This window comes from Microbacterium sp. NPDC057944 (assembly GCF_042887445.1).
Taxonomy (GTDB): domain Bacteria; phylum Actinomycetota; class Actinomycetes; order Actinomycetales; family Microbacteriaceae; genus Microbacterium; species Microbacterium natoriense.
Map to the genome: position 1 here is coordinate 302,465 of NZ_JBHVPJ010000002.1, position 55,123 is coordinate 357,587.

The following is a 55,123-nucleotide window of genomic DNA, read 5'->3' on the forward strand; positions in this document are numbered from 1 at the left end:
GCCCGAGGCGCTGTGCTCCGACGAGAGGGAGAGGTTCTCGAAACCGACGGAGGACAGCGATGCCAGCCAGTACTTGGTGCCGGCGCCTCCGCCCCAGCCCTGCACGGAGATCACGTTGCCGCGGTCGGCGTGGAAGCCGTACTCGCCGCGGGTGCCGACGCTGGTGAGGGCGGAGTGGTCGGCATAGGCGCCGTCGGTGGCCCAGAAGACGCCGTCGTCGCCGTCGTCGGCGAACGCCCACTCCGCCACGGAGTCGCGCGGGGCCGCGGGGGTGCGGAAGGACCACACGATGTCGGATGCCGGGGCGATGCCGTCCGCCGCTCCGGCCACCGCGGCGCGGGGCAGGGTGACGGTGTATCCGCGTCCGGGCTGGAGCGGAGCGTGCGTCAGCGAGAGCTGGGTGCCGTTCGCGGTCGCGGCGACGTCGGCGACGGGGGAGCCGCCGTCATCGACGACCGATGCCGTCGCGCCCGATGCGAGCGCGATCGGCTTGTTGAACGTCACGGTGAGCACAGCGTCCAGCGGCGCGTCGACGGCGCCGTTCAGCGGGGAGAGCGCGGTCGCGACGGTGGGCCGCTCGACCGGTGTGCCGGTGGATGTGCCGGATACCGAGATGTCGCGGATGCGGCTGGAGCCGGTCGCGCCGACGGTCGATCCGCTCGCGCTGGTGGTGGAGGTCACCACCCAGCGGATCGCGACGTCGGCGCGGTCGGCGGCGGATGCCGGCAGCGGGAGCGACGCGACGGAACCGCCGGTCGCGAAATCGGTGCCCACGGTGACGACGCCACCCGGCACGTCCTGCCAGGTGCTCTGGCCGTCGGTGCTGACCTGCACAGCGAAGTCGCGCGGCCCCGAACCGGACGAGCGCTGCTGTGAGGTGAGAGTGAGGTCGGCATAGCCACGGGTGTCCAGGGTGACCACCCACCCCTTGACGCCCACGCCGTCGTTCCAGCCCTGGTATCGCACCGAGCGCTCGGATTCGTCGTAGGTGTAGGAGAGCAGCGGGTCGGTCGTGACGGGACGCAGGCTCGCCGCGGTGTCCGCGCCGCCCGTCGCGGTGAAGACGTTCGCGGCCGGGCTGGCGTCGACGACGGAGGGCGCCGTCGCGAAACGCCATTCCGCCACCGATTCGGGTCCGGCAGCCTGCGCGGTAGGAGCGATGAGCGCCGAGAGCGTGAGCGCCGCGGTGATCGCGGCCAGGGTGCGCACGACTCCGGAGCGGGAGAGCCGGAGCGGGTGCGTGGTGTCCGAGGAGGTCATCGAGTGTCCTTCGTGGGGCGGTCGACGGCAGCGACCTGTGAGGCGAGGGTGGATTTCGATAGTAAAGATCATTTACGATCTGTTATGGGAATGCTATCCACACACGAAGGCACGGGTCAATGACGAGAGGCCGGACGAGAGGAGAGTTCATCCGCCGGCACGAAAGGCGCATCGGCCGTTCATCGGCCGGTACGGGACTCTACGGAAGCAGAGCGATGACCTCGCCGAGGTCCTGCGGGCCGATGACCAGGCTGGCGGTGGCGCGGACGGCCGGCTTCGCATTGAACGCGAGTCCGAGGCCCGCGGCCGCCATCATCCTCAGGTCGTTGGCGCCGTCGCCGATCGCGATCGTCGCGGACGATGGCACTCCGAGCTCCGCGGCCCATTCCCGCAGCGATGATGCCTTCGCTTCGGCGTCGACGATCTCGCCGTCCACGCGACCCGTCAGCGCTCCGTCGGAGACCTCGAGCCGATTGGCGCGCCAGCGGTCCACACCGAGACCCGGAGCCACGTGGTCCAGGATCTCGTGGAATCCGCCGGACACGACGCCCACGACCCCGCCGCGTTCGTGCACTGCCGCCGTGAGCTCTCGGACTCCGGTCGTGGGCTCGATCCGGGCCAGAACCCGTTCGAACGACGACACCTCGACGCCCTGGAGGGCCGCGACGCGCGAGCGCAGGCTCGTGGCGAAATCGACCTCCCCGCGCATGGCCGCCTCGGTCGCCGCCTGCACCTCCTCGCGCCGTCCTGCTTCGTCGGCGAGCAGCTCGATCACCTCATTGCGGATGAGGGTGGAATCGGCATCGAGGACGACGAGGAAGCGCGCGGAGGTCACGGATTCGAGCCTAGCGACAGCCGCCGGGCTCGAACGCCGCATGACGTCAGCGGTCGACGAAGACGCCCTTGCCGACCACGGTGATCCCCGAGTCCGTGACGGTGAAGCCGCGGGCCAGGTCGCGTTCGCGGTCGACGCCGACCGTCGCGCCGTCGGCCAGAACGACGTTCTTGTCGAGGATCGCCCTGTGCACGCGGGCGCCGGCGCCCACGCGGACGTGATCGAACAGGACAGAGTCGGTGATGGTCGAGCCGCCTCCCGCGAGGGTCCACGGGCCGACCACGCTGCGTTCGACGTGCGTTCCGGAGAGCACGCAGCCGAGGGACACGATCGAGTCGATCGCGTTGCCGATGCGTCCGACCGAGTCGCGCACGAACTTCGCCGGCGGGGAGTTCACCGCCTGCGAGTGGATCGGCCACTCCATGTTGTAGAGGTTGAACACGGGCAGCGTGGAGATCAGGTCCATGTGCGCGTCGAAGAAGGAGTCGATCGTACCCACGTCCCGCCAGTACGAGCGGTCTCGCGGCGAGGAGCCCGGCACGTCGTTCTGCTTCATGTCGTAGTAGCCGGCCTCGCCCCGCTCGACGAAGTAGGGGACGATGTCGCCGCCCATGTCGTGGCCGGAGGTCGGGGACTCGCCGTCTGCCTCGACGGCGGCGATCAGCGCGTCGGCGTCGAAGATGTAGTTGCCCATCGACGCGAGGACCTCGTGCGGCGAGTCGTCGAGCCCCTCGGCATCCGTGGGCTTCTCCAGGAACTGCTTGATGCGTCCGGACTCGATGTCGGCGTCGATGACCCCGAACTGCGACGCGAGGGCCAGGGGCTGTCGGATGCCGGCGACCGTGGCCTTCGCGCCCGACGCGATGTGCGCGTCGAGCATCTGCTGGAAGTCCATGCGGTAGACGTGGTCGGCGCCGATGACGATCACGATGTCGGGCTTCTCGTCGTTGATCAGGTTGAGGCTCTGCAGGATCGCGTCGGCGGAGCCGGAGAACCAGCGCTTGCCGAGCCGCTGCTGGGCGGGCACCGAGGTGACGTACGAGTCGAGGAGGGCGGACATCCGCCAGGTCTGCGAGATGTGACGGTCGAGGCTGTGGGACTTGTACTGGGTGAGGACGACGATCTGTCTCAAGCCTGAATTTATGAGGTTCGAGATGGCGAAATCGATCAATCGGTACTGTCCGCCGAAGGGCACTGCAGGTTTTGCGCGGTCAGCCGTGAGGGGCATGAGACGCTTGCCCTCGCCGCCGGCGAGGATGATGCCGAAGATCTTCTTTGGAGCGGACATGGCTCCACCCTAGAGTGCCAATCCCTGCGTGTACTAGCGTTTCGCACATGCGAGTTGAAATGATCACGAAGGAGTATCCGCCGGAGATCTACGGCGGTGCTGGCGTGCACGTCGCGGAGCTCGTCACGGCTCTGCGAGAGAGCATCGAGGTGCGTGTCCGCGCCTTCGGCGCGCCCCGTGACGAACCGGGGACGTTCGCGTATCGGACCCCCTCGGAGCTCGCCGACGCGAACGCCGCGCTGCAGACGTTGGGCACCGATCTCGAGATCGTCTCGGCGATCGCCGACGCCGACCTCGTGCACAGTCACACCTGGTATGCGAACTTCGCCGGTCACATCGCCTCGCAGCTGCACGGCATCCCGCACGTGCTCACCGCGCACAGCCTCGAACCCCTCCGGCCCTGGAAGGCCGAGCAGCTCGGCGGCGGCTACGCGGTGTCGAGCGGGATCGAGAAGCTCGCGTACGAGAACGCCGCCGCGGTGATCGCGGTGAGCGCCGGCATGCGCAACGACATCCTGCGGAGCTACCCGAACGTCGACCCCGCGAAGGTCCGCGTCATCCACAACGGCATCGACGTCGAGCGCTGGCGTCCGGTCCAGAACCCGGAGTTCCTGGCGTCGATCGGCATGGACCCGTCGAGGCCGTCCGTGGTCTTCGTCGGACGCATCACACGTCAGAAGGGGCTCCCGTACCTGCTGCAGGCCGCAGGGCGGCTGCCCGCCGATGTTCAGCTGATCCTGTGCGCCGGCGCTCCGGACACTCCCGAGATCATGGCGGAGGTGCAGGAGGGCGTGCGCCTGCTGCAGCAGACCAGGGAGGGCGTCATCTGGATCGAGCGGATGCTGCCGCGTGACGAGCTCTCCGCGATCCTCACGGCAGCGACCACGTTCGTCTGCCCCTCGGTCTACGAGCCCCTCGGCATCGTGAACCTCGAGGCGATGGCGTGCGGCGCCGCGGTGGTCGGCACCGCGACCGGCGGCATCCCCGAGGTCGTCGCCGATGGTCGCACCGGACGCCTGGTCCCGATCGAGCAGGTGCAGGACGGCACCGGCACCCCCGTCGATCCGGAGAAGTACGTCGCAGACCTCGCCGCGGTGCTCACCGAGGTGGCGTCGGATCCGGCGAAGGCGAGGGAGTACGGCGAGGCCGGCCGCGCTCGTGCACGCGACGAGTTCAGCTGGGGTGCGATCGCCGACACCACGCGCGCGCTCTACGCGGAGCTGACGGACTGAGCAGATAGGCTGGCAGCATGCCAAGCGCTCTGGAATTCACCGACGTCGTCGTGCGCCGCGAGGGGCGCAACATCATCGATCACGTGACCTGGCAGGTCCAGGACGATCAGCGCTGGGTCGTCCTCGGACCCAACGGGGCGGGCAAGACCACGCTCCTCCAGCTGGCCGACACGCTCATGCACCCGACCTCGGGAACAGTGACGGTGCTGGGGGAGACCCTGGGCCGCACGGACGTCTTCGAGGTGCGCCCGCGCATCGGCTTCGCATCGTCGGCGATGGCCAAGAGGGTGCCGAGGGACGAGACGGTGCTGAACACGGTCCTCACGGCCGCGTACTCGGTTCTCGGTCGCTGGAACGAGCTCTACGAGAGCATCGACGAGCGCCGTGCGCTGCGCGTCCTCGCCGAGTGGAAGCTCGATCACCTCGCCGACCGCACCTTCGGAACGCTGAGCGACGGCGAGCAGAAGCGCGTGCAGATCGCGCGCGCCGTGATGACCGATCCGGAGCTCCTGCTGCTGGACGAGCCGACCGCCTCTCTCGATCTCGGGTCCCGCGAGGAGCTGCTGAGCCTGCTCAGCGGCTACGCCTCGTCGCCCACGACCCCGGCCATGCTCATGGTCACGCATCACGTCGAGGAGATCCCCGTCGGCTTCACCCACGTGATGCTGATCCGCGAGGGCATGGTCGTCGCGGCAGGGCCGATCGCGGAGACCCTCACGGCCGAGTCCCTCACCGAGGCGTTCGGCATGCCGATCGTGCTCACCGAGGACGGCGGACGCTACGCCGCGCGCGCGGCATCCTGACCGCCCATCTGCTAAACTCGATCCTTGGTGCTCACTGCACCGCAGACTTCCCCGACTCTGGCACAATCCAGGGCATCAACTAAGGAATCCCATGAAGACTGACATCCACCCCGACTACAAGGCCGTCGTGTTCCGCGACCTCGGCTCGGGCGAGACCTTCCTCACCCGTTCGACCGTCACGAGCGACAAGACCATCGAGCTGGACGGCGTGGAGTACCCCGTCATCGACGTCGAGATCTCCTCGGCCTCGCACCCGTTCTACACGGGCAAGCAGCGCATCATGGACTCGGCCGGTCGCGTCGAGAAGTTCAACCAGCGCTTCAAGGGCTTCGGCGGCTCCTCCAAGTAAGGATCGCCGCGAAAGGCCCCGCTCTCCTCGGAGGGCGGGGCCTTCGTCATTTGCGCCGGGGATCCGGTCAGATGTCGATGACGATGCGATCGCCGTCGATGGCGTTCGGCGGATCGCCCGGCGATGGTGCGGGTGCCGTCCGTCGGGTCTGGCGGTCGCGCTCCATGCCGGCCTCATAGGCCGAGGGCATCCAGATCGCGTCGAAGGCTCCGCCGAATCCACCGCCGGTGCCTTCGTACTTCTCCTCGACGGTCTTCTTCGACATCGTCCTGACGATCGCGAAGACGATCAGCCCCGGTCCCATGCCGGCGACCATGGCGACGTAGAACCAGCCGACGATGTCCTTCATGCGCCCAGGCTACGCGGGGCGCGCAACGTCGGCATCCGTCGTGCGGGGGATTCTCAGCGGAGGCGGCGGCCCTGCGCGAGGTCGACGAGGTGCGACAGCACGGGGCCCGACCGCAGGCCGTTGTGCTCGTGCTCGCTGGTGACCCAGAGCTGCACGCCCGGCAGCAGCGCGGCCGTCTCGAGCGAGAACTCGAGGGGCACGTAGACGTCGTTCACGTACACCGCGGCCGCCCCGGTGGCGCCGGACGACGCGATCGTGTCGGCGTCGTAGATCGACGGCCACTCGAACTCGGCGAGCTCCAGGACGACCTCACGCCACGGCTGGAACGCGGGGACGGTCTCCGTCCACTCGCGGCGGATGTGCTCGCCGGTGAACAGCGTGACGTCGTCGACGAAGTCGGCGGGTTCGACGCGCTCCGCCGACCACCGTGTCGCCTCACCGCTGGCGTAGCTCGACTCGTGGAACGCGAAGTAGAGCGGGTTGCGGCCGTCGAACGGCATGGCGTGCATCAGGTCGTAGCGGAAGGCGTTCGACGAGGGGTCCCGCTCCAGGAGCGACCAGAGGGTCTGCCAGCCGTCGTTCGTTCCCAGGGCGGAGCCCACGGAGCGCAGACGCGACGCGGAGACGACCTCGCCGTCTGGCAGGGTGATGCCACCCGCGGTCGCGAGATCGACGAGGCGGCGCATCACGTCGCGGTGCTCCGGGAAGCGGCGGTAGTACTTCTCGGATGCGGTCCGCATCTTGTCGTAGCAGAGGGCGTACACCTCGTCGGCGGAGCGCGTGACGGTGCTGAGGCCGCCGGTGATGAAGACGTTCTCGAGGGATGCGGCATCCGTCGTCAGGTATGCGAGGGTCGTGAACCCGCCGAAGGACTGCCCGAGCACGCTCCAGGTCGCAGCGCCCAGGTGCTCGCGCATCGCCTCGCAGTCGCGCACGATGGAGTCCGCACGCAGATGGGTGAGGTGCTCGGCGACGGCCGTCGAGCCGCGCTGCAGATCGGCGTCTCCCACCGGCGTCGACAGGCCCGTTCCGCGTTGGTCGATCATGACGACGCGGTGGTGGGCGAGTGCCTCGTCGAGCCACGCGGGGGCGGTCGACGAGTGGAACGGCCGCGGAGCCTCGTGGCCGGGGCCGCCCTGCAGGAAGACCAGGTAGGGGAGCGCCTCACCGCCCTCGCGCGACACCACACGCGCGAACACGTCGATGGTGCGGGGATCGGACGGATCCGACCACACCAGGGGAACGGTGAGCGTGTGCTCTTCGACGGTCAGATCCAGCAGGCGACGGACAATGGTGCTCACCCGTCGAGCCTATCGTCCGCGATGACGGGAATGCCGTCGAGAGCGACTACATCACGTTGCCGATGTAGGAGTACTTCACGAACACCTCGGAGGCGAGGCCCGATTCGTCGAGCACGCCCTGCACCGCGGTCATCATGTAGTTGCTGTCCCAGCCCATGTAGAGGAAGTGCGATTCGTCGAGCTGGTCCCAATGGCCCTTCCACGCCATCTCCGCGTAGATCGGCCCGCCGTGCGTCGCGCAGTAGGACAGGGCGGCCTCGCGCGTGTCGGTCCAGGCGCGTCGCATGACCCGGTTGAAGAGGTACTTGACGTCGGGCACCTCCCAGCGCTCTCCGCGGTACTCGACGTAGTCGAACTCCCGCTCCCAGCCGGCCGGCCAGCCACGTCGCCGCACGGCGTCGAGGATCGGGGTGAGGCCGTCGTCGTCGATCTCCGGCAGCGCAGGACGCGCCCAGATCCGCAGCAGATCGGAGGTGAGGAGGATCGTGCGCCGAGTGATGGCCGCGGTGCTCCATGCCTCGGTGTGCTCGAGGTCGCGGGTCGCCGGCACGGAGCTGCGAGCGTAGGCCTCGGCCCGCTTCACCGGATAGGCCGCGCCGAAGACGCGCTCGGCGAGACGCGGCTCCAGGAGGGTGAGGTTGCCGAGCGTCGGGGCGAGCGCGCGGAGGCTGTTCTGCTCGTCGTCGCTGTAGTCGTCCCAGCCGCGGACGCCGTCTCCGGACCAGGTGTCGTGGGGGACGGCGGGCACGATCCGTTCGACGTCGTAGTCCTGGGGATTCTCGACGCCCTCCAGCCTGCCCAGCACGTACGCGGCATGGGGGAGCTCGCTGTACTTGAGGACCGCGCTCACGCGCTCGTCCGACGGGGTGATGCGGGCGAACGCCCGGGCCAGCGCGTCGCGACCCTCCGCACGCGCGCGGCAGAGTCGGGCGACCAGACGCTCGTTCGGCAGGTTGACCAGGGTGCGGCGCAGATAGAGGGTCTGGATCCACTCCAGCGTCTCGATGAGCTCGTCGCGGTCGATGAGCCCTCGGGAGTGATCGCTGTAGACGCTCAGGACGAGCGGATACGCGGCGCGCCCGAACGTGTTCACGTATCCGAGCTGCCGGGAGATCTCCGCATCGGGCTCCCGAGAGGGATCGAGCAGGATGCCGTAGATCTCCGCGTAGTGGCGCCAGACCTCGGCATCCGACTGGAGATGCTCGACGTCCACCCGGGGGAAGGACTGGCGGAACGCGCTGTACACGCCGTGCTCGCCGTTGGCCGCCACCTCGCGCCCCGTCGTCATCACGAGGTAGTGGCGCCAGAACGCGCCGATCGTCTCGCCGGTGTGCTGCTCGATCGGCAGCCAGAAGCGCGCCTCGACGTCGAGCTGCTCTGCGTGCGTGAGTCCCATCAGGATGTAGTTGTGGATGAGCTCGTGGTCGCGCAGCGGCTCCCCGGTGGAGTTCAGGCTCTCGAAGATCTGTTGCGCGTTCGCGTCGGCGCCGAGCGTGATCGAGACGTGCTCGAGGCGCTGCAGCCCGCGCCAGATGCGGGGCGCTTCGTCGACGTGCACCTGGCTGCGGAAGAAGGCGTAGTTGTCGTCGAACCGCGACTCCCGGTCGACGTCGTCGCGACGGTCGAGCACCACCGACTCGTACAGGTCGGCCCAGGCCTCGTGCGGGCGGAGCCGCGTGCGGGAGGAGTCGTCGTCGCGGACGAGGACCGCGCTGAGCTCGGCGGCCAGCGCAGGGTCGGTGTCTCCGACCGCGTGGTGCAGTGCGGCGACGAGCAGCATCAGCGTGGTGAGACGCTGCTGACCGTCGATGAGGATGAGATCGCCGTCGGCAGCCGTGTCGTGCGCCGAGAGGATGGACCCGATGAAGTGCCGGTGGCCGTGCTCCTGATCGGCGACCGCGCGGATGTCGCTGAGGAGGCGTTCGCATCCGCCGATGTCCCAGCGGTACTGGCGCTGGTACACCGGAACGACGATCGTGGTGGATCCGGCGGAGAGCCACTCGATCGTGTTGACAGCTGTCGCCTCGACGTTGGTGGCAGAGCTCATGGGAAAAAGTCTATTCGGTTATGCACGGCGACCCTCCGGTGCACGATCAGGACGCCCTGTTAGGCTTGCCTTATCAGGGCCTGTTAAAACGTGCTGGCCCCCGATGAAAGGATCTGGTTCAGATCATGGGATACATCAAGTCCGCAGCACTCGAGGACAAGGGCTTCGTCGTCCTCGACAGCTACAACCAGGAGCTCGACCCCCAGGAGTGGCTCGACATCGAGTACAACGACTGGAAGTCCTCGGGCGACACCCGTTTCGCGCCTCTTGCGAGCGCCAAGGGCGAGATCGAGTGCAACGGCTTCTGGAATCACAAGCCGCCGCGCACCGACAAGGACGGCGTGTGGATCGACTCGCAGACCGCCAAGGCTCCGAACCTCACGCGCCGCGCGCAGGAGCCGGGAGCCAACGTCGGCCGCTGCCGCGTGATCGAGCTGCAGCCGACCCCGTACGGCGAATGCCTCTACAACCTCCACCAGGACGACAACAACCGTCTGAACCCCGACGGCACCGGCTGGGTCGTGCGCGGCTTCTTCAACCTCACCGATGACAAGGACAGCTTCTTCGTCCTCCGTGAGAACCGGACCGACCCGAGCATCGAGTACCGCATCGCCCTTCCGGCCGGCGCGCAGCTGATCGTCGACACCCAGCGCCTGTGGCACGCCGCCACGCACGTGGGCACCGACCCCCGCTACTGCCTGATCACCTCGTGGACCTCCGGTCCTGAGCTCGACGCCTACATCGAGAAGTACAACGGCACGCAGGATGTCCCGAACGTCGAGGTCCCGCAGGACGTGCTCGAGGCGGGCTACGCCGAGCAGGCCCAGCGTGACGCCGCTCGCGCCGCCTACTACGCGGCCAAGGGCCAGCAGGTCAAGATGGCGATGAGCGAGGCCTGAGCCTCCGTCTCATCGAAAGGGCCCCGGTCGACATCGACCGGGGCCCTTTCTCTCTGTGAATCACATGCTTGTGATTTCTTCTGATCTGGGCGACAATAGGCGCACAACCGCATATTCTCGCCAGTTCTCGTGGTTCAGGTCGTTGGGGAAGACGCACCTGATGAAACGGAGAGATCATGGCGACGGCTTACGCACGCGGAGTGGTGTTCATCCACTCTGCGCCTCGCGCGCTCTGCCCGCACCTCGAGTGGGCAGTAGGACGCGCTATCGGGCGTGCGGTGAACTTCGACTGGACCGAGCAGCCGGTGCTCGACGGCGCCCGTCGCGCCGAGTTCTACTGGGATGGTCCGGTCGGAACGGGTGCAGCTCTGGCGACCGCGATCCGCGGGTGGGAGCACCTCCGTTTCGAGGTGAGCGAGGATCCGACTCCTCGCAGTGACGGCGGCCGGTGGATGCACACGCCCGATCTCGGCATCCACTATGCGCAGACGGATGCCGCGGGCAACGTGGTGATCGGCGAGGACCGCATCCGCTACGCGATGGAGATCGCGGCGGGAAACGTGGCCGAGCTGCAGCGCGAACTCGACATCGCGCTCGGCTCGGCCTGGGACGAGGAGCTGGAGCCCTTCCGGCACGCGAGCGATGACGCCCGCGTGGTCTGGCTCCACAAGGTGGGCTAGCCCATGCTCCGGAGACCTGGGATGGGAAGGCGTGAGTATCGGATGCCGGTGATTCGCCCCGGACGCTGAGAAGACGTATCCCCATCCTGAATGACGAGGACCCCGCCCCATCAAGGGACGGGGTCCTCGTCTGTCACACCACGGCCTCGTGCCGCAGCTCGCCGCGCTGAGGCGAGCCGCGTCGCACCTCGTCCCAGGCGAGGCGCAGCCGGTTCATCGCCTCCGCCGTGCGCTCGGGCGGGAGGGTGATGGGGATCCTCAGACGCCTCTCGAGGACGCCCCCGGTCGTGAAGCGAGGGCCGGGCGGCAGGACGAGTCCATGGGAGCGCGCCGCCAGGGACAGCGACGTCGAGATCGGCGCGCCGAGGTCGACCCAGGCGGAGAGGCCGCCGGGAGTGGGCGGCATCGTGATGCCCTCGAGCCCGATCAATCCCTCGGCCACCGCCGCGCGTCCGGCGCGCAGCCGGGTACGGACGTGATCGGTGAGCGAAGGCACATCGGAGAGCAACTCGACCGCGATGCACTGCTCGAGCAGCGCGGTGCCCAGCTCGAACGAAGGACGGGTGGCGAGAAGCCTCGTGATCACCGCCCGATCGGCGCGGATCCACCCGACGCGCATGCCGCCCCAGGCGATCTTCGACATCGAGCCGACCGTGATCACCTCGGGGCTGAACGCCGCCATCGGGAGCGGGGACGAGCCGCGGTCGATGTCGAGCTCGGTCGTGGTCTCATCGACGATGAGACGCGTGCCGGAGCTGCGCGCCGTGGTCGCGATGCGCGACCGCTCCGGTTCCGGCAGCGTCGCACCGGTGGGGTTGTGGAAATCGGGGATCAGGTACGCGACGTGCGGACGGGTGCGCAGCAGCGTGTCCGTGAAGTGCCGGTGGTCCCAGCCGTCGGTATCGACCGGGGTCGGTACCAGCCGGTAGCCGTGCCGGTGCAGCGCCTCCAGGGCGTGCGGGAAGGTGGGCTGCTCGACGAGCGCCCGCTCTCCGCGTCGGCCCATCGCCGCGAGGATGAGGTTCACGGCGTTCAGTGCGCCGGAGGTGATGATGATCTCGTCGGCATCGGTGTCGACGCCGCGTCGGGTGAACCGCTGCGCGACGGCGTCCCTGAGCTCGGGGAGGCCCTGCAGCGAATACCCGCTGGTGCCGCGCATGGCTGCGAGACGGGGGAGCGAGCGGACGGTCGCGTCGTACAGTCCGGGAGTCGAGTCCATCGACGCGATGGAGAGGTCGATGGCCGACTCGTCGTCGCCGCTCCTCGCCGACGGGGCGACGTTCGGAAGAGCCACCCTCGTGCTTCCGCCGTGCAGGCGCGTCACGAAGCCGTCGGTCTCCAGCAGCCCGTACACGCGGGTGGTTGTGGAACGCGAACGCCGCAGCTCGAGGGCGAGGGCGCGTTCGCTGGGCAGGCGTTCGCCGACGGTCAGACGCCCGTCGAGGATGAGGGCGCGGATCCGCTCGGCGAGGGCCGCGGCGGTGGAGCCGGCGACGTGCTGCGCGCCGAGCTGATCGACCAGACGAGATCCCATGCACCCAGCATGCCGCAAAGTGGCCTCGTGTCGTCAGGCCACTTCTCGTCGAGTGGCCTCTCTTTCGGCCCTCACGGGCAGGCCACCATGGAGGGATGCTCCTCCGATCCGTCTTCCTCCCGATCACCGCCACGAGCCGGCGCGACCTTGTCGAGCGCATCGTGCAGCTCGTCCTCGGCCTCTTCCTCTACGGTGTGGCGCTGGGACTGATGGTGCGCGGCGGCATCGGCGTCTCGCCCTGGGATGTGCTCGCGCTCGGAGTCTCTGGCCGCACCGGGATCGGATACGGCGTCGTCACGAACCTCGTCGCGCTCGTCGTGCTGCTCCTGTGGATCCCGCTGCGACAGCGAGTCGGACTGGGGACGCTCCTCAACGCCCTGCTGATCGGCCCCAGCGCCGACCTGACCCTCGCGCTCGTGCCCGCGCCGTCGTCGATCTGGGTGGGAGCGCCGATGTTCGTCGCCGGGCTCCTCCTGCTCGCGTTCGCCACAGGGCTGTACATCTCAGCCGACTTCGGCCCCGGACCGCGCGACGGCCTGATGACCGGTCTGGTGCGCAGGACCGGGTGGCGCGTGTGGATCGTCCGCACGCTCATCGAGGGCACCGTGCTCGTCGTCGGGTTCCTGCTCGGCGGACCGGTCGGAGTCGGCACCGTCCTCTTCGCCTTCGGCGTGGGGCCGCTCATCGGCTGGTTCCTGCCCTGGATGACGAGGGTGCGCACGGCGCGTTCTCGCCGGCTGTCCCCGGCTTCGAGCCGATAGCCGCGGCGCCCACGACGAAAGCCCCCGGGAGATTCCCGAGGGCCTTCGTCGTGCGTCCTGTCGTCAGTCGGCGCTGGCGAACACGGCGACGGCGTTGTGGCCGCCGAAGCCGAACGAGTTGCTGATGGCGATCTGAGGACCGTCGCCCAGCGGCTGCGGCTCGCCGGACAGCCGGAAGGGCACGGCCGGGTCGGGCTCGGTCATGTTGATCGTCGGAGGAGCGATGCGGTCGCGGAGCGCGAGCAGGGAGAAGATCGCCTCCAGCGCGCCGGTGCCGCCGAGCAGGTGCCCGGTCGAGGCCTTGGTCGCGGACACCGGGATCTCGTCGATCCGGTCGCCGAAGACCTTCTTGAGGGCCACGTACTCGTTGGGGTCGCCCACGGGGGTGGACGTGGCGTGCGCGTTGATGTGCGTCACCTGGTCGGCGGTGATGCCCGCCTCGCCGAGGGCGTGGGTGACTGCGCGGGCGGCGCCGTTGCCCTCGGGGTCGTTTCCGGTGATGTGGTACGCATCAGCCGTCACGCCACCTCCGAGGACGTAGCCGTAGATCTTGGCGCCGCGGGCCTTCGCGTGCTCCTCGGTCTCGAGGATGAGCACAGCAGCGCCCTCTCCCATGACGAAGCCGTCACGGTCGATGGCGCCAGGGCGCGATGCGGTCGCGGGGTCGTCGTTGCGACGCGAGAGCGCCTGCGCGGACGCGAACGACGCCATCGTGATCGGGTGGATGGCCGACTCGGCGCCGCCGGCGATCACGACGTCGGCGAGCCCCTCCTGCAGGTGATGGAAGGCGTGGATGATCGACTCGGTGCTGGAGGCGCAGGCGCTGACGACGGTCTGCGCGTAGGCGCGCGCCGAGAACTGCAGAGACAGGTTGCCCGCGGCCGCGTTCGGCATGAGCATCGGGACCGTGAGCGGCATGACGCGACGGGGCCCCTTCTCCCGCAGCGTGTCCCACGCGTCGAGGAGGGTCCAGAGGCCGCCGATGCCGGTGGCGAAGTCGACGCCGAGGCGCTCGGGGGCGACCTCGGGCGATCCGGCATCCTCCCACGCCTCGCGTGCGGCGATCAGGGCGAACTGGGAGGAGGGGTCGAGACGCTTCGCCTCGTGGCGGGGGAGCACTTCCTCCGGGCGGACGATCGCCTCTGCGGCGAAGGTCACGGGCAGCTCGTACTGCGCGACCCAGTCGTGCTCGAGGGTCCGGGTGCCGGAGACGCCTGCGAGGAGGTTGCTCCAGTTCTCCGGGGCGGTCCCGCCGATGGCGGAAGTGGCGCCGATGCCGGTGACGACGATGCGCTTGGTCATGGTGTGGTTCCTTGTCGTACGGGTTGCGTGCGAGGTGAGGGCAGGGGTGAGGATGCCACGCCCCGCGGGTGGCGGGGGTGGCATCCGTGCCCCGGGATTACTCCTGGCCTGCGACGATGAAGCTGACGGCGTCGCCGACGGTCTTCAGGTTCTTGACCTCGTCGTCGGGGATGGTGACGCCGAACTTCTCCTCGGCGTTGACGACGATCGTCATCATCGAGATCGAGTCGATGTCGAGGTCGTCGGTGAACGACTTCTCGAGGGCGACCTCGGAAGCGTTGATGCCGGTCTCGTCGGTGATCAGCTCTGCGAGGCCGGCGAGGACCTCATCGTTGGTGAAAGCCATGTGGTCTTCCTCTTTCTTGCGGGTTGTATTCGGAACCGTGGAACAGTCTAGGGAAGGTCGGGACGTTCTCAGGGGAGGACGACGACCTGCGCGGCGAAGACGAGGCCCGCGCCGAAGCCGATCTGCAGGGCGAGACCGCCGGACAGCTCGGGGTGCTCGGTCATCAGCCGGTGGCTGGCGAGCGGGATGGATGCCGCGGACGTGTTGCCCGTGGTCTCGATGTCGCGGGCGATCACCGTGGTCTCCGGCAGCTTGAGCTGCTTGGCGAACTCGTCGATGATGCGCATGTTCGCCTGGTGAGGGATGAACGCGGCGATGTCGGACGGCTCGACGCCCGCCTTGTCCAGCGCCTCGCGGGCGACCTTGGCCATCTCCCATACGGCCCAGCGGAACACCGTCTGGCCCTCCTGGCGCAGCGTGGGCCAGGGGGACTCTCCGTCGCGGAACTCGGTCAGGGTGAAGTTCATGCCGACGGCATCCGCCTTCGAGCCGTCGGAGCCCCACACGGCCGGGGCGATCCCCGGGGTGTCGCTCGGGCCGATGAGCGCGGCGCCGGCGCCGTCGCCGAGGAGGAAGGAGATGCTCCGGTCGGTCGGGTCGACGATGTCGGAGAGCTTCTCGGTGCCGATCACCAGCGCGTAGCGTGCGGCGCCGGCGCGGATCAGCGCGTCGGCCTGTGCCACGGCGTAGGCGTAACCTGCGCACGCGGCGTTGATGTCGTACGCGGCAGCGGGGTTGGCCCCGACGCGGTCGGCGACGATGGCCGACACCGACGGCGTCTGCTTCGGGTTGCTGATGGTCGCGACGATCACGAGGTCGACCTGATCAGCGGGGACGCCGGCTTTCTCGATCGCCTCGATGCCCGCAGCCGTCGCCAGATCGATCGCATCGGTGCCCTTGTCGGCGCGCACGCGCGTGACGATGCCCGTGCGCTGGCGGATCCACTCGTCGCTGGAGTCGATCGGCCCGACCAGGTCGTCGTTGGGCACGGCGTTCTCGCCGCGCGCCGCTCCGTAGGAGTAAATGCGGGTGTAGGCCGGCCCGGTGAGCTGGTTCAGGGTGACGCTCATGCGGCTTCTCCGTTCAGCAGCGCGACGGCTGCATCGAGGTCTTCGGGGGTCTTCACGGCGACGGTCGGCACGCCGCGCAGTCCGCGCTTGGCGAGGCCGGTGAGCGCTCCGGCGGGCGTGAGCTCGATGAGACCGGTGATCCCCGCGTCGGCGAAGGACGCCATGCACAGGTCCCAGCGCACGGGGGAGGACACCTGGTCGACGAGGTAGTCCAGCGCGGTCGCACCGTCGGTGACGACGGATCCGTCGCGGTTGGTCCACAGCGTGATGTTCGGGTCGACGGCGTCGACGCCCCGGACGGCGTCGCGCAGCGCGGCCACAGCCGAGGCCATGTAGCTCGTGTGGAACGCGCCGGCGACCTGCAGGGCGATGACGCGGGTGCCGCGCAGAGGCTCCGCCGCGAGCGCGGCGAGGCTGTCGAGCGCACCCGCGGCGACGATCTGCCCTCCGCCGTTGTAGTTGGCCGGGGTGAGGTCGAGCTCCGCGAGACGGGCCAGGACGGCATCCTCGTCACCGCCGAGCACGGCGCTCATGCCGGTGGCCTCTTGGGCCGCGGAATCCGCCATCGCCCGGCCGCGGATGCCGACGAGCCGCATCGCATCCGCAGCGGAGATCACGCCGGAGCCGACGAGTGCGGCGAGCTCTCCGACCGAGTGGCCGGCGATGCCGTCTGGCTGACGTCCGGAGCGCTCGAGCAGGGCGCGACCCGCGACGAGGGAGGCCGCGACGATCAGCGGCTGCGCGATGCGCGTGTCGCGGATGGTGTCTGCATCCGATTCCGTGCCGTGGGCGATGAGGTCGACCTGCGCCGCCTCGGAATAGGCGGCGAGCTGCTCGGCGACGCCGTCGAGCTCAAGCCAGGGGGAGAGGAAGCCGGGAGTCTGAGAACCCTGTCCAGGGCAGGCGTAGACGATCACCTCCCCAGTCTGCCAACGATCACGCCGGAACGGTGGATGATCCATCACAAGATTCCGAAGATCCCTTGTGTGTGGCGTACAGCCTGGGCGGTGGGGTCAGCGGGTCGGCCGACGCAGCGGCGCGCGACGGCGCACCTGCTCGGCCGCGCCGATCGAGCCGAGGATCAGCGCCGTCTGCAGGATCAGCGCCTCGCGCGGACCCGTCGCGTCCCAGCCGATGACCTCGCTGACCCGCTTGAGCCGGTAGCGCACGGTGTTCGGGTGCACGAAGAGCTCACGCGCCGTGGCCTCGAGAGAGCGACCGTTGTCGAGGTAGCTCCACAGGGTCGTGACGAGATCGGTCGAGTGCGACTGCAGTGGTCGGTAGATTCGCTCGATCAGCGTCTGCTTCGCGAGCGGGTCGCCGGCGAGGGCGCGCTCCGGCAGCAGGTCGTCCGCCTCGACCGGGCGAGGGGCGTTGCGCCATGCCCGCGCGACGGCGAAGCCGGCGAGAGCGGCGCGAGCGCTCTGGCTGGCGTCGACGAGAGCAGCGACGGCCGGACCGAGCACGACGTATCCGGGGCCGAACGACGGCTCCAGCCTGGTGGCGATCTCCTGGAAACCGAGCTCCTCGTCCTCGCCCTCCTGACCCGCGATGCGGGCACGGCCGAGTACCAGCACGAGGCGGGAGCCCTGCACGCCGATGAGCACGTCGACCGCGAGCTTGCGGGCGGTGCGCCGGACGAGATCGACGTCGAACTGCGGGGGAGTCGTGCCGACCAGGACGGCGACCTCGCCGTGACCGTGCCACCCGAGAGCCGCGATGCGGCTCGGGAGCTCCTCGTCGGCCTCGCCGGTGAGGATCGAGTCGACGACGAGCGCCTCCAGACGCGCGTCCCACAGGCCGCGCGCCTCCGCGGCGCGCGCGTAGACGTCGGCGGCGGCGAACGCGACGTCGCGCGAGTACAGCAGGATCGCCTCGCGCAGCAGGTCGCCCTTGCCCGCGACACGCTCCTCGGTGACCTCGACGGTGACGCGGATCAGCTGCAGGGTCTGCTGCAGGCTGACGCTGCGCAGCAGCTCACGAGGAGCCGCGGCGAAGATGTCGGCCGCGATCCACGGCGTCGAGGTCGGATCGTCGTACCACTGGATGAACGAGGTGATGCCAGCCTGAGCCACCAGCCCGACCGCAGAGCGGCGGGCCGGTGGCATGTCGGCGTACCAGGGGAGGGTGTCCTCCAGGCGCTTGATCGTCACCGAGGCGATGTCGCCGGAGATCCGGCGCAGCCAGGTGAGCGTCGCGGCCTTGTCCATGCCGGTGGGAGACGAGTCTGTCACCGAAGGCTCAGCTTTCGCCGCCCGCGTTGCCGCTGGTTCCGGCGTTCACGTTGTGCAGGTCGTACTTCTGGATCGCCTGCGCTGCGAGCGACCGGTCGACCTTGCCCTCCTCGGCCAGCGACTGCAGCGTGCGGACCACGATCGACGGACCGTCGATCTTGAAGTACCGGCGTGCGGCGGCGCGGGTGTCGGAGAAGCCGAAGTCGTCGGCGCCGAGCGTGGCGTAGCGGTTCGGGACCCACGGACGGATCTGGTCCTGCACGGCGTGCATGAAGTCGCTCACCGCGACGACCGGACCCTCGGCGCCCTGCAGCTTCTGGGTGAGGTAGGCCGTGCGGGGCTCCTCCTCCGGGTGCAGGAAGTTGTGCTCGTCGGCGGCGAGGCCGTCGCGGCGCAGCTCGGTCCAGGAGGTGACCGACCACACGTCGGCGATCACGCCCCAGTCGTTCTTGAGCAGCTCCTGCGCCTCCAGCGCCCACGGCAGGCCGACGCCCGAGGCGAACAGCTGCGCGCGGGGGCCTTCGCCCTCGCCGGCGGACACGCGGTGGATGCCGCGCACGATGCCGTCGACGTCCACGTTCTCCGGCTCGGCCGGCTGCACGTAGGGCTCGTTGTACAGCGTGATGTAGTACATGACGTTCGGGTCGGGGTGCTTCCCGCCGTACATGCGCTCCAGGCCGTCGCGCACGATGTGGGCGATCTCGTATCCGTATGCGGGGTCGTAGGACACCGTCGCCGGGTTGGTCGAGGCGAGCAGGTGCGAGTGGCCGTCCGCGTGCTGCAGGCCCTCGCCGGTCAGCGTGGTGCGGCCGGCCGTTGCGCCCATGATGAACCCGCGGGCCATCTGGTCGCCGGCTGCCCACTGGGCGTCGCCGGTGCGCTGGAAGCCGAACATCGAGTAGAAGATGTAGATCGGGATCAGCGGTTCGCCGTGCGTCGCGTAGGACGTGCCGACGCCGGTGAACGCGGCCAGCGCTCCGGCCTCGTTGATGCCGACGTGCACGATCTGCCCCTGCGGGCTCTCCTTGTAGGCAAGGAGGAGCTCACGGTCGACCGAGGTGTAGTGCTGGCCGTTCGGGTTGTAGATCTTCGCGGTAGGGAAGTACGCGTCCATGCCGAAGGTGCGCGCCTCGTCGGGGATGATCGGCACGATGCGGTTGCCGAAGTCCTTCGAGCGGAGCAGATCCTTCAGCAGGCGGACGAACGCCATGGTGGTGGCGATCTCCTGCGTGCCGGAGCCCTTCTTGGGCAGGGCGTACGCGGTGTCGTCGGGCAGGGACAGACCGACGTGCGTCGAACGGCGCTCCGGGAGGAAGCCGCCGAGGTTGCGACGGCGCTCCAGCATGTACTGGATCGTCTCGTCCTGCGCCCCGGGGTTGTAGTACGGGGGAAGGTACGGGTTCTCCTCGAGCTGCGCGTCCGTGATCGGGATGTGCATCGTGTCGCGGAACGTCTTGAGGTTGTCCAGCGTCATCTTCTTCATCTGGTGGGTCGCGTTGCGGCCCTCGAAGTGGGGGCCGAGGCCGTAGCCCTTGACCGTCTTCGCCAGGATGACCGTGGGCTGGCCCTTGTGCTCGGCCGCCGCCTTGAAGGCCGCGTAGACCTTGCGGTAGTCGTGACCGCCGCGCTTGAGGTGCCAGATCTGGTCGTCGGTGTAGTCCGAGACCAGGGCGGCCGCACGCTCGTCCTTGCCGAAGAAGTGCTCGCGGATGTACGCGCCGGACTCGGCCTTGTACGTCTGGTAGTCGCCGTCGGGCGTGGCGTTCATGATGTTCAGCAGGGCGCCCTCGGTGTCGCGGGCGAGCAGGTCGTCCCACTCGCGGCCCCAGACGACCTTGATGACGTTCCAGCCGGCGCCGCGGAAGTACGACTCCAGCTCCTGGATGATCTTGCCGTTGCCGCGGACGGGTCCGTCGAGGCGCTGCAGGTTGCAGTTGATCACGAAGTTGAGGTTGTCCAGGCCCTCGTTGGCTGCGACCTGGAGCTGACCGCGGCTCTCGATCTCGTCCATCTCGCCGTCGCCGAGGAACGCCCACACCTGCGAGGACGAGGTGTCCTTGATGCCGCGGTTCTCCAGGTAGCGGTTCGACATGGCCTGGTAGATCGCGTTGATCGGGCCCAGACCCATCGACACCGTCGGGAACTGCCAGTAGTCCTGCATCTGACGGGGGTGCGGGTACGAGGGGATGCCGAACGGCGCGCGCGACTGCTCCTGGCGGAACCCGTCGAGGTGCTCCTCGGTGAGGCGGCCTTCGAGGAAGGAACGCGCGTAGATGCCGGGGGAGGCGTGACCCTGGATGAAGATCTGGTCGGCGCCGCCGGGGTTGTCCGCACCGCGGAAGAAGTGGTTGAAGCCGACCTCGTACAGGGCGGCGGACGACGCATAGGTCGAGATGTGACCGCCGACGCCGATGCCGGGGCGCTGCGCGCGGTGCACGGTCACGGCGGCGTTCCAGCGGATCCATGCGCGGTAGCGGCGCTCGATCTCCTCGTCGCCGGGGAACTCGGGCTCATTCTCCGAGGCGATGGTGTTGATGTAGTCCGTCGTCGGGACCATCGGCACGCCCAGGTGCAGCTCCTTGGAGCGCTTGAGCAGGCTGAGCATGATCTCGCGGCCGCGGCCGTGGCCCTTCGCGTCGACGAGCTCGTCGAGCGACTGCTGCCACTCGCCGGTCTCCTCCGGATCGCTGTCGAGGGGGCCCTGGGAGTACGGATCCTGGTCGTGCACGGTCACGGGGGAGCCTTTCGTCAAGCTGGCAGGTCATGCCAATGAAACGGGAAGCGACGCGGGCAGCCTTGTCGGCTGTGCACAACGCGCGCCTTCCTCACCTTATCCCTCTTCCACGACACGGGCGCGCACCCGCCACCGGATAGACTGGCAGCACCAGGGCCTTTAGCTCAGCTGGTAGAGCGCCACGTTTACACCGTGGATGTCGTCGGTTCGATCCCGGCAGGGCCCACCGTTCTCCTCGGCTCTTCGGGTTCGGCATTCCCGCGGAGCCCGCCGTGGGCCGGCATCCTCAGGCGAAGGCGGCATCGACCGCGTCCTGCACGGAGCGGACGATGCGCGCCGGGATGCCGTGGCGGCCGCGCACGACCATGCGCAGTGGCGGCGGTCCGGGGAGGCCTGGGACCGGGCGGAGCCCCTCCAGGCCTCTGTCCACGACGGGGAGCAGGATCGCTCCGAGGCCGGAGCGTGCTGCGGACAGTCCGCCGGCGAGGTCGCCGACCTCGACGGCGGTGCGGAATGCCCTGCCGTTCGCCGCCATGAGGTCGAGGACCGCGGGGCGCATCACGCAGGGGGGATCGAACTGGATGAGCGGCACGGGCTCGTTCGGCGGTGCTGTCCACTCCGGGGCGGCGAACCACCCGAGTCGGAGCCGTCTCTGCGCCGGGCTGGGCTCTCCGATCTCGAGCACCACCGCGACATCGAGGCGACCGGCCTCGAGAGCCTCGCTGACGCGTGCGGTGCGGTCCAGGCGGATCCTCACCTCCGTGTCGGGCGCGTCGCGTTTGAGCGTCGAGATGATCTCGGGGAGCATCTGCTCGGCCCCATGCTCGGTGGAGCCGAGCACGAGCGTGCCGGTCTCATCGGGAACCCGCACGGTTCGGAGCACCTCGTCGTGGAGGTCGACGATCCGGCGCGCCTCGGCGAGCAGGGACTCTCCGCGAGGGGTGAAGGCCATGAGGCGGCCGCTGCGTTCGACGAGCGGCGCTCCGACGACCTGCTCCAGGCGCCGCACATGCTGGCTCACGGCCGACTGGCTGAGGTGAAGGGCTGCCGCCGCTCTGTGGAATCCGCCGCACGATGCGATCGCCAGGAAGGAGCGCAGCGGGATGACGTCGAGGGTCTCCATGGTCACACCCTAGTCCGATTGACAAAGCTTATCGATCGCGATCAGTAATCATTGTTGGACGGGCGGGCCTCGCTGTGGGGAGCATCGGAATCATGAAGCTCCGAGCGACCCACATCATCCTCATCGTCGTGCTGTACGGACTCGGCTACCCCCTCGGCGCGATGGCGCTCGGCGAGCTGTCGGCGCCGTGGGTGCTGTCGATCCGATTCGTGCTGGCCGCCGCTCTCCTCGCTGGGGCGGCCGCATTCGGGCGTCGCCGGTGGCCACGTGGTCGGCAGTGGGGGCATGCGATCGTGGTTGGGCTGCTCACACAGGCCGTGCAGTTCGGATGCGCGTACGAGGGGATGCACGAGGGGGTCTCGCCGACGTTGACGGCGCTCGTCATCGCGATGAACCCGCTGGTGACGGCGGTGCTCGCAGCGTCGTGGCTCGGGGAACGGCCGACCAGGCGGGGCGTCGTCGGGCTCGCTCTCGGACTCGTCGCCATCGGGGTCGCGTTCGCGGGGCGGGTCACGGCCACAGGCGTGGACGCGGCGCTGGTCCTGACGCTTCTGGCGCTCCTCGGCATGTCTGCGGGAGGGGTCTACCAGCAGCGTTTCCTCGCGGCCACCGATCCGCTGCCTGCGAGCGCCGTCGGCCAGTTCGTCTCCGCCCTGCCGATGCTGATCTGGGCGGCGATGACGCCGCCCGATCTGGGCGACGCCGGGCTCGCGTTGGCGAGCATGGGCGCGATGATCGTGCTCAGCGCCGCCGTGGGCACCACGGTCTACATGGCGGCGGTGCGGCGGAGCGGCGCCGCCCGGGTGTCGCTGCTCTTCGCGGTGATTCCGTCGGTCGCTGCGCTCTTCGGCTGGCTCCTCCTCGGTCAGGTACCGGGCCAGGGAGTGATCCTGGGTCTCGCGATCGGCGCGATCGCCTGCGCGGTGGGCGGGTCGGGCGACTCACGACGACGGCGGACCGCGACGGAGCAATCTCTCTCCGCGGAGTCGCGGGCGCAGTGACATCCGGCGTCCCTCGCGATTCTCCCGGTCCGATCCGCTGGAGTCCACGGCCCCGGCACTGCGAGACTGACCGCATGGCAATCATCGAGAACTCGAAGCTCACGGTCGTCGGCGCGGGCAGCGTCGGTTCGAGCGTCGCGTACGCGGCCCTGATCCGCGGTTCCGCGCGCCACGTCGCTCTGTACGACATCGCGACCGAGAAGGTCGAGGCCGAGGTGCTCGATCTCGCGCACGGTACGCAGTTCACCGGGTCGAGCGACATCGTCGGCGGCAGCGACATCTCGGTGGCCGCCGGATCGCACGTCGTGGTGATCACGGCGGGGGCCAAGCAGAAGCCGGGGCAGACGCGGATGGAGCTCGCCGACGTGAACGCCGGCATCATCCGCGACATGCTTCCGAAGCTCATCGAGGTGGCGCCGAACGCCGTCTACGTCATCGTGACGAACCCCTGCGACGTGCTGACCGTGATCGCCCAGGAGGCGACAGGGCTTCCGCCGGAGCGGATCTTCTCGTCCGGCACCGTGCTCGACACCTCGCGTCTGCGGTGGAAGCTCGCCGAGCGCGCCGGCGTCTCCACCGGCAGCGTCCACGCGTACATCGTGGGCGAGCACGGCGACACGGAGTTCCCGCTCTGGTCTCACGCGACGATCGGCACGGTGCCCATCCTCGACTGGGAGACTCCGGAGCACCCGCGGCTCACTCTCGACGAGCTGCGCGGGATCGCGGTCGACGTCAGGGATGCCGCGTACAAGGTGATCCAGGGCAAGGGCGCCACGAACTACGCGATCGGGCTCTCCAGCGCGCGGATCGTCGAGGCGATCCTCCGCGACGAGCACGCCGTGATGCCGGTGAGCACGGTGCTCCACGACTTCCAGGGGATCGACGGTGTCGCTCTCTCCGTGCCGTCCATCGTGAGCGCGGCCGGAGCGGTTCCCGTCCGCAACACGACGTTCTCCCCGGAGGAGCTGGAGCTGCTGAGGCTCTCGGCTGGTGCTCTGGCCTCGGCCGTGGACGACCTCCGCGGTTAGGCGTCGCGAGCAGGGCGGATGCGGCGGGGTACGATCGGCGCGGGGCCGCGTCGTCCGACAAGAGATCGTCGTCCCGCCCGTGGCCCGCAGCGAGCATCGGAGGATCATGGCCCGTCGCATCGTCATCAGCGGAGCATCCGGCCTGATCGGATCGGCGCTGGCAGCGTCGCTGCGCGCGGACGGGATCGAGGTGACGACCCTCGTGCGTCGTCCGCCGCGCGCCTCGCACGAGGTGCAGTGGAGCCCGGGAGAGGCGCCCCTCGACCCCGACGTGCTCTCCGGAGCGGAGGCCGTGGTGGCGCTCGGCGGAGCCAGCGTCGGCAGGTTGCCCTGGACACCGCGATACCGCCGCGAGCTCCTTTCGTCGCGCCAGCGCCCGACGGAGACGATCACCGCAGCGCTCCGTGCGCAGGGACCGGACGCTCCCGCCCTCTTGTCGGCCTCCGCGGTGGGGTACTACGGCTCGGCCCCGGGCGCGGTGCTCGACGAGTCCTCACGAGCGGGGAGCACCTTCCTCGCGGAACTGTGCGTGGCGTGGGAGGACGCCGCCCGTCGCGCAGGGGAGGGCTCGCGAGTGGCGCTGCTCCGCACCGCACCGGTGATCCACCCGCGGGGCGTGCTCAAGCCGCTCATCGCGCTCACGAGACTCGGCGTCTCCGGGCCGCTGGGCACGGGCACGCAGATCTGGCCCTGGATCTCCCTCGACGACGAGGTGCGGGCCATCCGGCACACCATCGACGAGGGGCTCGCGGGGCCGGTGAACCTGACCGGACCGACCCCGGCCTCCGCGAACGACATCGGACGCGCGCTCGCCCGCAGGATGCACCGCCCGTTCTGGCTGCCCGCTCCCGCCTGGGCGCTTCGCCTCGCGCTGGGCCCCGCGGCCGATTCCCTCCTCCTCGGCGATGCGGACGTGCGTCCGCTCGCACTCGAGCGCTCGGGCTTCTCGTTCTCCCACGCGACGGCGGAGGATGCCGTGGAGCACGCGGTCTGAGCGTCAGTTCCCGTGCGGGTCGAGGCTGTTGAGGGTCGCGACCACCTGGTCGTAGTCACCCCGCGCCTCGCCGTAGCGAAGGAACTTCACGTTCTCGACCTGGATCTCGGTCGCGTCCGGCTGCGTCTCGATGAGCCCGACGACCTCGGAGACGAAGTCGTCGAGAGGCATCGCGAAGGCGCTGCTCTCCTGGCCGGGCATCAGCGCCGTGCGCACGGACGGCGGCTCGAGCTCGACGATCCGCACTCCGGTGCCGGCGAGCTGCAGGCGCACCGACTCGCTGAGCATGTGGATCGCCGCCTTCGTCGCGTTGTACGTCGGAGTGACGCGCAGGGGCGCGAACGCGAGTCCCGACGACACCGTCATGATCGTGGCGTCCGGCACCGCCCGCAGCTGTTCGATGAATGCGGCGATGAGGCGGATCGGGCCGAGCAGGTTCGTCGTGACGGTCGCCTCGGCGGTTTCGAGGAAGCCCTCCGGCGACGTCCAGTCCTCGACCCGCATGATGCCGGCCATCGTGACGAGCACGTTGAGGTCGGGGTGTGCGGCGATGACCTCCTGGGCGGCGGAGCGGATGCTGTCGGCATCCGTCGTGTCGATCTCGACCGTGTGCAATTCGGGGGTCTCGGCGGCGATCGTCCGGAGCAGGTCGGCCCTGCGACCGCCGATGATCACGGTGTTGCCGCGCTCGCTGAGCGCCCTGGCGAGGGCGAGGCCGATCCCGCTGGTCGCCCCGGGGATAAAGATGGTGTTTCCGCTGATGTTCATGTCCCCAGCCTGCGGTGGTTCCCGCGGGCGAGGCAGAGAGCACTCATCCATGGATCGGCGCTCCCTGGATGCGCACGGCGCAGACGGGGGATACTTCGGGAATGGATCGTGATGCCCTCGCCGACTTCCTGCTGCGACGCAGACAGGAGCTCAAGCCGTCCGACGTCGGCCTGAGCGAGGGGCCCCGACGCCGCACCAGCGGACTGCGCCGCGAGGAGGTCGCGATGCTCGCCGCGATGTCCGCCGACTACTACGCGCGGCTCGAACAGCGCCGCGGCCCTCAGCCCAGCGTGCAGATGCTGTCCTCCCTCTCGCGGGCGCTCCGGCTCACGCCCGACGAACGCGACTACCTCTACCGGGTCAGCGGGCACAGTGCGCCGGATCGCGCCGTGTTCAGCGACTACGTCGCCCCGAGTCTGTTGCGCGTCATCGACCGCCTGAGCGACACCCCCGCCTTCGTCGTGTCCGTCCTCGACGAGGTGCTCGTGCAGAACGACGCCGCGCGTGCCCTGTTCGGCGACGTAAGTGCGCGGAGGGGCATGGAGCGCAGCGGGATCTACCGCTGGTTCGCCACGCCCGAAGAAGAGCGCCGCATTTATCCGGTGCGGGATCACGAGCGTCACGGCCGCACTCTCGCGGCGTCGCTGCGCGCGGCGCACGGCACCTGGGGGCCGACGTCGCGCGCGGGGGAGATCGAACAGGCTCTGCGTGCCGTGAGCCCGGAGTTCGTCGACTACTGGGAGGACCACGAGGTCCGCCGGAGGTTCGAGGATCGGAAGACCGTCGTGCACCGGGATCTCGGCGAGATCGAGGTCGACTGCCAGGCCCTCCTCACGCCCGACGAGTCTCAGGCGCTCATCGTGCTGACCGCGGCGCCGGGCAGCGAGGCGGCGAGCAGACTCGATCTGCTCAGGGTGCTGGGGACGCAGACGATCCGCTCGTCGTGACGGCTGCGCGGCGGCTCTTCGGCAGACGTGGGATCCAGCAGGACACGGCGCTACGGTACTCGTCGAACTCGGCGCCGAAGCGCGCGGAGAGGTCGGCCTCCTCCTGCGGTCTGACGAGGGTGTTCCAGATCAGTGAGCCGCACAGGGCGTAGGCGACGACCATCCAGGAACCGAGGGCGAGGCCGACGGCGACGCCCTGGGCGATGCCCGCCACCGCCATCGGATTGCGCACGTAGCGGTAAGGGCCGGAGATCACGAGATGCCGGGCCATATGCGCGGGCAGCGGTGTGCCCTCGCCCTTGACGAGCATCGAGACCGCCGACCAGATGCCGAGCGCTCCGGTCGCGACGAACAGCACGCCGCCGCCGATCCGCACGGCGACGGAGACGTCGACGGCGAGCATCCACCGGGACTCCAGAGCGGAGATGCCCAGGGGCAGCACGCCGAGGAAGAGCACCCAGAACAGCAGCATCTGACGGAAGATCCGCACGGCGAGTCTGGTGCGGCCCTCATCGTCGGCCGTGCGGAAGGCGAACGGCCCGCTGACGATCCATTCGACGGGAGCTCGGCCGCAGACGATGATGATGCCCGCCGCGATGGACCCCATCGCGGCGAGGGCCATGAGCAGTGCGCCCCATCCCGCCAGCGTCGTCGCCGTCGAGTAGATAGCCATGCCCGCGGCCACCAACGCGGTCCAGGGGACGACGATCCACACCGCCCAGCGGACGCCGCATGCGACGAGCGCCGAGGCGAGGACGAAGAGGGGGATGTCGGCGACGGCGATCACGGCAGCGGGGAGGTCGCCGAGCGTCGCGTGTCGCAGGGAGTCCGTCGTGAAGACCCCTACCCACCAGAGCGCTCCCAGGACCGCCTGAAGACCGAAGTACGCTCGCGCGCTCCCCGGGGCGACGCCGATGCCGGCGATCGTGATGCTGCTGATCTCAGGACTCCTCGTGCGTCCGAGGGTCGGCGCCGAACAGCCGGCCGTCCTGGCGTCCGAGTGCCGTGATCGCCTCGACCTCCGCCGCATCGAGCACCACGGCGCCCGCTGCGAGGTTCGCCGTCTGATGCTCGAGAGACGTCGCCTTGGGGATGGCCACGGTCTCGCGGGCGACATGCCAGGCGAGCACGGTCTGTGCGGCGCTGATGCCGTGGGCCGCGGCGACCTCGACCACGACCGGCTCCGAGAGCAGGGCCGATCCCTTGCCCAACGGGCTCCAGGCCTCGGTGAGGATGCCGTGTTCACGGTGATAGGCGAGCTGCTCGGTCTGCGGGAAGCACGGGTGCACCTCGATCTGGTTCACCACGGGGCGCACACCGGTCTCGCGCTCGATGCGCTCCAGATGCTCGGGGAGGAAGTTCGACACGCCGATCTGCCGCACCACGCCGCGCTGCTGCGCGTCGACCAGGGCCTGCCACGCCTCGACGTACTCGTCCTGGCTCGGGTTGGGCCAGTGGATCAGATGGAGGTCAGTGGTCTCCAGTCCGAGGCGGGAACGGCTCTCCTCGATGCTCGTCCGCGCCTTCGCCGCGGCATGATGACGACCAGGCAGCTTGGTCGTCACGATCACCTCGGAGCGATCGGCGCCGGACGCCGCCGCTCCGCGCCCGACCGCGCCCTCGTTCTCGTAGTTGAACGCGGAGTCGATGAGGCGGTATCCGGCGCCGATCGCCGCGGCGACGGCATCCGATCCGGCATCTCCTCGCAGACCGTAGGTTCCGAGTCCGATGGCCGGCAGCTGGAATCCGTTGTGAGCGGTGAAGCGGTTCATGCCTTCAGCGTACGCTGGGGCCATGGAGGACCAGAGATGCCCGTGCGGATCGGGGGATGTGCTCGGCGGATGCTGCGGCCCCCTGATCGCCGGCTCTCCCGCTCCGACGGCCGAACGACTGATGCGGTCGCGCTACACGGCGTTCTCGCTCGGCGACACCGCGTATCTCCGCGCGTCCTGGCACGGCTCGACGCGACCCCCCGTCGTGGATCTGGAGCCAGGACTGCGCTGGCGACGGCTCCTGATCATCGACCGTGTCGCCGGCGGCCCCTTCGATCGCGAGGGCGTCGTCGAGTTCGAGGCGTTCTGGCAGCAGGGCGATGAGCGCGGATCGCTCCGCGAACGCAGCCGTTTCGTGAGGGAGGGGCGGCGATGGCTGTACCTCGACGGAGAAGTGCAGTGAGAGACGTCGCACGCACCGACTAGATTTGAAGACGTGAACGCCAGCCCGGAACACCAGCGCATCCTGCTCGACGTCGCCGATCTCGATCGGCGCATCTCCCAGGCGGATCGTGCGCGCACGAAGCCGGTGCAGGGGCCGCGCATCACCGAGCTCGTCGCCATCCGTCAGGAGCAGCTGCGGGAGCTGACCACGCTCACCGGAACCCGCGACGATGTGCGCGTCGAGCTGACTCGTCTCGAGTCCGACGTGAAGCTGGTCGAGCAGAGGCGCGCCCGCGACGCCGAGCGTCTCGCCGCCGCGACGAACTCCAAGGAGGCGCAGGCACTCGAGCACGAGCTCGACAGCCTCGCCAGGCGCCAGAGCAACCTCGAAGACGCCGAGCTCGATGTGATGGGTCGTGTCGAGGAGGCGGATGCCGCGGTCGCCGCCCAGCAGGCGCTGCTGGACGCCACGACGGCGGAGGGCTCGGCGCTCACCGCGCAGGCGAAGGCCGACGTGGCGGCGGCCACCGAACTCGGCGAGCAGTTGGCGCGCGATCGTGCCGCGATCACCGAGCAGATCCCCGCGGCCCTGCTGGCTGACTATGCGCGGCGCGCGGCGAACAGCGCGGGCGCCGCCCTTCTCACCCGCGGCACCTGCGAAGGATGCCGCATCCTGCTGCCCGGCACCGACCTCAACGACATCCGCCGTGCCTCGGAGGACGCCGTCGTGTCCTGCCCGGAGTGCGGATGCATCCTGGTGCGCACCGAGGAATCCGGGCTGTGATCTCCGCGCCACGAGCGCGACGGCGGTGACCTCGCGGCGTCCCGTCGAGCGCAGGATCGCCCTGGTGGCGACGGGCTCCGGCCGATACGTCGCGGTCGAGCTCGGCGACGATGACGTCGAGATCAGCAGGCACGAGCTCTCCGCGAGCGAGTTGCCCGGCTGGGTGGCCGCGCGCGAGGACGAGGCGACGCCGAGATGGATCCTCCGCCATGCCAGGGAGATCTATCCGATGCTCCTCGACGCCGGGGTGTTCCTCACCCGCACGCATGACCTGCTGCTGTGCCACGCGATCCTCCGTGACACGGACACGGTGGCGCGTCCGCTGGCGCCGTCTGCGTCCTGGGTGCGCCGCGAACCCTCGGACGACGCTCCTGCGCTGTTCGACGTGATGGAGCAGCACCCCGCAGAGGACCCGGTCGCCGACGCGCTGGACCAGTACCGGGCGCAGCGTCGGGTCATCGCCGACGGCCGCGACGGGCGCCTCCTGCTGCTCTGCGCGGCGGAGTCGGCCGGCGGGCTCATCGCCGAGGAGATGCGCGCGGCAGGACTCCCGTGGAACGAGGACGTCCATCGGGGGATCCTCGCGGACACGCTGGGGACGCGACCCGTCGGGGGTGGTGTCCCGTCGCGCATGCTCGAGCTGGCCGACCGCGTCCGCGCGATCCTCGGCGACACGACGCTGAACCTCGACAGCCAGCCGAAGCTCCTGCGCGCCCTGCACCGCGTGGGGGTGCAGGTCGAGTCGACGAACCGCTGGGAGCTCGCGCAGCACAGCCACGCCGTCGTCGAGCCTCTCCTCGCGTACAAGAAGCTCGCGCGTCTGCTCAGCGCCAACGGGTGGGCGTGGCTCTCCGAGTGGGTCCACGACGGGCGCTTCCGACCGATCTACATCCCCGGCGGCGTCGTCACGGGAAGGTGGGCGTCGGCCGGAGGGGGAGCGCTGCAGCTGCCGCGCATGCTCCGCACGGCGGTGCGCGCCGACGACGGGTGGATGCTCGTCGTCGCGGACGTCGCTCAGCTGGAGCCGCGGATGCTGGCCGCCATGGCCGGCGATCGGGCGATGGCGCGGGCGGCGCAGGGGAGCGACCTCTACGCGGGTGTCGTCGACTCCGGCGCCGTGGGGACGCGCGAGGAGGCGAAGTACGCCGTGCTCGGTGCGATGTACGGCGCGACGACGGGGGACAGCGGGCGACTGGTGCCGAGGCTCCGCAAGGTGTACCCGCGGGCGATGGCGCACGTCGACAAGGCGGCGAGGAAGGGCGAGGACGGCGGGGTCGTCTCGACCTGGCTCGGTCGCTCGTCGCCGCGCCCGTCGGATGAGTGGTCGCGCATGCAGGCCAGAGCGACCGACGCCGACGTCGATCAGACGGAGGTCGCCCTCGCCCGCCGGCGCGCCCGCGACTGGGGCCGTTTCACCCGCAACTTCGTGGTTCAGGGCACGGCTGCCGAGTGGTCGCTGATCTGGCTCGCGGAGATCAGGCATCGGCTGAGGGACTTTCCGGATTCGGATGCGCAGGCGATCGCCTCGGGTCCCTTCGCGCGGCATCCGCATCTGGCGTTCTTCCTGCACGACGAAGTGATCCTGCACGTGCCCGCCGAGCAGGCGGAGGCCGCAGCCGAGGCCGTGCACGAGGCTGCAGCGGTGGCGACCACGCGACTCTTCGGCGGCTTCCCCATCGACGTGCCGCTCGATCTGCGGATCGCCGAATCCGCGGAGAAGTAGTCCCGGTAGACTGGACGGGCGAATGGGTCGACTGGACGGTCGCGTGGCGGGCAACCGCACCGAGGAACGTCCGGGCTCCTCAGGGCAGGACGGTGGGTAACGCCCACCCGGAGCAATCCGCGAGACAGTGCCACAGAGAGCAGACCGCCCCGCAAGGGGTAAGGGTGAAAGGGTGGTGTAAGAGACCACCGGGGGCCGTGGTGACACGGCCCGCCAGGTAAACCTCGTCCGGAGCAAGGTCAGACAGAGGATGTTGACGCGGCTCGCCGAGTCCTCGGGTAGACCGCTAGAGTGCCACGGCAACGTGTCGCCGAGAGAGATGGCCGTCGAAGGGGCGAAGAACCCCGGAACAGAACCCGGCGTACAGGTCGGCCCATTCGCATTTCACCAGCGCTGTCGATACGGGACGCGAGAGGTCAGAGCGGCTCTCCGCAGCTCCTGCAGACGGTGTCGCCGTCCTCGTACATGATGCCGCAGCAGTAGTCGGGATAGTCTTCGGCGCACTCCTCGCACCGGCGACCCTCGTCGAGATCGGCTTCGTCGTACGTCTCCCCGCACTCGATGCAAGTCGATACGTACGCGTCGCCGCTGTCGCCGCTGTCGCCGCTGTCGCCGCTGTCGCCCGCGAACGCTCCGACGATGGTCATCACCGGTTTGGCCAGCGCCGCCACGGTCGCGACCGTCACCACCGCGGGCAAGATCCATCGCTTCCACCCGGTCCGCTGGACCCCGACATCCGCATCATCTCTCTCCTGCTGTGCGAGCATCTCGATGATCTGATCAAGTGGGGAGCGCTCCGTCATGGGACCGATGATAACGGCGGGCCCAGCCCAGCGCTCGACCCTAGGTGATCGGAGATTGGCTGATCGGGTGAGCAACAGTGTCGACGGAAAGGAACTGCCAACGACGAAGGCCCCACTGGATCCAGCGGGGCCTTCGTGTGTCGTGTGGGTCGCGGACTCAGTCGCCGGCGAGGGATGCCGCGCCGATGATGCCGGAGTTGTTGCGGTGGATCGCCGGGACGATCGGCGTCTTCAGCTCGAGCAGCGGGAGGAAGTCGCCGGCGTTCTTGGAGACGCCGCCGCCGACCACGAACAGGTCGGGGCTGAACAGGAACTCGATGTGCGAGTAGAAGGCCTGCAGCCGCTCCGCCCACTCGGACCAGCTCAGTCCTTCGCGCTCGCGTGCGGAGGTGGCGGCCCACTTCTCGACGGAGTCGTAGGTGCCGAAGTTCAGGTGTCCGAGTTCGGAGTTGGGGACGAGCACGCCGTCGTACAGGAACGCCGACCCGATGCCCGTGCCGAGGGTCGTGAGGAGCGTGAGGCCCTGGACGTCTCTGGCGGCGCCGTGGCGCGCTTCAGCGACGCCCGCGGCATCCGCGTCGTTCACGAACACGATGTTGCGACCGAGTCCGTCGCGGAAGAAGCGCTCGGCGTCGAAGTCGAGCCACTCCTTGGAGACGTTCGCCGCCGAGAGTGTCTTTCCGCGCTTGACGATGGCGGGGAAGGCCACGCCGAGCGGAAGGGTCGACTCGTGCACGTCGAGCGTCTTCAGGACCGTCTGCACGGCGACGAGGACGTCCTGCGGGGATGCGCCCTCGGGCGTGGGCACACGCACCCGGTCGGAAGCCATGGTTCCGTGTGAGAGGTCGACGAGTCCTGCCTTGATACCCGTGCCGCCGATATCGACGCCGATCGCTTTAGCCATGGTCGATAGCTTAGCGACCGGTGCCGTCGCCAGTAGGATCGATGACACCACGTGAAGAAGGGGATCGGCCATGACCAACGGCGATGAGAAGTACTGGTACAACCTGGAGACCGGTCAGGTCGAGTTCGGCATGATCTCGCCGTCCGCCGACCGCGTCGGACCGTTCGACACCGAGGCCGAGGCTGCGAACGCACCGGAGAAGCTCAAGGAGCGCTCGCGCGCCTGGGCCGAAGAGGAAGCCGCCGAGAACGGCTGGGACGCCGGCTCCGGCAAGGTCGCAGAGTAGCGATGGACAAGCAGCGGGATTTCGTCCTCCGGACGATCGAGGAACGCGGCGTCAAGTTCGTCAGGCTGTGGTTCACCGACGTGATCGGCACCCTGAAGTCCGTCGCGATCGCCCCGGCCGAGGTCGAGGGCGCCTTCGCCGAGGGAATCGGCTTCGACGGCTCGGCGATCGAGGGCCTCACCCGCAGCTATGAGTCGGATCTGCTCGCGCAGCCCGACCCGACGACCTTCCAGACCCTGCCGTGGCGCGGAGAGATCGACCCGACCGCGCGCATGTTCTGCGACATCACCACGCCGGACGGACGCCCCGCTGTGTCCGACCCCCGGCACGTGCTCAAGCGCACCCTCGCGAAGGCGGCGGACGCCGGATTCACGTTCTACACGCATCCGGAGATCGAGTTCTACCTTCTGAAGTCCTCGTCCTTCGGCCCGGATGGACCCGTTCCCGTCGACTCCGCCGGATACTTCGACAACGTGCCGGGCGGCACCGCGCACGACTTCCGTCGCCGTTCGGTGCGGATGCTGGAGGACCTCGGCATCTCGGTCGAGTTCAGCCACCACGAGGGCGGCCCCGGCCAGAACGAGATCGATCTGCGATACGCGGATGCGCTGACGATGGCCGACAACGTGATGACCTTCCGCACAGTCATCAAGGAGGTGGCCATCGAGCAGGGCGTCTACGCGACGTTCATGCCGAAGCCCCTCAGCGGCCAGCCCGGCAGCGGCATGCACACGCACATGTCGCTCTTCGAGGGCGAGCGCAACGCGTTCTACGAGGAGGGCGCGAAGTACCAGCTCTCCAAGACGGGACGCCACTTCATCGCCGGACTCCTCAAGCACGCCAACGAGATCGCTGCCGTCACGAACCAGTTCGTCAACTCGTACAAGCGGCTGTGGGGCGGAGACGAGGCTCCGAGCTTCGTGACCTGGGGCCACAACAACCGCTCCGCGCTCGTGCGCGTGCCGATGTACAAGCCGAACAAGGGCGGTTCCACCCGTGTGGAGTACCGCGCCCTCGACTCGGCGGCCAACCCGTACCTGGCGTACGCGCTCATGCTCGCCGCGGGCCTCAAGGGCATCGAGGAGGGCTACGAGCTGCCGCCAGAGGCCGAGGACAACGTGTGGTCCCTCAGCGACGCCGAGCGCCGTGCACTGGGCTACTCGGCCCTTCCCGCGAGCCTCGACCACGCTCTGGAGCACATGGAGAACTCCGAGCTCGTCGCCGAGACCCTGGGGGAGTCCGTCTTCAATTACGTGCTGCTGAACAAGCGCAAGGAGTGGGAGTCCTACCGCGGCCAGGTCACTCCGCTGGAGCTGAAGAACAACCTCGAGCTCCTCTGAGTCGCGCATGGCCCGTTCGGACGATTCCGTCTCGCTCTCCGCGCTGGCCAGGCTGGGCTTCGCCGAGCTCAGTGAGGCCGCGGCATCCCTCGCCGAGCTGTCGACCCTTCTCGGCATCGAGAGGGCGGAGCTGCTCGACGGAGCGGATGCCGCTGATCCCGACGCCGCCGTGCAGGGGATGCTCCATGTGGCCTGGCGCGACACCGTCGAACTGCGGGCGCTGCTGGGCGCACCGGAGACGCGACGCCGTGCGTGGCAGGTGTTCGGGGCGTCTCAGGGCTTCGCCGACTTCTTCCGACGACACCCCGAGCAGCTCGACGTGCTGCGGACGCCGGTGCACGCGCTGCCCTCGGCGTCCGACCTCCGTGGGCTGCTTCTCGACGCCGTCGGCGCCGAGGACGGGTTCGCGGCATCCGGAGACGACGCCGCGCTCGGGACTCTGCGCGTCGCGTACCGCCGCCACCTCGTTGCGATCGCGGCCTACGACCTCGGCCACCCCCGTCCCGTCGAGATCGTCGGAGACGTGGCAGCGGCTCTTGCCGACATCGCGGGGGCCGCTCTCGAGGCGTCACTCGCCATCGCGCGCACCCGGCTCGGAGCGACGTTGCGCACCGAGGACGTGGCGGCGACGCGACTGGCGATCATCGGCATGGGCAAGGCCGGAGCTCGCGAGCTGAACTACGTCAGCGACGTGGATGTGATCTTCGTCGGCGGCACGAAGGACGAGGATCTCGTCCCGGAGGCCAGGGCGATCGACATCGCGACGCGTCTCGCGCGCGAGACCATGCGAGGCCTCAGCGGGATCGAGGTCGAGCCCCCGCTCTGGGAGGTCGACGCGGCGCTCCGTCCCGAGGGCAAGCAGGGCGCGCTCGTGCGCTCCCTCGCCTCGCACCTGGCGTACTACGACCGATGGGCCAAGAGCTGGGAGTTCCAGGCACTGCTGAAGGCGCGTCCCCTTGCCGGCGACGCCGAGTTGGGCGCCGCGTACATCGAGGCCGTGCAGCCCAAGATCTGGTCGAGCGCGGCGCGGGAGAACTTCGTCGACAGTGTTCAGCGCATGCGCGAGCGCGTGATGGAGCACATCGATCCGGAGGATGCGCCGTATCAGCTCAAGCTCGGAGCCGGAGGCCTCCGAGACATCGAGTTCACCGTGCAGCTGCTGCAGCTGGTGCACGGGCTCACCGATCCACGCATCCGCACGCGCGGCACGCTGGAGAGCATCGACGCACTGGTCGAGGGCGGCTACATCGGTCGAGCGGAGGCCGCGACGTTCGCCGATGACTACCGCGTGCTGCGGCTGATGGAGCACCGCCTGCAGCTGAGGGAGCTCAGCCGGACCCATCTGATGCCCCGCACTCCCGCGGGGCTGCGCGTGCTCGCCCGCAGCACCGGCCTCGCGGAGTCCGGAGACGGCGTGTGGGCGCGATGGGAGAGCGTTCGTCGCGAGGTGCGCGAGATCCACATCCGCCTCTTCTACCGCCCTCTGCTCTCCGCCGTCGCCGCCCTGCCGGAGGAGGAGCGCACGCTCTCGACGGCGCAGGCGCACGACCGCCTCGCCGCCATCGGCTTCCGCGACCCCGCCGGCGCGCTCCGCCACATCGGCGCGCTCACGACCGGCCTCAGCCGCAAGGCGACGATCCAGCGGCACCTCATGCCGATCATGGTGCGGTGGTTCGCCGACGGCAGCGACCCCGACTACGCCCTGATCGCCTTCCGCCGGATCAGCGAGCGGCTCGGCGACACCCCCTGGTTCCTGCGGATGCTGCGCGACTCGTCCGGCGCTGCCGAGAGCCTCACGCGTCTGCTCTCCTCGTCGCGGTACGTGGGCGAGCTCATGGAGTGGATCCCCGAGTCCGTCGCCTGGCTGGACAGCACGGAGCTGCTGCGACCGCGCAGCGGGGCCGCGCTCGACGAGGAGGCCAGGGCGATCCAGACCCGTCACGAGAGCGTCGTCGATGCGCTGCGCGCCGTGCGGGCTCTGCGCCGCAGAGAACTGCTCCGAACAGCGATGGGGGCCGTGCTCGACGTCCTCACGATCGAGGAGGTCGCGACCTCCCTCACGGAGATCACCGACGCCGCCATCCAGGCTGCCCTCAGGGCGGTGCAGCGCGAGATCGTCCCCGAGGAGGACGCGGCGCTCGACTTCGCCGTGATCGGCATGGGGCGTTTCGGCGGCGCGGAGCTCGGCTTCGGATCGGATGCCGACATCCTCTACGTGTACGACGCGAACGGCATCGACTCCGAACGCGCGCAGAAACTCTCCACGCAGATCGTCGCCGGTCTCCGTGAGCACCTGACGGATCACCGGGTGCCGCTGGACCTCGACGCGGACCTTCGCCCTGAGGGGCGCAACGGCCCTGTGGTGCGCTCGATCGAGGCCTACGCCGAGTACTACCGGCGATGGTCGCTCTCGTGGGAGGCCCAGGCCCTGCTCCGGGCGCGCGGCGTCGCGGGGAGCGCCAAGCTGATCGCGAAGTTCACGAACCTCGCCGACAGCATCCGGTACCCGGAGGCGATCGACCTGCAGGGCACGCGTGAGATCAAGCGCATCAAGGCGCGGGTGGAGGGGGAGCGGCTGCCGCAGGGCGTCGACCCGCGGCGCCACCTCAAGCTCGGTCCTGGGACGCTCAGCGACGTCGAGTGGCTCGTGCAGCTGCTGCAGCTGCAGCATGCGCACGCCGTGCCCGCTCTGCGCACCACGTCGACCATCGCCGCGCTGGATGCGGCGGTGGATGCGGAGCTCGTGCCCGCGGCGTCAGCCGACCTGCTGCGCGCCGCGTGGCGCCTGTCCAGTCGGCTGCGTTCGGCGATCACCCTGTACACCGGGCAGACGAGCGACGTGCTGCCCGTCGAGCCGCGTCAGCTGGACGCACTGGGGATCCTGCTCGGCTATCCGGAGAGATCGGCCTCCGTGCTCGAAGACGACTATCTCGGCGTCACCCGACGGGCGAGGAAGGCCTTCGAGGCGCTCTTCTACGGGTGAGTCCGGTTTGCTATCCGGGCTCCACTCGCGCAGGCTGGCCCCATGACGATCTCGAAGCTCGGTGTGATCTGGAATCCCTCGAAGATCGATGAGGAGCGGCTGCGCGCCGCGGTCTCGGAGACCATCACTGCGGAGGTTGTGTGGTGGGAGACGAGCGAGGACGACCCGGGGCGCGGTATGGCGTCCTCCGCGATCGACGAGGGCTGCGACGTCGTCGTCGCGGTCGGCGGCGACGGTACGGTCCGAGCGGTCGCAGAGGTGCTCGCAGGCACCGAGGTGGCGCTGGGCATCGTCCCGCAGGGCACGGGGAATCTGCTCGCGCGGAACCTCGGTGTGCCGCTCGACGACATCTCCGCGGCGCTCGAGCGCGTGCAGGACGGCGAGCCCCGCAGCATCGACATCGGCTGGGTCGAGTTCGAGGGGGAGAAGCGCGCCTTCACCGTCATGGTCGGCTTCGGCGTCGATGCGCAGATGCTCGTGGAGACGAACGACGATCTGAAGGACCGTGCGGGCTGGCTCGCCTACGTCGAGGCCATGGGGCGGGCGCTGGCGGGCACGGAGATGACGGACATCACCCTCACGCTGGACGAGGGCGACGCCCAGGAGGTCCGTGGGCACACCATGATCATCGGCAACTGCGGCATGCTGCAGGGCGGCATCCGTCTGCTCCCGGATGCCGTGCTCGACGACGGTCAGCTGGATCTGCTGCTCGTGAGCGCCGACGGGGCGCTGCAGTGGCTCGACACCGTGAGGTCGGTCGTGTGGGACAACGGCATCCGGCGTCTCTTCGGCGGGGGCACAGAGGCGGTCAGCACGGAGTCGACTCGCCACGTGGCTGCGCAGACGATCTCGGTGACCCTGGATTCCCCTCAGCAGTTCGAGGTGGACGGCGAGGAGGTCGGCGAGGTCGCGTCCTTCGTCGCGACCGTGCAGCCGGGCGCTCTCATCGTGCGCTGACGGCTGGCGGCGTGGTCTTCCCGTCCTGAGCGGGGAAGAGCACCTTCTGGACGATGATGATGATGCTCGCCGCGACCGGGATCGCCACGAGGGCGCCGGCGATCCCGCCGAGGGCGCCGCCGGCGACCGCGGCGATCACGACCAGCGAGCCGGGGACGGCGACCGCCTTGCTCATGATGCGCGGGGAGAGGACATATGCCTCGATCTGCATGTAGATGAGGTAGTAGATGAAGGCGATGAGGGCCGTGACCGGGCTCACGACGAGGCAGATCAGCGAGTTGACGATGGACGCCGACAGTGTTCCGACGAGCGGGATCATCGATCCGATGAACGCGATCAGGGCCAGCAGGGCCGGCACCGGGGCGCCGATGATCGAGAGCACGATGAGGCTGAGGACGCCGTTCACCAGGGCGAGGCTCACCTGGCCGATGACGTAGCGGCCGACGGCGCCGGAGACGTCCTCGACGAGGCTGCTGAAGGTGTCGCGCTGGTAGGCGGGCACGAAGCGGGCGGCGACCTTCTTCATGCTGCGCAGGGAGGCCATGAAGTAAAGGGTCAGGATCAGCACGATCGTGACGCCGGTGAAGCCGCCGGCGATGCCGGTGCCCACGGCGAGCACGCCGCCGCCGATGTTGAGGAGGTTGCTGGGGTCCTTCACGAACTTGAGGACGGCGTCGGTCGCGTCCTGGAAGTTCGCTCCGAACTGGGCGGTGAGGTCCTTGTACCAGCCGGCGTGCTGGATGTCGCTCACCATCTTCGGACCGTTCTCGATCAGGTTGCTGATCTGGTCGACGAGGATCGGGACGATCGCCAGGATGATCCCCGCGAAGAGCAGCAACACGATCGCGACGACGATCGCGACGGCGCCTGGGCGCGGAATGGAGAACCGTTTCTCGAGGAAGGTCACGATCGGATCGAGGCCGAGCGCGAGGAACACGGCGAACCCGATGTAGACGAGCACCGTTCCGAGCTGGGTGACGATGCCGCCCAGGGTCAGCGCGACGAGAACGCCGAGGGCCCCGAACAGGCCGAACACGAACGGGTTGATGCGCGAGATCGCGGCGGCGGCCGTCGTCGGCTGCGGCTGAGGGCGGGTGCCCTGGTACGGCTGCGCCGTGTTCGTCGTCTCAGGCGTGGTGATCGGTCGACGGCGTCGCATCGTGCCCCCAGTTGTCGGTTCGGAACTGTCAGTTGAGCAGGCGCGCGCTCCGGAGTCAAGCCGGTTGCGCGGCGTCCGCCGCGAAGTGTCCGAGCCGCGTGGGAGAGTCTGAGCATGACCGCACTGCTGCTTCGTCCCTGGTCCGCGGAAGACCTCCCCCTCCTGACGCAGGCGAACACTCCGACGATGACGGCCCACCTCAACGGACCGGAGAGCGAGCAGGAGCTCATCGACCGGCACGCCCGCTACCTGCGGCTGGGGGAGTCGGGAGAGGCGCGGATGTTCGTCATCGAGGACGACGGAGTGCCGCTCGGGTCGATCGGCTGGTGGAACGTCGACTGGCGGGGCTCAGCGGCCCTGGAGACGGGATGGTTCGTCCTCCCCGAGGCGCAGGGACGCGGGGCGGCATCGGAGGCTCTCGCGCTGCTCGTGGTCGATGCGCGCGAGCACCGCGCCGGGCGTCGGTTCCTCACCGCGTTCCCCGGCGCCGAGAACGCCGCGTCGAACGGCGTCTGCCGGCGCAACGGCTTCGCCCTCGTGGGGACCATCACCGAGACCTTCCGGGGCGGCGAGCTCGTCATGAACGAATGGATGCTGGACCTGGGCGCCGTCGACGACTAGCCGTTGATCATTCGACGAGCTCGAGAGGCCGTCATCACAGCTCGTTCAACCGCTGCCGTGATGCGGACAGTACCTCCGCTGCGCTCACGACGTCGGACGTCGCCGTATCCAGGAGCGCCTGAGCGGCCGAGGCATCCGCCGTCGCCCTGATGAGTCGATCGCGCATCCGTGCGAGCTCCGTCTCGAGCTCCTCGATCTGCGCGGGCAGCCGAGCGGTCAGAGCCTCGGCGTCCCTCACCGACCTCTGCGCTGCGTGCTGCTGCTGTTCGGCGTGAGCAAGAGCCTTCTCCGCGTCGTTGACCGCACGTTCCGCATCCCTCCGCATCCGTCGCGCTCGCACCTCGTCGAGAGGAGGGACGGGTGCGGGCGCGGTATCCGACACTCCGCCCGCGACGACCGACTCCAGATCCACCGGGGCGGAGGGTTCGAGTTCTCGGATCAGCCGACCGGAGGCGACGGCCGCCGCCGCATCCGGATCGAAGAACGCCGCGGTGAGCGTCTGCCGCACCGCTTCGGAGGTGGCCGGCGTGATGCGTTCGCCCCGCGCCGACGCCAGTGAGGTCGCCTCCGCAGCCAGGCGCTGAGTGAGTGCGCGGCGTTCACGGCCGAGAGTCGCCAGCGTCGCCGCGTCGAGGTCGGCCTGGGCGTCGCGGAGCTCCTGCGCCAACTGCAGAGCCTCACCGAGCTGGGAGGGGCGCTCGCGGGCGAACAGGTTCACGACCCACGCCGACACCGACGGCTTCTTGAGCGCGCGGATCCGATCGCCCGCGTCGCGATCGGCGGCCGCTGCCGCGAGCGCGTTCCGCGTCGCGACGAACGCGGCGGGTGGACCGGAGTACAGCGCGGCCGCCATCTCTGCGAAGTCGCGTGACGTCATCGGACGACGGGCGCGACGATCGGCGCGGTGTGGAGGGCATGGGCGGACATCGATCGAGAGTACCGAGGAAACATGGGCGCCGTCAGCCCTGTTCTTCGGGACCCGGGCACAGACGGAAGAGCCCGCCCCGACGCAGGTCGGGACGGGCTCATCGTGAACGTCGGACGATCAGACGCCGTAGTACAGCTCGAACTCGAACGGGTGCGGGCGCTGGGCCATCGGCAGGATCTCGTTCTCGTACTTGTAGGAGATCCAGGTCTCGATGAGCTCCTCGGTGAACACGCCGCCCTCGAGAAGGAAGGCGTGGTCCTCACGCAGGGCCTCCAGCGAGTCCAGCAGCGAGTTCGGCACCTGCGGGATGTTCTTGGCCTCCTCGGGCGGCAGCTCGTAGAGATCCTTGTCCACGGGCTCGTGCGGCTCGATGCGGTTCTTGATGCCGTCGAGGCCGGCCATGAGCTGCGCGGCGAAGGCGAGGTACGGGTTGCCGGAGGCGTCGGGTGCGCGGAACTCGATGCGCTTCGCCTTCGGGTTGGAGCCCGTGATCGGGATGCGGATCGCGGCCGAGCGGTTTCCGGCCGAGTAGACCAGGTTGACCGGAGCCTCGAAGCCCTTGACCAGACGGTGGTAGCTGTTCAGGGTCGGGTTGGTGAAGGCGAGCAGCGCCGGAGCGTGCGCCAGGATGCCGCCGATGTACCAGCGCGCGATGTCGCTGAGCTGGCCGTAGCCGGCCTCGTCGTAGAAGAGCGGCTTGCCGTCGCTCCACAGCGACTGGTGGGTGTGCATGCCCGAGCCGTTGTCGCCGAAGAGCGGCTTCGGCATGAACGTCGCGGTCTTGCCCCACTGGTCGGCGGTGTTCTTGACGATGTACTTGAACTTCAGGATGTCGTCGGCCGCGTGCACCATGGTGTCGAAGCGGTAGTTGATCTCCTGCTGACCGGCGGTGCCCACCTCGTGGTGCGAGCGCTCGAGGATGAACCCGGCCTCGATGAGCTTGAGGGTGATGTCGTCGCGGAGGTCGGCCGTCTTGTCGACGGGGGAGACGGGGAAGTAGCCGCCCTTGTACGGCGTCTTGTTGCCGAGGTTGCCGCCCTCTTCCTCACGACCGGTGTTCCATGCGGCCTCTTCGGAGTCGACCTTGTAGAAGCTCTCGCCCGCTGTGACGGAGTAGCGGACCTCGTCGAAGATGTAGAACTCGGCCTCGGGCGCGAAGAACGCGGTGTCGGCGATGCCGGTCGATGCGAGGTACTTCTCGGCGTTCTTGGCGACCTGACGCGGATCCTTCGAGTAGATCTCGCCGGTGCGGGGGTTGTAGATGTCGAAGACCATGACGAGCGTGCTCGCCTCGCGGAACGGGTCGACATAGGCGGTCGTGACGTCAGGGATGAGCTGCATGTCGGACTCGTGGATGCTCGCGAAGCCGCGGATCGAGGAACCGTCGAACAGCTGGCCGTTGACGAAGAAGTCCTCGTCCACCGTGGATGCCGGGATGTTGAAGTGCTGCTGCACACCGGGGAGATCGGTGAAACGGATGTCAAGGAACTTGACGTCGTTCTCCGTGATGTAGCTCAGTACCTCGGACGAATCTTTGAACATGTACGACTCCTGTAATGCGGATCGATGGCTTCACGGCCATTCTGCACAGTACGGCTGGAGGATTTCTCCGGGGTGTCCGCTTTGTTTCGAGCTTGTTACGGCAGAGGCATCCGCGGACGCTGGGTAGGCTGGACAAGTGACGGATGCTGTGAACTCGTACCCCGGTGAACGACTCGGTCTTCCGGAGCAAGGTCCCGGGAGCATCGCGCGCCCCGGCAGGCGGATCGGCGCGCTGCTGATCGACTACGCGGCGGCGAGCATCATCGCGACGGCGTTCTTCGGATTCAACCAGTTCGCGCTGCCCTCGGAGGCCGGTCTCAGCCAGTTCGCGCCCATGGCCGTGTTCGCGGTGATGCAGATCCTCTTCATCCCCACCGCCGGCGGCAGCCCGGGGCACCGCATTCTCGGCATGCGCGTGGTTCCCTTCGCCGGCCCCGGCTGGGTCGGCCTGTGGCGCCCCGTCGTCCGCACGCTTCTGCTGGTCATCATCATCCCCGCGGTGGTGTGGGACGCCGATCAGCGAGGACTCCACGACAAGGCGTCGGGGCTGATGCTCATCCGCGCCTGACGCGACTCACTCCTTGCCGCGGTTGCGGCGGCGCGCCTCTCGAGGAGCGCGTCCGCCCACGAAGGAGCGGGCGGGATCGACGACGTACCCCTGACGCAGCGCCTCGCGGCCGATGAGCATCCGGAACCCCATCTCGTCGCGGTTGCTCAGCGTGACCTCGGCGAGTACCTCGCGGTCGTGCAGACGGATGAGCAGCTCGACGACGAAACGCTCCTGCGCGTGGCCAGAGGAGCTGCGGACGGCCCGCCGATCGTGCACGGGGCACTCCACTTCGACGGTGTCCTCCTGGCTGTCCTGCCAGGGCTTGACGCGGAATCGCACCCACTCCTCGCCGTCGCGCTCGAACTCGCGGATCTCGAACGCGTGCAGCGATGAGGTGCGCGCGCCCGTGTCGATCTTCGCTTTCAACCAGTCGACGCCGAGATCGGGCAGGCTCACCCATTCTCGCCACCCGATAAGAGTGTTTGAATGGGATGTCTTACTCACCCGATACATCCTGGCAGGAAAACTCCGTGAAGATCGCTGTGCTCTCCCGTGCGCCGCAGGCGTACTCAACCCAACGACTCCGTGCAGCAGCACTGCAGCGCGGGCACAACGTCAAGGTGTTGAACACGCTGCGCTTCGCGATAGACCTCACGGCCGATGAACCGGACCTGCACTATCGGGGGCGCCAGCTCAGCGACTACGACGCGATCCTGCCGCGCATCGGCAATTCGATCACGTACTTCGGCACCGCCGTGGTGCGCCAGTTCGAGCAGATGGACGTCTACACGCCGAACACGGCGAACGGCATCTCCAGTGCGCGCGACAAGCTCCGCGCGAACCAGATCCTGTCGCGCCACAACATCGCGATGCCGCCAACCGCTTTCGTCCGCAACCGCGCCGACGTGCGCCCGGCGATCGAACGCGTGGGAGGCGCCCCCGTCGTGATCAAGCTCCTCGAGGGCACCCAGGGCATCGGGGTCATCCTCGCTCCGCAGGTCAAGGTCGCCGAGGCGATCATCGAGACCCTGCACTCGACGAAGCAGAACGTGCTGATCCAGAAGTTCATCTCGGAGAGCCGGGGCAAGGACATCCGCGCCCTCGTCGTGGGCGACCGCGTCGTGGCGGCCATGCGACGGTCGGCGGCCGGCGATGAGTTCCGGTCGAACGTGCACCGGGGCGGCTCAGTGGAGGCCATCGAGCTCGACCCCGTGTACGAGCGCGCCGCGGTGCGCTCGGCGCAGATCATGGGCCTGCGCGTCGCCGGAGTCGACATGCTGGAGGGCGAGGACGGCCCGCTCGTCATGGAGGTGAACTCCTCTCCGGGGCTCCAGGGCATCGAGACCGCCACGAAGCTCGACGTCGCCGGTGCGATCATCGACTACATCGCCGGCCAGGTCGCCTTCCCCGAGATCGACGTGCGGCAGCGGCTCACCGTCTCGACGGGGTACGGAGTGGCGGAGCTCATGGTCCACGGAGCCGTCGATCTCGTCGGGAAGACGCTCGGCGAAGCGGGGCTGTGGGAGCGCGACATCACCGTGCTCACGCTGCACCGGGGCGTCAGCGTCATCCCCAACCCGCGCAAGCACGTGATCCTCGAGGCCGACGATCGGCTCTTCTGCTTCGGCAAGCTCGACGAGATGCGCTCCATGATCCCCGAGCGACGTCGGCGTCGTGCGAAGGTGCGTCGTCTGCCCCGTCAGCCGCTCTCCGAGTGAACGACGAAGCGCGGCCGCCCTCCTGAGGAGGTGCGGCCGCGCTTCGTCGTGTGCGGGGCGTTCGATCAGCGCGGACGCTGCGAACGGACCTTGGTGGGGTCGATGCCCTTCGGGATCGGCAGCGAGGAGAGCGACTGGGAGACCGAGTCGATGCGGCGGATGACCGCGCCCATCGTCGCCTTGTCGATGGCCTTCGGAAGCTTCTTGATGGTCTTCGCCAGGTCGGCGATCGTGACGTCGTCGTCGCCATGGCCGACGTAGAGCACCGTGACGGGAACACCGTGCGCGACGCGCTCCGCCTTGCTGCGCTCATCGTTGACCAGGCGGGTGAGGCGTCCGCGAGAGCCCTCGCCGACGACCACGACGCCGCCGCGTCCGACCGTGCGGTACACGGCATCCTGCGTCTTCGGGTTGATGCCCACCGGCGTCTCGGATGCCTGCCAGTTGCGGCCGAGGCTCGTGCTCAGCACATGACCCGTCGCGCCGGGCATGCCGTCGATCTTCTGGTACATGGCGGACGTCGACAGGCGCGTCATGAGGAACATCGCACCGAGGATACCGAGCATGAGACCGGAGATGCCCCACAGGACCAGCGTCCAGATCTGGAACGGCGGGATGACGTATCCGGCGATCAGTCCGACGAGGACGCCTGCGACGAGGATGGCGATCTGCGCCCACGGAAGCCAGGGATAGATCTCACGGGTGAACTTGAAGAGGGACCTGATCTGGGAGAAGAACCCAGGACGCTTCTCAGGTGCGGACGCGCGGTTTGCCATGGGTATCAGCCTACCGATTCCCCGGTGCGTCCGATGTCCCGTTCGCGCCGGGCGGATTCCACTCTTCGTCCACAGTGGTCGATTCGCGACGGATCCATCCACATCACCCGCTTTCGCCACCATGGCGCAGGCGGATGCGCTGTCATGGTCGCATGGTGAGGGAGATGAACGCGATGACCGGGCTGGTGCCCGGCGCGCACCGCGCGATCAGGGTGCTCGATGCGGACGAGGGGCCGTTCCGGGGCACGCTGGTCGCAGACGGCGAAGGGGTCGCCGTCTGCGCGGATGCTGCCGCGTTCAGCGGGTGGACGGGGTGGATGCTCGCGGGGAGCGATCATGTGGCCGGTCCGCTCGACCTCGTGCGCCGTGCCGACGGGCACGACGTGCTGCTGCCGTGGTGCACGGAGCGGATCTCGGCGTTTCTGGGGCGCCGAGCCGCTGCGGGATCCACGCTCGCCCCTGGGGAGGTGAGCACCCTCGTGGCGAGTCTGTTGCGGGGTGTGGCGGAGTGCGGGGAGAGGAGTGCCGAGGGGAGCGGCACCTGGTGGATTACGGACGGAGGTCGGCCGATGTTCGTGATCGGGGAGGGCGAGGACGTGCGGATCGCGACCGCGCGGATCGTCGAGCTGGTGCAGCGGGAATGCACCGACCGGGCGCTGGGCCGGCTGCTCTCCTCCGTGCAGGGTGGGCTCACGGAGGGGAGGAGCAGGCCGCGGATGCTGCCTCAGCACCTTACGCGATGGGAGGCGGAGCTGTTCGAGCTCGCGGCGCCGAAGGCGCTCGACCGGGAAGTCCTGGCGCCAGAGAGGGTTCGCGACATCGAGATGCTCCGCGACGAGGACCCCCGCGCGCAGGTGTGGAGTCGGCGGGAACTGCGACGCGCCTCTGACGAGGGCGATGCGTCCAGGGGAGTAGGACGTGCCGTCCGCTCAGCTCTGGTGGGATGGGGGCGGGCTGCTTCCGGGACGATGGCCGACCTGCTTCTCCGTCTGCGACCTGACTCCGGCCGGGGTGCTGCGCGGGTGGCAGGCGCTGGCTCGCGGAGCCGCTTCGGTCGCGGGCGGCGTGACGACGGACCGAGTGACAAACGTCGGGAGGGCGACGGCGGACGGGTGCCGAGGCCCCAGCGGCGCCGAGCGCAGGTGATCGCCGGTGTCGCCGCCGTGGCAGTCCTGGCCGTGGGGTTGTTGTGGCCCGCCGATGGCGCAGAGACGGTCGGTGCCGTGACACCGGAGACGGGGGTGTCCACTCCGCCGGACTCCCCGGCTGCGACACCTGGTGCACGTCCGCACAGCGCGCCGGAGTCGCCGGGTCCTGATGAGGATCCGCTGGTGTCGGGTCCCGTGCTTCTCGACGCGATCTCGCAGTGCCTCGCTGAGGCCGATGCCGCGTGCACGGAGGCGGTGGCCGAAGGCTCAGCCGGTGTCGTCGATGCGCTGAAGGACGTGCTGCGGGGGGATGAGCGACCGGAACTTGCGCTGGTCGACGAGTACGGCGACGTCGCAGTGGTGCGGATGTCAGCGGTCGCAGGGGAGGACGGCGGTTCTCCCTCCGAGGGTGAGCGGATGCTCGTGCTCGTACGCCTTAACGAGCACTGGCTGGTCCGCGACGTCTACGACGTCGCGGACCAGCCTGGGTGATCCGGTGATCAGGCTCCGAGGTCTGCCGCGAAGTTCGCCGCCTCGAGGCGGGCCTTGACCGCACCGAGGAAGCGGGCTGCGTCGGCGCCGTCGATGATCCGGTGGTCGTACGAGAGCGCGAGGTACACGTACGAACGGACGGCGATCGCATCGGCGCCGCCCACCTTCACGAGACCGGGGCGCTTGACGACGGTTCCGGTCCCGAGGATCGCGGACTGCGGCAGGAAGACCACCGGAGTGTCGAACAGCGCGCCGCGCGAACCGGTGTTGGTCAGCGTGAACGTGCCGCCGGCGAGCTCGTCGGGCTTCAGCTTGTTGTCGCGGGTGCGAGCAGCGAGGTCGGCGATCTCATGAGCGATCTGAGCGATGTTCTTCGACGCCGCGTCACGCAGGACGGGAGTCAGCAGGCCGCGCTCGGTGTCGACCGCGATCGACAGGTTCTCGGTCGCCGGGTAGACGATCTGGTCGCCGTCGACCGTGGAGTTCACGATCGGGAAGGCGCGCAGAGCCTCGGCGGCGGCCAGTGCGAAGAACGGCAGGAAGGACAGCTTGTCGCCGGTCTTCTGCAGGAACGATCCCTTGACGCTGTCCCGATAGTCGGCGAGGGCCGTGACATCGACCTCGACAACCGTCGTCAGCTGGGCCGTCTGCTGCATCGAAGCGACAGCGCGCTCCGCGAGCACCTTGCGCAGACGCGACATCGGCTGCGTCGTACCGCGCAGCGGCGACACCTCGAGAGGAGCGGGTGCCGGAGCAGCGGGTGCGGCCGCGGCGGGCGCGGTGGCAGCAGCCTCGGCGGCCTTGAGCACGTCCTCCTTGCGGATGCGTCCGCCGACACCGGTGCCGGCGACGGTCGCGAGGTCGACACCCTGCTGCGAAGCGAGGCGGCGCACGAGCGGCGTCACGTAGACGTTGTCGTTCTCCGCAGCGACCGGGGCCGGTGCGGCGGCGGGTGCCGGTGCGGCTGCAGGCGCCGGGGCAGCTGCGGGAGCGGGAGCGGGAGCCGGAGCAGCAGCGGGTGCCGGAGCGGCTGCGGGTGCCGGAGCGGCTGCGGGTGCCGGAGCAGCAGCCGGAGCCGCTGCAGCAGGCGCCGCGGCGGCGGGTGCTGCACCGGAGCCGACACGCGCGAGCACGGCGCCGACGGCGACGGTCTCGTCTTCGCCGGCGACGATCTCCTGCAGGACGCCGGCGACCGGCGACGGGATCTCGGTGTCGACCTTGTCGGTCGAGATCTCGAGCAGGGCCTCATCGACCGCGACGGTGTCGCCGACCTGCTTCAGCCAGCGGGTGACGGTGCCCTCGGTGACGCTCTCGCCCAGTTCGGGGAGGACGATGTCGGTGGCGTCGCCAGCCGGTGCGGCAGGGGCCGCTGGTGCGGACGCAGCGGGTGCAGCCTCGGCCTGTGCGCCGACGCTGGGGTCGGCCGGCTCGGGGGTCGCCTCTGCAGCAGGGGCCGCGGCTGCCGGAGCATCCGCAGTCGGTGCTGCGCCGCTGCCGTCGCCGATGCGCGCGAGAAGCGCGCCGACCTCGACGGTCTCGTCTTCGGCGACGAGGATCTCCTCGATCACACCGGTGACGGGGGAGGGGATCTCGGTGTCGACCTTGTCGGTCGAGATCTCGAGCAGGCCCTCATCCGCCTGCACCGTGTCACCGACCTGCTTCAGCCAGCGGGTGACCGTACCCTCTGTGACGCTCTCACCGAGAGCGGGGAGGATCACGGATGTGCTCATGACGGAGTCTCCTTCAGGAAGTTGTATGACGCTTGTCTAGCTTAGTGAACTGCGCACCGGTTGGTGCTCAGAGAGCGTGGAGCGGCTTTCCGGCCAGCACCAGGAAGGCTTCGCCCAGTGCCTCGCTCTGTGTGGGGTGGGCGTGGATCAGGGGGGCGATGTCCTCGGGGTGCGCCTCCCACGCGACGGCCAGCTGGCCCTCGGTGATGAGCTCGCCGACCCGGTCGCCGAGGAGGTGGACACCGAGGACAGGGCCGTCCTTGAGACGGACGACCTTGACGAGACCCCCGGTGCCGATGATCTCGCTCTTGCCGTTGCCCGCGAGGTTGTACTCGTAGGCGGCGATGGCATCAGCTCCGTGGGCGGCGATCGCCGCCTCCTCGGTGATGCCCACCGAGGCGACCTCGGGGCTCGAATACGTGACCTTCGGGATCTGGACGTCCGGGACGTTCGCGGGCGACAGGCCCGCGATGCGCTCGGCGACCGCGATGCCCTGCTGGAAACCGCGGTGTGCGAGCTGCAGACCCGGGACGATGTCGCCGACGGCCCACACTCCGGGGACGCCGGTGCGGAGGTCCTGGTCGACCGTGACGAATCCGCGGTCGAGGACGACGCCCGCCTCCTCGAACCCGAGGTCGGCGGTCACAGGACCGCGGCCGACCGCGACGAGGAGGTAGTCGGCGGTGAACTCCTTGCCGTCTTCGAGCGTGACGGTCACAGAGGTGTCGTCCTGCACGGCGGTCTGGAAGCGGATGCCGAGGGAGTACTGGATCCCGCGGCGGCGGAATGCGCGCTCCAGGCCCTTGCTGAGCGCGATGTCCTCGTTGGGGACGAGGTGCGGGAGCGCCTCGATGATCGTGACCTCGGCGCCGAACGAGCGCCACACGCTGGCGAACTCGACGCCGATCACGCCGCCGCCGAGGATCAGCACCTTCTCGGGGATGACGTCGAGGGAGAGCGCCTGCTCGCTCGTCAGGACGCGTCCGCCGATCTCGAGACCGGGGAGGGTCCTGCTGTACGAGCCGGTCGCGAGGATCACGTCCGTGCCGACGTACACGTCGTCGCCGACGCTCACCGAGCGATCGGCGTTGAGGCGCCCGGTGCCGGCCACCGTCGTGATGCCGCGGGCCTTGACGAGGCCCTCGAGGCCCTTGTACTTCTTCGCGACGATGCCTTCGCGGTATGCGCGGACTCCCGCCGGGTCGATGCCGTCGAGCGACGCCGAGATGCCGACGTGCGCGGCCCCCCGTACGTGCTCCGCCACCTCGGCGGCGTGCAGCAGCGCCTTGGTGGGGATGCACCCGCGGTGCAGGCAGGTGCCGCCGACCTTGTCCTTCTCGATCAGGGCGACGGACTTGCCGAGCTCGCTGGCGCGCAGGGCAGCGGCGTACCCGCCGCTGCCGCCACCGAGGACGACGATGTCGAAGGTGTGGGTTGTCATGATCTTGCCTCCGGGTGGGATGCGTCGGCGAAGGCGATGATCGATCGGACCATCGCCCCCGTTGGGCCCTTCTCAGTGAAGCCGTAAGGTGCGCCGTTGTGCTCGCTGGAGCCGGCGATGTCGAGGTGGACCCACGGAATGCGCGGGGCGTCCTCGGCGTCGGACACGCGTCCGATGAAGCGCTGCAGGAAGAGCCCGGCGAAGGAGGCTCCGCCCATGCGATCGCTCATGTTCGCGTTCTGCAGGTCGGCGATGGGGGAGTCGAGCGAGTCCTCCATGTAGGCGGGGAGGGGCATGTGCCACGCCGGCTCGTCCACGGCATCCGCTGCGGCCAGGAACTCCGCGACGGTGTCGTCGTCTCCGAACACGCCGGTGTGTCGATGGCCGAGCGCGGCGATGATGGCGCCGGTGAGGGTCGCGACGTCGATGATGACATCGGGGTGCTCGCGGCTCGCGGCGACCAGACCGTCTGCCAGCACGAGGCGGCCCTCCGCATCGGTGTTGTTCACCTCGACCGTCGTGCCGTCGAGGATCCGCAGGATGTCGCCGGGGCGGATCGCTCGCCCTGAGGGCATGTTGTCGGTGATGCACAGCCAGGCGGTCACACGAACGGGAAGGCCGAGCTTCGCGATGGCCCGCAGCGCGGCGAGGCTGGTCGCGGCTCCCGCCATGTCGAACTTCATCCCGACCATGGAGGCGGCGGGCTTGAGGGAGAGGCCTCCGGTGTCGAAGGTGATGCCCTTGCCGACGAGGGCGATGTGACGCCCCGCGTCGGCGGGGGAGTAGTCGAGGCGCACGAGGCGCGGCGGCCGGTCCGATCCCTGGCCCACGCCGAGGATGCCGCCGAAGCCCTGCTCGGCCAGCGCCTTCTCGTCGAGGATCTCCACGGAGACCTCGAGCCCGTCGACGCTGTCGGCGGCGCTCTGGGCGAGCTGCGCAGGGCTCTGCCACTCGGCGGGCACCAGCACGAGGTCCTTGACGAGCGCGACGGCCTCGCCGACGGCTGCGGCGCGCGCCACGGCGGCATCGTCGAGCTCCGCGTGAAGCAGAACGGTGCTCGCCCGCGGCTTCGGGGGATCGGCCTTGTACCCGTCGAACCGGTGGCCTCCGAGCACGGCGCCCTCTGCCGCGGCATCCGCGAACTCCTCGAGCCCCGGCGCCAGTGCGACCGAGACGGTCGCGAACCCCGTGAGCGTGCGCAGTGCGGCGCCGACGGCGTTGCGCACGGCGAGCGCGTTCGGGGTCTTCCCGGCGCCCACCACCGCGAACGGCACCGTCGTCACCTGGGGCGCGTGCACACGTGTGAAGGCGGAGGCGCCACCCGTGAAGCCGATGCCCTGCAGCGAGTCCGCGAGGCCGGGGAAGCCGGCGAGCGACTCTGCGGAGTCGGAGATGTCGGGCACGACGAGCACTGCGGCATCTGCAGCGCTTCCGGGGAACTGATCTGGGGTGCGCGAGAGCGCGGGAAGCGTCATGTCTCCATCCTAGAGAGCGCGGAGGCCGAGGGCGTGTGGTGGCGCCGCCGCGTGTTCGCTCTGAGCAATACCCGTGCCGCCCCCTCGTCCGACGCGGCTCGTAGCATGGAGATATGCCCTTCTCCGGAGACATCCTCGAACGCGTCGCCAACGCGCCGGCAGTGCCGCGCGGCCTTCCTCTGGTGATGCTCCTGACCGGATTCACCGACGCGGGCAGCGCCGTCTCCGGACTCATCGATCACCTCCGCGAGACGGCCGATCTCCAGCCCGTCGTCGTGTTCGACAACGACGCACTCCTCGACTACCGGGCGCGTCGCCCCGTGATCTCCTTCGATCAGGACCACCTGACCGAGTTCCGGCCCGCTCGGCTCGAGCTCTCTCTCGCCACGGATGCGCTCGGGCAGAAGTTCCTGCTCCTCTCCGGCTACGAGCCCGACTTCGCCTGGAACGAGTTCGCGCGCACCGTCCTCGAGCTCGCGACCGAGTACGAGGTCTCCGGTGTCAGCTGGGTGCACTCGATCGCCATGCCCGTGCCGCACACGCGTCCGATCGGCACGACGGTGAGCGGCAACCGACGCGACCTCACCGTCGCGCACTCGGTGTGGCGCCCCCGCACGCAGGTTCCGGCGACCGCGGGGCATCTGCTCGAGTTCCGGTTCGCCGAGCGCGGCGATCGCGTGGTCGGCTTCGTCCTGCTGGTTCCGCACTACCTCGCAGAGACCGAGAACCCGGATGCCGTGATCACGGCGGCCGAGCGTCTGATGGCCGCGACGGGTCTGGTGCTGATGCTCGACGAGGTGCGCGCGCGCCGGGAGGACTACATCACCCGGGTCGACGAGCAGGTCCTCGGCAACGACGAGCTGCAGCAGATGGTGCACAACCTGGAGCGCCGCTACGACGCCTACATGGCGGGGCGCGACCCGGAGGACGACTCCTACGACGAGGGCGGATTCAGCGAACGCGACCTGCCCAGCGCCGATGAGCTCGCCGCGGAGCTGGAGAGATATCTGGCCTCGCGCCCGTCGGGCGATGACGACAAGCAGGGTCGAGGCTGACGATACGCGGTATGTTCCGCACCGAATGCAGCCGCACACCCGTACGTGTGCGATACTAGGACTCTGACCCGTTGTCAATCAGTCTTTTCGGAGGCTGGACTTGACAAGGGTCTTACTAGTGTCCGAAAGTTCCGGGGCGTTTCAGCGGCCCCGTGAAAGGCGAAACGTGACTCCTGCCACGACAAACAAATCCCGGACGAAGAAGACCGCCGTCGAACCGGAGATCGACGCCCAGGTCGACGAGACGCCCGAGAAGCCCGCGCCCAAGACCGCTGCGCAGCGTGCCGCGGCGAAGCGCGCTCCTGCCAAGAAGAAGAAGTCGGATGACATCGTCGAAGACGACGATGCCCCCGTCGCCGGTGCGGCCGAGGAGGCCGACGAGGACGACGACGACGCGAAGCCGAAGTTCACCGAGCCGCTGCCGACCGGCGCGATCGTCATCTCCTCGAACGACGACGAGGACGTCCCGGTCTACTCCACGCAGATCACCGGCGCGACGGCTGACCCCGTCAAGGACTACCTGAAGCAGATCGGAAAGGTCGCGCTGCTGAACGCGGCCGAAGAGGTCGAGCTCGCGATGCGCATCGAGGCCGGTCTGTTCGCCGAGGAGAAGCTCGCCGCGATGACCGCGGCGGAGAAGACCAGCCAGCTCGGACTCGACCTGCAGTGGGTCGCCCGTGACGGTCAGCGTGCGAAGAGCCACCTGCTCGGCGCCAACCTCCGCCTCGTCGTCTCGCTCGCCAAGCGCTACACCGGTCGCGGCATGCAGTTCCTGGATCTGATCCAGGAGGGCAACCTCGGCCTGATCCGCGCGGTCGAGAAGTTCGACTACACCAAGGGCTTCAAGTTCTCGACGTACGCCACCTGGTGGATCCGTCAGGCGATCACCCGCGCGATGGCCGACCAGGCCCGCACCATCCGCATCCCGGTGCACATGGTCGAGGTCATCAACAAGCTCGCCCGTGTCCAGCGTCAGATGCTGCAGGACCTCGGCAGGGAGCCCACCCCCGAGGAGCTCAGCCGCGAGCTCGACATGACGCCCGAGAAGGTCGTCGAGGTGCAGAAGTACGGCCGAGAGCCGATCTCCCTGCACACGCCGCTCGGTGAGGACGGCGACAGCGAGTTCGGCGACCTGATCGAGGACACCGAGGCCGTGGTCCCCGCTGACGCGGTCGGCTTCACGATGCTGCAGCGTCAGCTCGAGCAGCTGCTCGACTCTCTCTCCGAGCGCGAGGCCGGCGTGATCCGGATGCGCTTCGGCCTCGGCGACGGACAGCCGAAGACCCTCGACCAGATCGGCGACACCTTCGGCGTGACGCGTGAGCGCATCCGCCAGATCGAGTCGAAGACCATGGCCAAGCTGCGGCACCCGAGCCGGTCGCAGTCACTGCGGGACTACCTCGAATGATGACGGGCGCACCTCAGGCGCGCTCGGCAGGCATCCGCTACGTCTTCCCCGTTCTGGCGGGCAAGCTCGCCCGGTTCGCCACGCGTCTGCGCGGCGGCGGATCGGCGTTTCCGGGATACCTGACGAACAGACTCGCGCCGACGCTGCTTCCCACGCTCGCCGGACAGTTCCGGTACGGCGTCGTGTTCGTGCTCGGTTCCAACGGCAAGACCACGACGACGCATATGATCAGCGAGGTGCTGCGTGCACACGGCCTGAC

General features: G+C 69.1%; 51 protein-coding genes, 1 tRNA gene and 1 other RNA gene (2 of these 53 cut by a window edge). 26 read left to right on the forward strand and 27 right to left on the reverse strand.

All coding sequences use genetic code 11. From position 1 onward, the window contains the following. From ACFVRO_RS10845 to glgC, 3 genes are all read right to left on the reverse strand, one after another. Nucleotides 1–1,260 carry the 5' portion of a glycosyl hydrolase family 8 gene (locus ACFVRO_RS10845; RefSeq protein ID WP_386952130.1) on the reverse strand. 4,248 nt of this gene lie to the left of the window's left edge, so 1,260 of the gene's 5,508 nt are visible here — the first part of the coding sequence; its start codon is at nt 1,258–1,260; its stop codon lies off the left edge, out of view. A 199-nt stretch (nt 1,261–1,459) separates the two neighbouring features. Further along, nucleotides 1,460–2,095, reverse strand: coding sequence for a phosphoserine phosphatase SerB (serB, locus tag ACFVRO_RS10850; protein ID WP_386952132.1), 636 nt, complete (start codon nt 2,093–2,095; stop codon nt 1,460–1,462). A 46-nt stretch (nt 2,096–2,141) separates the two neighbouring features. After that, nucleotides 2,142–3,383 (reverse strand): glucose-1-phosphate adenylyltransferase, encoded by a 1,242-nt coding sequence (gene glgC / locus ACFVRO_RS10855; protein ID WP_105673013.1) that lies wholly within the window; start codon nt 3,381–3,383, stop codon nt 2,142–2,144. A gap of 47 nt (nt 3,384–3,430) precedes the next feature. Between glgC and glgA the strand changes: the two genes are divergently transcribed. From glgA to ACFVRO_RS10870, 3 genes are all read left to right on the forward strand, one after another. Beyond that, nucleotides 3,431–4,615 carry a glycogen synthase gene (gene glgA / locus ACFVRO_RS10860; RefSeq protein ID WP_341942028.1) on the forward strand — a complete coding sequence of 395 codons (1,185 nt, stop codon included), beginning with the start codon at nt 3,431–3,433 and terminating at the stop codon, nt 4,613–4,615. Between the two features lie 17 nt (nt 4,616–4,632). Beyond that, nucleotides 4,633–5,418 carry an ABC transporter ATP-binding protein gene (locus ACFVRO_RS10865; protein ID WP_386952135.1) on the forward strand — a complete coding sequence of 262 codons (786 nt, stop codon included), beginning with the start codon at nt 4,633–4,635 and terminating at the stop codon, nt 5,416–5,418. Nucleotides 5,419–5,509: 91 nt separating this feature from the next. Then, nucleotides 5,510–5,767 carry a type B 50S ribosomal protein L31 gene (locus ACFVRO_RS10870; protein WP_017202258.1) on the forward strand — a complete coding sequence of 86 codons (258 nt, stop codon included), beginning with the start codon at nt 5,510–5,512 and terminating at the stop codon, nt 5,765–5,767. Nucleotides 5,768–5,834: 67 nt separating this feature from the next. Here the strand turns inward: ACFVRO_RS10870 and ACFVRO_RS10875 are convergent, their stop codons facing one another. Genes ACFVRO_RS10875 through ACFVRO_RS10885 form a run of 3 tightly spaced genes read right to left on the reverse strand, consistent with a single transcriptional unit; the run spans nt 5,835 to nt 9,464 of the window. Continuing rightward, nucleotides 5,835–6,116, reverse strand: coding sequence for a hypothetical protein (locus ACFVRO_RS10875; protein ID WP_105673016.1), 282 nt, complete (start codon nt 6,114–6,116; stop codon nt 5,835–5,837). Between the two features lie 53 nt (nt 6,117–6,169). Continuing rightward, entirely contained in the window at nt 6,170–7,417 is a 1,248-nt protein-coding gene (locus ACFVRO_RS10880) for an alpha/beta fold hydrolase (protein ID WP_386952138.1), read from the reverse strand. Between the two features lie 46 nt (nt 7,418–7,463). Then, nucleotides 7,464–9,464, reverse strand: coding sequence for a DUF262 domain-containing protein (locus ACFVRO_RS10885; protein WP_386952140.1), 2,001 nt, complete (start codon nt 9,462–9,464; stop codon nt 7,464–7,466). Nucleotides 9,465–9,589: 125 nt separating this feature from the next. On the opposite strand from ACFVRO_RS10885, the gene ACFVRO_RS10890 reads away from it, so the two are divergent. Then, a complete protein-coding gene (locus ACFVRO_RS10890; protein WP_105673018.1) occupies nt 9,590–10,363 on the forward strand; it encodes a hypothetical protein in 774 nt (257 codons plus the stop codon). Between the two features lie 176 nt (nt 10,364–10,539). Continuing rightward, a complete protein-coding gene (locus tag ACFVRO_RS10895; RefSeq protein WP_105673019.1) occupies nt 10,540–11,043 on the forward strand; it encodes a DUF3145 domain-containing protein in 504 nt (167 codons plus the stop codon). Between the two features lie 133 nt (nt 11,044–11,176). Here ACFVRO_RS10895 and ACFVRO_RS10900 read toward each other — a convergent pair whose 3' ends face one another. Beyond that, nucleotides 11,177–12,577 carry a PLP-dependent aminotransferase family protein gene (locus ACFVRO_RS10900; protein ID WP_386952142.1) on the reverse strand — a complete coding sequence of 467 codons (1,401 nt, stop codon included), beginning with the start codon at nt 12,575–12,577 and terminating at the stop codon, nt 11,177–11,179. A gap of 95 nt (nt 12,578–12,672) precedes the next feature. On the opposite strand from ACFVRO_RS10900, the gene ACFVRO_RS10905 reads away from it, so the two are divergent. Further along, a complete protein-coding gene (locus ACFVRO_RS10905) occupies nt 12,673–13,338 on the forward strand; it encodes a YitT family protein (protein WP_386952145.1) in 666 nt (221 codons plus the stop codon). 63 nt (nt 13,339–13,401) lie between these two features. Here ACFVRO_RS10905 and ACFVRO_RS10910 read toward each other — a convergent pair whose 3' ends face one another. The 6 genes from ACFVRO_RS10910 to aceE form a co-directional block, all read right to left on the reverse strand. Further along, entirely contained in the window at nt 13,402–14,640 is a 1,239-nt protein-coding gene (locus ACFVRO_RS10910) for a beta-ketoacyl-[acyl-carrier-protein] synthase family protein (RefSeq protein ID WP_386952148.1), read from the reverse strand. 97 nt (nt 14,641–14,737) lie between these two features. Next, the gene (locus ACFVRO_RS10915) at nt 14,738–14,986 is read right to left on the reverse strand and encodes an acyl carrier protein (RefSeq protein WP_017830435.1); all 249 of its coding nucleotides are present in this window, start codon (nt 14,984–14,986) and stop codon (nt 14,738–14,740) included. A 68-nt stretch (nt 14,987–15,054) separates the two neighbouring features. Next, the gene (locus ACFVRO_RS10920) at nt 15,055–16,056 is read right to left on the reverse strand and encodes a beta-ketoacyl-ACP synthase III (RefSeq protein WP_105673023.1); all 1,002 of its coding nucleotides are present in this window, start codon (nt 16,054–16,056) and stop codon (nt 15,055–15,057) included. Next, a complete protein-coding gene (locus ACFVRO_RS10925) occupies nt 16,053–16,973 on the reverse strand; it encodes an ACP S-malonyltransferase (protein ID WP_386952151.1) in 921 nt (306 codons plus the stop codon). The genes ACFVRO_RS10920 and ACFVRO_RS10925 overlap by 4 nt, the downstream gene beginning before the upstream one ends. Nucleotides 16,974–17,069: 96 nt before the next feature. After that, complete coding sequence (locus ACFVRO_RS10930) at nt 17,070–18,266, reverse strand: PucR family transcriptional regulator (RefSeq protein ID WP_386954444.1); 1,197 nt, start codon at nt 18,264–18,266, stop codon at nt 17,070–17,072. 31 nt (nt 18,267–18,297) lie between these two features. Next, nucleotides 18,298–21,024, reverse strand: a complete 2,727-nt coding sequence (gene aceE / locus ACFVRO_RS10935) for a pyruvate dehydrogenase (acetyl-transferring), homodimeric type (RefSeq protein ID WP_386952152.1) — start codon at nt 21,022–21,024, stop codon at nt 18,298–18,300. Nucleotides 21,025–21,177: 153 nt separating this feature from the next. Between aceE and ACFVRO_RS10940 the strand changes: the two genes are divergently transcribed. Then, nucleotides 21,178–21,250, forward strand: a tRNA-Val gene (locus ACFVRO_RS10940). A gap of 60 nt (nt 21,251–21,310) precedes the next feature. Here the strand turns inward: ACFVRO_RS10940 and ACFVRO_RS10945 are convergent. Next, on the reverse strand, nt 21,311–22,147 hold the full coding sequence (locus ACFVRO_RS10945) for a LysR family transcriptional regulator (protein WP_386952153.1): 837 nt from the start codon (nt 22,145–22,147) through the stop codon (nt 21,311–21,313). Nucleotides 22,148–22,239: 92 nt separating this feature from the next. Here ACFVRO_RS10945 and ACFVRO_RS10950 point away from each other — a divergent pair, with 92 nt between their 5' ends. The 3 genes from ACFVRO_RS10950 (at nt 22,240) to ACFVRO_RS10960 (ending at nt 25,170) form a co-directional block, all read left to right on the forward strand. Beyond that, entirely contained in the window at nt 22,240–23,148 is a 909-nt protein-coding gene (locus ACFVRO_RS10950; RefSeq protein WP_386952156.1) for a DMT family transporter, read from the forward strand. Between the two features lie 74 nt (nt 23,149–23,222). Further along, nucleotides 23,223–24,176, forward strand: coding sequence for an L-lactate dehydrogenase (locus ACFVRO_RS10955; protein ID WP_386952158.1), 954 nt, complete (start codon nt 23,223–23,225; stop codon nt 24,174–24,176). Nucleotides 24,177–24,282: 106 nt separating this feature from the next. Further along, nucleotides 24,283–25,170 (forward strand): TIGR01777 family oxidoreductase, encoded by an 888-nt coding sequence (locus ACFVRO_RS10960; RefSeq protein ID WP_386952161.1) that lies wholly within the window; start codon nt 24,283–24,285, stop codon nt 25,168–25,170. A 3-nt stretch (nt 25,171–25,173) separates the two neighbouring features. Here the strand turns inward: ACFVRO_RS10960 and ACFVRO_RS10965 are convergent, their stop codons facing one another. Beyond that, on the reverse strand, nt 25,174–25,938 hold the full coding sequence (locus ACFVRO_RS10965; protein WP_386952164.1) for an SDR family oxidoreductase: 765 nt from the start codon (nt 25,936–25,938) through the stop codon (nt 25,174–25,176). Between the two features lie 101 nt (nt 25,939–26,039). Between ACFVRO_RS10965 and ACFVRO_RS10970 the strand changes: the two genes are divergently transcribed. Then, complete coding sequence (locus tag ACFVRO_RS10970; protein WP_386952167.1) at nt 26,040–26,885, forward strand: helix-turn-helix transcriptional regulator; 846 nt, start codon at nt 26,040–26,042, stop codon at nt 26,883–26,885. Here ACFVRO_RS10970 and ACFVRO_RS10975 read toward each other — a convergent pair. Further along, nucleotides 26,848–27,915: a methyltransferase family protein gene (locus ACFVRO_RS10975; protein ID WP_386952169.1), complete on the reverse strand. Its 1,068-nt coding sequence runs from the start codon at nt 27,913–27,915 to the stop codon at nt 26,848–26,850. The two genes, ACFVRO_RS10970 and ACFVRO_RS10975, sit on opposite strands and share 38 nt — an antisense overlap. Continuing rightward, on the reverse strand, nt 27,827–28,657 hold the full coding sequence (locus ACFVRO_RS10980; protein ID WP_386952172.1) for an aldo/keto reductase: 831 nt from the start codon (nt 28,655–28,657) through the stop codon (nt 27,827–27,829). Before ACFVRO_RS10980 ends, ACFVRO_RS10975 begins: the two co-directional genes overlap by 89 nt. Before the next feature lie 22 nt (nt 28,658–28,679). On the opposite strand from ACFVRO_RS10980, the gene ACFVRO_RS10985 reads away from it, so the two are divergent. From ACFVRO_RS10985 to rnpB, 4 genes are all read left to right on the forward strand, one after another. After that, the gene (locus ACFVRO_RS10985; RefSeq protein ID WP_386952174.1) at nt 28,680–29,060 is read left to right on the forward strand and encodes a YchJ family protein; all 381 of its coding nucleotides are present in this window, start codon (nt 28,680–28,682) and stop codon (nt 29,058–29,060) included. 33 nt (nt 29,061–29,093) lie between these two features. After that, the gene (locus ACFVRO_RS10990; RefSeq protein WP_386952177.1) at nt 29,094–29,825 is read left to right on the forward strand and encodes a zinc ribbon domain-containing protein; all 732 of its coding nucleotides are present in this window, start codon (nt 29,094–29,096) and stop codon (nt 29,823–29,825) included. A gap of 25 nt (nt 29,826–29,850) precedes the next feature. Further along, a complete protein-coding gene (locus ACFVRO_RS10995; protein ID WP_386952179.1) occupies nt 29,851–31,548 on the forward strand; it encodes a bifunctional 3'-5' exonuclease/DNA polymerase in 1,698 nt (565 codons plus the stop codon). 23 nt (nt 31,549–31,571) lie between these two features. Continuing rightward, nucleotides 31,572–31,928: RNase P RNA component class A (gene rnpB / locus ACFVRO_RS11000), an RNA gene on the forward strand. 36 nt (nt 31,929–31,964) lie between these two features. Here rnpB and ACFVRO_RS11005 read toward each other — a convergent pair. Both ACFVRO_RS11005 and ppgK read right to left on the reverse strand, forming a co-directional pair. After that, the gene (locus tag ACFVRO_RS11005) at nt 31,965–32,351 is read right to left on the reverse strand and encodes a hypothetical protein (protein WP_386952182.1); all 387 of its coding nucleotides are present in this window, start codon (nt 32,349–32,351) and stop codon (nt 31,965–31,967) included. Between the two features lie 157 nt (nt 32,352–32,508). After that, entirely contained in the window at nt 32,509–33,255 is a 747-nt protein-coding gene (ppgK, locus tag ACFVRO_RS11010) for a polyphosphate--glucose phosphotransferase (protein WP_105673037.1), read from the reverse strand. 70 nt (nt 33,256–33,325) lie between these two features. On the opposite strand from ppgK, the gene ACFVRO_RS11015 reads away from it, so the two are divergent. The 4 genes from ACFVRO_RS11015 to ACFVRO_RS11030 are packed head-to-tail and all read left to right on the forward strand — an operon-like array spanning nt 33,326 to nt 38,821. Beyond that, a complete protein-coding gene (locus tag ACFVRO_RS11015; RefSeq protein ID WP_341942050.1) occupies nt 33,326–33,541 on the forward strand; it encodes an SPOR domain-containing protein in 216 nt (71 codons plus the stop codon). 2 nt (nt 33,542–33,543) lie between these two features. Continuing rightward, entirely contained in the window at nt 33,544–34,881 is a 1,338-nt protein-coding gene (gene glnA, locus ACFVRO_RS11020) for a type I glutamate--ammonia ligase (RefSeq protein WP_386952185.1), read from the forward strand. Nucleotides 34,882–34,888: 7 nt separating this feature from the next. Beyond that, entirely contained in the window at nt 34,889–37,864 is a 2,976-nt protein-coding gene (locus ACFVRO_RS11025) for a bifunctional [glutamine synthetase] adenylyltransferase/[glutamine synthetase]-adenylyl-L-tyrosine phosphorylase (RefSeq protein WP_386952187.1), read from the forward strand. Nucleotides 37,865–37,906: 42 nt separating this feature from the next. Further along, entirely contained in the window at nt 37,907–38,821 is a 915-nt protein-coding gene (locus ACFVRO_RS11030) for a diacylglycerol/lipid kinase family protein (RefSeq protein WP_386952190.1), read from the forward strand. Here ACFVRO_RS11030 and ACFVRO_RS11035 read toward each other — a convergent pair. Then, nucleotides 38,808–39,980, reverse strand: a complete 1,173-nt coding sequence (locus tag ACFVRO_RS11035) for an AI-2E family transporter (RefSeq protein ID WP_105673042.1) — start codon at nt 39,978–39,980, stop codon at nt 38,808–38,810. The genes ACFVRO_RS11030 and ACFVRO_RS11035 overlap by 14 nt on opposite strands. Before the next feature lie 114 nt (nt 39,981–40,094). On the opposite strand from ACFVRO_RS11035, the gene ACFVRO_RS11040 reads away from it, so the two are divergent. Beyond that, nucleotides 40,095–40,601 carry a GNAT family N-acetyltransferase gene (locus tag ACFVRO_RS11040; protein WP_386952192.1) on the forward strand — a complete coding sequence of 169 codons (507 nt, stop codon included), beginning with the start codon at nt 40,095–40,097 and terminating at the stop codon, nt 40,599–40,601. A 34-nt stretch (nt 40,602–40,635) separates the two neighbouring features. Here the strand turns inward: ACFVRO_RS11040 and ACFVRO_RS11045 are convergent, their stop codons facing one another. Together ACFVRO_RS11045 and glnA (ACFVRO_RS11050) are read right to left on the reverse strand one after the other, a co-directional pair. Next, the gene (locus tag ACFVRO_RS11045) at nt 40,636–41,478 is read right to left on the reverse strand and encodes a transposase (RefSeq protein ID WP_386952195.1); all 843 of its coding nucleotides are present in this window, start codon (nt 41,476–41,478) and stop codon (nt 40,636–40,638) included. 168 nt (nt 41,479–41,646) lie between these two features. Then, nucleotides 41,647–43,071, reverse strand: a complete 1,425-nt coding sequence (glnA, locus tag ACFVRO_RS11050; protein ID WP_105673045.1) for a type I glutamate--ammonia ligase — start codon at nt 43,069–43,071, stop codon at nt 41,647–41,649. 136 nt (nt 43,072–43,207) lie between these two features. Here glnA (ACFVRO_RS11050) and ACFVRO_RS11055 point away from each other — a divergent pair, with 136 nt between their 5' ends. Next, nucleotides 43,208–43,639: an RDD family protein gene (locus tag ACFVRO_RS11055; RefSeq protein WP_386952198.1), complete on the forward strand. Its 432-nt coding sequence runs from the start codon at nt 43,208–43,210 to the stop codon at nt 43,637–43,639. A gap of 6 nt (nt 43,640–43,645) precedes the next feature. Here ACFVRO_RS11055 and ACFVRO_RS11060 read toward each other — a convergent pair whose 3' ends face one another. Next, nucleotides 43,646–44,134, reverse strand: coding sequence for an ATP-dependent zinc protease (locus ACFVRO_RS11060; RefSeq protein ID WP_105673047.1), 489 nt, complete (start codon nt 44,132–44,134; stop codon nt 43,646–43,648). A gap of 17 nt (nt 44,135–44,151) precedes the next feature. Between ACFVRO_RS11060 and ACFVRO_RS11065 the strand changes: the two genes are divergently transcribed. Then, on the forward strand, nt 44,152–45,339 hold the full coding sequence (locus ACFVRO_RS11065) for a RimK family alpha-L-glutamate ligase (protein ID WP_105673048.1): 1,188 nt from the start codon (nt 44,152–44,154) through the stop codon (nt 45,337–45,339). A 65-nt stretch (nt 45,340–45,404) separates the two neighbouring features. Here the strand turns inward: ACFVRO_RS11065 and ACFVRO_RS11070 are convergent, their stop codons facing one another. Beyond that, nucleotides 45,405–46,115 carry a DUF4191 family protein gene (locus ACFVRO_RS11070; RefSeq protein ID WP_105673049.1) on the reverse strand — a complete coding sequence of 237 codons (711 nt, stop codon included), beginning with the start codon at nt 46,113–46,115 and terminating at the stop codon, nt 45,405–45,407. Nucleotides 46,116–46,279: 164 nt separating this feature from the next. Between ACFVRO_RS11070 and ACFVRO_RS11075 the strand changes: the two genes are divergently transcribed. Continuing rightward, nucleotides 46,280–47,755 carry a hypothetical protein gene (locus ACFVRO_RS11075; RefSeq protein ID WP_386952200.1) on the forward strand — a complete coding sequence of 492 codons (1,476 nt, stop codon included), beginning with the start codon at nt 46,280–46,282 and terminating at the stop codon, nt 47,753–47,755. 8 nt (nt 47,756–47,763) lie between these two features. Here the strand turns inward: ACFVRO_RS11075 and sucB are convergent, their stop codons facing one another. From sucB to ACFVRO_RS11090, 3 genes are all read right to left on the reverse strand, one after another. Beyond that, the gene (gene sucB, locus ACFVRO_RS11080; RefSeq protein ID WP_386952202.1) at nt 47,764–49,485 is read right to left on the reverse strand and encodes a 2-oxoglutarate dehydrogenase, E2 component, dihydrolipoamide succinyltransferase; all 1,722 of its coding nucleotides are present in this window, start codon (nt 49,483–49,485) and stop codon (nt 47,764–47,766) included. Nucleotides 49,486–49,552: 67 nt separating this feature from the next. Continuing rightward, the gene (lpdA, locus tag ACFVRO_RS11085; RefSeq protein WP_386952204.1) at nt 49,553–50,926 is read right to left on the reverse strand and encodes a dihydrolipoyl dehydrogenase; all 1,374 of its coding nucleotides are present in this window, start codon (nt 50,924–50,926) and stop codon (nt 49,553–49,555) included. Further along, nucleotides 50,923–52,401, reverse strand: coding sequence for a leucyl aminopeptidase (locus tag ACFVRO_RS11090; protein ID WP_386952207.1), 1,479 nt, complete (start codon nt 52,399–52,401; stop codon nt 50,923–50,925). Before ACFVRO_RS11090 ends, lpdA begins: the two co-directional genes overlap by 4 nt. A gap of 113 nt (nt 52,402–52,514) precedes the next feature. Between ACFVRO_RS11090 and ACFVRO_RS11095 the strand changes: the two genes are divergently transcribed. From ACFVRO_RS11095 to ACFVRO_RS11105, 3 genes are all read left to right on the forward strand, one after another. Further along, a complete protein-coding gene (locus ACFVRO_RS11095) occupies nt 52,515–53,456 on the forward strand; it encodes a proteasome assembly chaperone family protein (protein ID WP_105673054.1) in 942 nt (313 codons plus the stop codon). Between the two features lie 166 nt (nt 53,457–53,622). After that, nucleotides 53,623–54,864: an RNA polymerase sigma factor gene (locus tag ACFVRO_RS11100; RefSeq protein ID WP_105673055.1), complete on the forward strand. Its 1,242-nt coding sequence runs from the start codon at nt 53,623–53,625 to the stop codon at nt 54,862–54,864. Continuing rightward, nucleotides 54,864–55,123, forward strand: the 5' end (the start) of a protein-coding gene (locus ACFVRO_RS11105; protein WP_341942061.1) for a MurT ligase domain-containing protein. The gene runs 1,057 nt beyond the window's last position; only the first 260 of its 1,317 coding nucleotides appear in the window; its start codon is at nt 54,864–54,866; its stop codon lies off the right edge, out of view. The genes ACFVRO_RS11100 and ACFVRO_RS11105 overlap by 1 nt, the downstream gene beginning before the upstream one ends.

What these genes read in the sequence shown, in the direction of transcription:
- ACFVRO_RS10960 (WP_386952161.1), top strand. Translation starts at nt 24,283, where the DNA reads ATGGCCCGTCGCATCGTCATCAGCGGAGCATCCGGCCTGATCGGATCG.
- ACFVRO_RS11035 (WP_105673042.1), bottom strand. Translation starts at nt 39,980, where the DNA reads ATGCGACGCCGTCGACCGATCACCACGCCTGAGACGACGAACACGGCG.
- sucB (WP_386952202.1), bottom strand. Translation starts at nt 49,485, where the DNA reads ATGAGCACATCCGTGATCCTCCCCGCTCTCGGTGAGAGCGTCACAGAG.
- ACFVRO_RS10930 (WP_386954444.1), bottom strand. Translation starts at nt 18,266, where the DNA reads ATGGACAAGGCCGCGACGCTCACCTGGCTGCGCCGGATCTCCGGCGAC.
- ACFVRO_RS11030 (WP_386952190.1), top strand. Translation starts at nt 37,907, where the DNA reads ATGACGATCTCGAAGCTCGGTGTGATCTGGAATCCCTCGAAGATCGAT.
- ACFVRO_RS10920 (WP_105673023.1), bottom strand. Translation starts at nt 16,056, where the DNA reads ATGAGCGTCACCCTGAACCAGCTCACCGGGCCGGCCTACACCCGCATT.
- ACFVRO_RS10870 (WP_017202258.1), top strand. Translation starts at nt 5,510, where the DNA reads ATGAAGACTGACATCCACCCCGACTACAAGGCCGTCGTGTTCCGCGAC.
- ACFVRO_RS10970 (WP_386952167.1), top strand. Translation starts at nt 26,040, where the DNA reads ATGGATCGTGATGCCCTCGCCGACTTCCTGCTGCGACGCAGACAGGAG.
- ACFVRO_RS10865 (WP_386952135.1), top strand. Translation starts at nt 4,633, where the DNA reads ATGCCAAGCGCTCTGGAATTCACCGACGTCGTCGTGCGCCGCGAGGGG.
- ACFVRO_RS11005 (WP_386952182.1), bottom strand. Translation starts at nt 32,351, where the DNA reads ATGACGGAGCGCTCCCCACTTGATCAGATCATCGAGATGCTCGCACAG.
- ACFVRO_RS10915 (WP_017830435.1), bottom strand. Translation starts at nt 14,986, where the DNA reads ATGGCTTTCACCAACGATGAGGTCCTCGCCGGCCTCGCAGAGCTGATC.
- ACFVRO_RS10895 (WP_105673019.1), top strand. Translation starts at nt 10,540, where the DNA reads ATGGCGACGGCTTACGCACGCGGAGTGGTGTTCATCCACTCTGCGCCT.
- ACFVRO_RS10875 (WP_105673016.1), bottom strand. Translation starts at nt 6,116, where the DNA reads ATGAAGGACATCGTCGGCTGGTTCTACGTCGCCATGGTCGCCGGCATG.
- ACFVRO_RS11095 (WP_105673054.1), top strand. Translation starts at nt 52,515, where the DNA reads ATGCCCTTCTCCGGAGACATCCTCGAACGCGTCGCCAACGCGCCGGCA.
- ACFVRO_RS10985 (WP_386952174.1), top strand. Translation starts at nt 28,680, where the DNA reads ATGGAGGACCAGAGATGCCCGTGCGGATCGGGGGATGTGCTCGGCGGA.
- ACFVRO_RS11070 (WP_105673049.1), bottom strand. Translation starts at nt 46,115, where the DNA reads ATGGCAAACCGCGCGTCCGCACCTGAGAAGCGTCCTGGGTTCTTCTCC.
- glnA (WP_105673045.1), bottom strand. Translation starts at nt 43,071, where the DNA reads ATGTTCAAAGATTCGTCCGAGGTACTGAGCTACATCACGGAGAACGAC.
- ACFVRO_RS10885 (WP_386952140.1), bottom strand. Translation starts at nt 9,464, where the DNA reads ATGAGCTCTGCCACCAACGTCGAGGCGACAGCTGTCAACACGATCGAG.
- ACFVRO_RS10965 (WP_386952164.1), bottom strand. Translation starts at nt 25,938, where the DNA reads ATGAACATCAGCGGAAACACCATCTTTATCCCCGGGGCGACCAGCGGG.
- ACFVRO_RS10890 (WP_105673018.1), top strand. Translation starts at nt 9,590, where the DNA reads ATGGGATACATCAAGTCCGCAGCACTCGAGGACAAGGGCTTCGTCGTC.
- ACFVRO_RS11060 (WP_105673047.1), bottom strand. Translation starts at nt 44,134, where the DNA reads ATGTATCGGGTGAGTAAGACATCCCATTCAAACACTCTTATCGGGTGG.
- ACFVRO_RS11025 (WP_386952187.1), top strand. Translation starts at nt 34,889, where the DNA reads ATGGCCCGTTCGGACGATTCCGTCTCGCTCTCCGCGCTGGCCAGGCTG.
- ACFVRO_RS10910 (WP_386952148.1), bottom strand. Translation starts at nt 14,640, where the DNA reads ATGACCAAGCGCATCGTCGTCACCGGCATCGGCGCCACTTCCGCCATC.
- ACFVRO_RS10950 (WP_386952156.1), top strand. Translation starts at nt 22,240, where the DNA reads ATGAAGCTCCGAGCGACCCACATCATCCTCATCGTCGTGCTGTACGGA.
- ACFVRO_RS11090 (WP_386952207.1), bottom strand. Translation starts at nt 52,401, where the DNA reads ATGACGCTTCCCGCGCTCTCGCGCACCCCAGATCAGTTCCCCGGAAGC.
- glgA (WP_341942028.1), top strand. Translation starts at nt 3,431, where the DNA reads ATGCGAGTTGAAATGATCACGAAGGAGTATCCGCCGGAGATCTACGGC.
- ACFVRO_RS10945 (WP_386952153.1), bottom strand. Translation starts at nt 22,147, where the DNA reads ATGGAGACCCTCGACGTCATCCCGCTGCGCTCCTTCCTGGCGATCGCA.
- ACFVRO_RS10955 (WP_386952158.1), top strand. Translation starts at nt 23,223, where the DNA reads ATGGCAATCATCGAGAACTCGAAGCTCACGGTCGTCGGCGCGGGCAGC.
- ACFVRO_RS10975 (WP_386952169.1), bottom strand. Translation starts at nt 27,915, where the DNA reads ATGCGGCGGAGGTCGAGGCGATCACGGCACTCGGACGCCAGGACGGCC.
- ACFVRO_RS10905 (WP_386952145.1), top strand. Translation starts at nt 12,673, where the DNA reads ATGCTCCTCCGATCCGTCTTCCTCCCGATCACCGCCACGAGCCGGCGC.
- lpdA (WP_386952204.1), bottom strand. Translation starts at nt 50,926, where the DNA reads ATGACAACCCACACCTTCGACATCGTCGTCCTCGGTGGCGGCAGCGGC.
- ACFVRO_RS11075 (WP_386952200.1), top strand. Translation starts at nt 46,280, where the DNA reads ATGAACGCGATGACCGGGCTGGTGCCCGGCGCGCACCGCGCGATCAGG.
- glnA (WP_386952185.1), top strand. Translation starts at nt 33,544, where the DNA reads ATGGACAAGCAGCGGGATTTCGTCCTCCGGACGATCGAGGAACGCGGC.
- ACFVRO_RS10900 (WP_386952142.1), bottom strand. Translation starts at nt 12,577, where the DNA reads ATGGGATCTCGTCTGGTCGATCAGCTCGGCGCGCAGCACGTCGCCGGC.
- ACFVRO_RS11040 (WP_386952192.1), top strand. Translation starts at nt 40,095, where the DNA reads ATGACCGCACTGCTGCTTCGTCCCTGGTCCGCGGAAGACCTCCCCCTC.
- ACFVRO_RS11045 (WP_386952195.1), bottom strand. Translation starts at nt 41,478, where the DNA reads ATGACGTCACGCGACTTCGCAGAGATGGCGGCCGCGCTGTACTCCGGT.
- ACFVRO_RS11015 (WP_341942050.1), top strand. Translation starts at nt 33,326, where the DNA reads ATGACCAACGGCGATGAGAAGTACTGGTACAACCTGGAGACCGGTCAG.
- ppgK (WP_105673037.1), bottom strand. Translation starts at nt 33,255, where the DNA reads ATGGCTAAAGCGATCGGCGTCGATATCGGCGGCACGGGTATCAAGGCA.
- ACFVRO_RS10980 (WP_386952172.1), bottom strand. Translation starts at nt 28,657, where the DNA reads ATGAACCGCTTCACCGCTCACAACGGATTCCAGCTGCCGGCCATCGGA.
- glgC (WP_105673013.1), bottom strand. Translation starts at nt 3,383, where the DNA reads ATGTCCGCTCCAAAGAAGATCTTCGGCATCATCCTCGCCGGCGGCGAG.